At 54.1% G+C, this 57,671-nt stretch carries 52 protein-coding genes, 2 tRNA genes and 2 pseudogenes (1 of these 56 running past the window's edge); 28 read left to right on the top strand and 28 right to left on the bottom strand.

Annotated features, from left to right (window positions below):
- Positions 1–1,795, bottom strand: partial view of a penicillin-binding protein activator gene (locus BLW10_RS05545; protein ID WP_091332891.1) — the 5' portion only. Its footprint begins 32 nt before the window's first position; only the first 1,795 of its 1,827 coding nucleotides appear in the window; it begins with the start codon at positions 1,793–1,795; its stop codon lies beyond the left edge, outside the window.
- Positions 1,796–1,864: 69 nt separating this feature from the next.
- Here BLW10_RS05545 and rsmI point away from each other — a divergent pair, with 69 nt between their 5' ends.
- The 3 genes from rsmI (at position 1,865) to BLW10_RS05530 (ending at position 3,887) form a co-directional block, all read left to right on the top strand.
- On the top strand, positions 1,865–2,728 hold the full coding sequence (gene rsmI / locus BLW10_RS05540; protein ID WP_091332929.1) for a 16S rRNA (cytidine(1402)-2'-O)-methyltransferase: 864 nt from the start codon (positions 1,865–1,867) through the stop codon (positions 2,726–2,728).
- A 141-nt stretch (positions 2,729–2,869) separates the two neighbouring features.
- Positions 2,870–3,298, top strand: a complete 429-nt coding sequence (locus BLW10_RS05535) for a rhodanese-like domain-containing protein (protein ID WP_091332927.1) — start codon at positions 2,870–2,872, stop codon at positions 3,296–3,298.
- A gap of 25 nt (positions 3,299–3,323) precedes the next feature.
- Positions 3,324–3,887: a peptidylprolyl isomerase gene (locus tag BLW10_RS05530; protein ID WP_091332890.1), complete on the top strand. Its 564-nt coding sequence runs from the start codon at positions 3,324–3,326 to the stop codon at positions 3,885–3,887.
- Between the two features lie 89 nt (positions 3,888–3,976).
- Here the strand turns inward: BLW10_RS05530 and BLW10_RS05525 are convergent, their stop codons facing one another.
- Positions 3,977–4,327: an Hpt domain-containing protein gene (locus BLW10_RS05525; RefSeq protein ID WP_091332888.1), complete on the bottom strand. Its 351-nt coding sequence runs from the start codon at positions 4,325–4,327 to the stop codon at positions 3,977–3,979.
- Between the two features lie 219 nt (positions 4,328–4,546).
- Here BLW10_RS05525 and BLW10_RS05520 point away from each other — a divergent pair, with 219 nt between their 5' ends.
- The 5 genes from BLW10_RS05520 to BLW10_RS05500 all read left to right on the top strand — a co-directional run bounded on the left by BLW10_RS05520 (position 4,547) and on the right by BLW10_RS05500 (position 13,225).
- On the top strand, positions 4,547–5,686 hold the full coding sequence (locus BLW10_RS05520) for a response regulator (protein WP_245709105.1): 1,140 nt from the start codon (positions 4,547–4,549) through the stop codon (positions 5,684–5,686).
- A gap of 16 nt (positions 5,687–5,702) precedes the next feature.
- Positions 5,703–9,491 (top strand): CHASE domain-containing protein, encoded by a 3,789-nt coding sequence (locus BLW10_RS05515; protein WP_143117019.1) that lies wholly within the window; start codon positions 5,703–5,705, stop codon positions 9,489–9,491.
- Between the two features lie 63 nt (positions 9,492–9,554).
- Positions 9,555–10,787, top strand: a complete 1,233-nt coding sequence (locus BLW10_RS05510; protein ID WP_091332924.1) for a paraquat-inducible protein A — start codon at positions 9,555–9,557, stop codon at positions 10,785–10,787.
- Positions 10,777–12,420, top strand: coding sequence for a PqiB family protein (locus tag BLW10_RS05505; RefSeq protein WP_091332883.1), 1,644 nt, complete (start codon positions 10,777–10,779; stop codon positions 12,418–12,420). Before BLW10_RS05510 ends, BLW10_RS05505 begins: the two co-directional genes overlap by 11 nt.
- Before the next feature lie 160 nt (positions 12,421–12,580).
- Complete coding sequence (locus BLW10_RS05500) at positions 12,581–13,225, top strand: PqiC family protein (RefSeq protein WP_091332881.1); 645 nt, start codon at positions 12,581–12,583, stop codon at positions 13,223–13,225.
- Here BLW10_RS05500 and BLW10_RS05495 read toward each other — a convergent pair.
- The 4 genes from BLW10_RS05495 to BLW10_RS05480 all read right to left on the bottom strand — a co-directional run bounded on the left by BLW10_RS05495 (position 13,179) and on the right by BLW10_RS05480 (position 15,837).
- Complete coding sequence (locus BLW10_RS05495; protein WP_091332879.1) at positions 13,179–13,481, bottom strand: TusE/DsrC/DsvC family sulfur relay protein; 303 nt, start codon at positions 13,479–13,481, stop codon at positions 13,179–13,181. The genes BLW10_RS05500 and BLW10_RS05495 overlap by 47 nt on opposite strands.
- 92 nt (positions 13,482–13,573) lie before the next feature.
- The gene (locus tag BLW10_RS05490; RefSeq protein WP_091332878.1) at positions 13,574–14,347 is read right to left on the bottom strand and encodes a DUF3050 domain-containing protein; all 774 of its coding nucleotides are present in this window, start codon (positions 14,345–14,347) and stop codon (positions 13,574–13,576) included.
- A 105-nt stretch (positions 14,348–14,452) separates the two neighbouring features.
- Complete coding sequence (locus tag BLW10_RS05485; protein ID WP_091332876.1) at positions 14,453–15,286, bottom strand: energy transducer TonB; 834 nt, start codon at positions 15,284–15,286, stop codon at positions 14,453–14,455.
- Positions 15,283–15,837, bottom strand: a complete 555-nt coding sequence (locus BLW10_RS05480; protein WP_091332874.1) for a pseudouridine synthase — start codon at positions 15,835–15,837, stop codon at positions 15,283–15,285. The genes BLW10_RS05485 and BLW10_RS05480 overlap by 4 nt, the downstream gene beginning before the upstream one ends.
- Positions 15,838–15,981: 144 nt before the next feature.
- Here BLW10_RS05480 and BLW10_RS05475 point away from each other — a divergent pair, with 144 nt between their 5' ends.
- The 4 genes from BLW10_RS05475 to BLW10_RS05460 all read left to right on the top strand — a co-directional run bounded on the left by BLW10_RS05475 (position 15,982) and on the right by BLW10_RS05460 (position 21,832).
- Complete coding sequence (locus BLW10_RS05475) at positions 15,982–16,281, top strand: hypothetical protein (RefSeq protein WP_091332873.1); 300 nt, start codon at positions 15,982–15,984, stop codon at positions 16,279–16,281.
- A 93-nt stretch (positions 16,282–16,374) separates the two neighbouring features.
- Positions 16,375–18,795 (top strand): DEAD/DEAH box helicase family protein, encoded by a 2,421-nt coding sequence (locus BLW10_RS05470; protein WP_091332871.1) that lies wholly within the window; start codon positions 16,375–16,377, stop codon positions 18,793–18,795.
- Between the two features lie 82 nt (positions 18,796–18,877).
- Positions 18,878–20,092, top strand: coding sequence for a restriction endonuclease subunit S (locus BLW10_RS05465; protein WP_091332870.1), 1,215 nt, complete (start codon positions 18,878–18,880; stop codon positions 20,090–20,092).
- Complete coding sequence (locus tag BLW10_RS05460) at positions 20,093–21,832, top strand: type I restriction-modification system subunit M (protein ID WP_091332868.1); 1,740 nt, start codon at positions 20,093–20,095, stop codon at positions 21,830–21,832.
- Positions 21,833–21,960: 128 nt separating this feature from the next.
- Here BLW10_RS05460 and BLW10_RS05455 read toward each other — a convergent pair.
- The 4 genes and pseudogenes from BLW10_RS05455 to BLW10_RS05440 all read right to left on the bottom strand — a co-directional run.
- Positions 21,961–22,425: pseudogene (locus BLW10_RS05455) on the bottom strand (DNA topoisomerase IV subunit B); the annotation flags it as partial.
- Positions 22,426–22,547: 122 nt separating this feature from the next.
- Positions 22,548–23,591 carry a CAF17-like 4Fe-4S cluster assembly/insertion protein YgfZ gene (gene ygfZ, locus BLW10_RS05450; RefSeq protein WP_091332867.1) on the bottom strand — a complete coding sequence of 348 codons (1,044 nt, stop codon included), beginning with the start codon at positions 23,589–23,591 and terminating at the stop codon, positions 22,548–22,550.
- 58 nt (positions 23,592–23,649) lie between these two features.
- Entirely contained in the window at positions 23,650–24,468 is an 819-nt protein-coding gene (locus BLW10_RS05445; RefSeq protein ID WP_245709104.1) for a TatD family hydrolase, read from the bottom strand.
- A complete protein-coding gene (locus BLW10_RS05440; protein WP_091332863.1) occupies positions 24,462–25,001 on the bottom strand; it encodes a DUF2058 domain-containing protein in 540 nt (179 codons plus the stop codon). Before BLW10_RS05440 ends, BLW10_RS05445 begins: the two co-directional genes overlap by 7 nt.
- A 468-nt stretch (positions 25,002–25,469) precedes the next feature.
- Between BLW10_RS05440 and BLW10_RS05435 the strand changes: the two genes are divergently transcribed.
- The 7 genes from BLW10_RS05435 to BLW10_RS05405 all read left to right on the top strand — a co-directional run bounded on the left by BLW10_RS05435 (position 25,470) and on the right by BLW10_RS05405 (position 30,481).
- A complete protein-coding gene (locus BLW10_RS05435) occupies positions 25,470–25,985 on the top strand; it encodes an OmpH/Skp family outer membrane protein (RefSeq protein ID WP_091332862.1) in 516 nt (171 codons plus the stop codon).
- Between the two features lie 117 nt (positions 25,986–26,102).
- Entirely contained in the window at positions 26,103–26,339 is a 237-nt protein-coding gene (locus BLW10_RS05430) for an HP1242/YdcH family protein (protein WP_091332860.1), read from the top strand.
- Positions 26,340–26,354: 15 nt separating this feature from the next.
- Positions 26,355–26,987, top strand: a complete 633-nt coding sequence (locus BLW10_RS05425) for an MBL fold metallo-hydrolase (RefSeq protein WP_091332859.1) — start codon at positions 26,355–26,357, stop codon at positions 26,985–26,987.
- 94 nt (positions 26,988–27,081) lie between these two features.
- Entirely contained in the window at positions 27,082–29,721 is a 2,640-nt protein-coding gene (locus BLW10_RS05420) for a DUF349 domain-containing protein (protein ID WP_091332857.1), read from the top strand.
- A 131-nt stretch (positions 29,722–29,852) separates the two neighbouring features.
- Entirely contained in the window at positions 29,853–30,164 is a 312-nt protein-coding gene (locus tag BLW10_RS05415; RefSeq protein ID WP_091332855.1) for a DUF1840 domain-containing protein, read from the top strand.
- Between the two features lie 109 nt (positions 30,165–30,273).
- Positions 30,274–30,363: transfer RNA gene (locus BLW10_RS05410), tRNA-Ser, on the top strand.
- Between the two features lie 33 nt (positions 30,364–30,396).
- Positions 30,397–30,481: transfer RNA gene (locus tag BLW10_RS05405), tRNA-Leu, on the top strand.
- Positions 30,482–30,708: 227 nt separating this feature from the next.
- On the opposite strand, the pseudogene BLW10_RS13955 reads toward BLW10_RS05405, so the two are convergent.
- The 9 genes and pseudogenes from BLW10_RS13955 to BLW10_RS13945 all read right to left on the bottom strand — a co-directional run.
- Positions 30,709–30,861, bottom strand: a pseudogene (locus BLW10_RS13955) (IS481 family transposase); the annotation flags it as partial.
- Positions 30,862–31,067: 206 nt separating this feature from the next.
- Positions 31,068–31,394 (bottom strand): HepT-like ribonuclease domain-containing protein, encoded by a 327-nt coding sequence (locus BLW10_RS05400; RefSeq protein ID WP_091332854.1) that lies wholly within the window; start codon positions 31,392–31,394, stop codon positions 31,068–31,070.
- A gap of 3 nt (positions 31,395–31,397) precedes the next feature.
- Positions 31,398–31,682, bottom strand: coding sequence for a nucleotidyltransferase family protein (locus tag BLW10_RS05395; protein WP_091332852.1), 285 nt, complete (start codon positions 31,680–31,682; stop codon positions 31,398–31,400).
- 97 nt (positions 31,683–31,779) lie between these two features.
- Entirely contained in the window at positions 31,780–31,944 is a 165-nt protein-coding gene (locus BLW10_RS13950) for a hypothetical protein (RefSeq protein ID WP_177168995.1), read from the bottom strand.
- A 227-nt stretch (positions 31,945–32,171) separates the two neighbouring features.
- A complete protein-coding gene (locus BLW10_RS05390; protein WP_091332850.1) occupies positions 32,172–34,547 on the bottom strand; it encodes a nitric oxide reductase activation protein NorD in 2,376 nt (791 codons plus the stop codon).
- Positions 34,548–34,584: 37 nt separating this feature from the next.
- Positions 34,585–35,391, bottom strand: a complete 807-nt coding sequence (locus BLW10_RS05385; protein ID WP_091332848.1) for a CbbQ/NirQ/NorQ/GpvN family protein — start codon at positions 35,389–35,391, stop codon at positions 34,585–34,587.
- Positions 35,392–35,562: 171 nt separating this feature from the next.
- Positions 35,563–35,919 carry a ribulose bisphosphate carboxylase small subunit gene (locus BLW10_RS05380; protein WP_091332922.1) on the bottom strand — a complete coding sequence of 119 codons (357 nt, stop codon included), beginning with the start codon at positions 35,917–35,919 and terminating at the stop codon, positions 35,563–35,565.
- 209 nt (positions 35,920–36,128) lie between these two features.
- Complete coding sequence (locus BLW10_RS05375; protein WP_091332846.1) at positions 36,129–37,547, bottom strand: form I ribulose bisphosphate carboxylase large subunit; 1,419 nt, start codon at positions 37,545–37,547, stop codon at positions 36,129–36,131.
- On the bottom strand, positions 37,520–37,672 hold the full coding sequence (locus tag BLW10_RS13945) for a hypothetical protein (protein WP_177168994.1): 153 nt from the start codon (positions 37,670–37,672) through the stop codon (positions 37,520–37,522). The genes BLW10_RS05375 and BLW10_RS13945 overlap by 28 nt, the downstream gene beginning before the upstream one ends.
- A gap of 89 nt (positions 37,673–37,761) precedes the next feature.
- Here BLW10_RS13945 and BLW10_RS05370 point away from each other — a divergent pair, with 89 nt between their 5' ends.
- The 5 genes from BLW10_RS05370 (at position 37,762) to BLW10_RS05350 (ending at position 43,722) form a co-directional block, all read left to right on the top strand.
- Positions 37,762–38,682 carry a LysR family transcriptional regulator gene (locus BLW10_RS05370; RefSeq protein ID WP_091332920.1) on the top strand — a complete coding sequence of 307 codons (921 nt, stop codon included), beginning with the start codon at positions 37,762–37,764 and terminating at the stop codon, positions 38,680–38,682.
- Between the two features lie 30 nt (positions 38,683–38,712).
- Positions 38,713–40,770: a penicillin-binding protein 1C gene (pbpC, locus tag BLW10_RS05365; protein WP_091332917.1), complete on the top strand. Its 2,058-nt coding sequence runs from the start codon at positions 38,713–38,715 to the stop codon at positions 40,768–40,770.
- Between the two features lie 143 nt (positions 40,771–40,913).
- Positions 40,914–42,635: a proline--tRNA ligase gene (locus BLW10_RS05360; RefSeq protein ID WP_091332844.1), complete on the top strand. Its 1,722-nt coding sequence runs from the start codon at positions 40,914–40,916 to the stop codon at positions 42,633–42,635.
- Between the two features lie 130 nt (positions 42,636–42,765).
- Entirely contained in the window at positions 42,766–43,281 is a 516-nt protein-coding gene (gene fabA, locus BLW10_RS05355; protein ID WP_091332842.1) for a 3-hydroxyacyl-[acyl-carrier-protein] dehydratase FabA, read from the top strand.
- Between the two features lie 9 nt (positions 43,282–43,290).
- On the top strand, positions 43,291–43,722 hold the full coding sequence (locus BLW10_RS05350) for a DNA polymerase III subunit chi (protein WP_091332840.1): 432 nt from the start codon (positions 43,291–43,293) through the stop codon (positions 43,720–43,722).
- Here BLW10_RS05350 and BLW10_RS05345 read toward each other — a convergent pair.
- Positions 43,717–45,000 (bottom strand): multifunctional CCA addition/repair protein, encoded by a 1,284-nt coding sequence (locus tag BLW10_RS05345; RefSeq protein ID WP_091332915.1) that lies wholly within the window; start codon positions 44,998–45,000, stop codon positions 43,717–43,719. The genes BLW10_RS05350 and BLW10_RS05345 overlap by 6 nt on opposite strands.
- Positions 45,001–45,069: 69 nt before the next feature.
- Here BLW10_RS05345 and BLW10_RS05340 point away from each other — a divergent pair, with 69 nt between their 5' ends.
- Entirely contained in the window at positions 45,070–45,822 is a 753-nt protein-coding gene (locus tag BLW10_RS05340) for an adenosylcobinamide-GDP ribazoletransferase (protein WP_091332838.1), read from the top strand.
- 56 nt (positions 45,823–45,878) lie between these two features.
- Here the strand turns inward: BLW10_RS05340 and BLW10_RS14405 are convergent, their stop codons facing one another.
- Together BLW10_RS14405 and BLW10_RS05330 are read right to left on the bottom strand one after the other, a co-directional pair.
- Entirely contained in the window at positions 45,879–46,757 is an 879-nt protein-coding gene (locus BLW10_RS14405; RefSeq protein WP_091332836.1) for an SPOR domain-containing protein, read from the bottom strand.
- A gap of 88 nt (positions 46,758–46,845) precedes the next feature.
- A complete protein-coding gene (locus BLW10_RS05330; protein ID WP_091332833.1) occupies positions 46,846–47,700 on the bottom strand; it encodes an SDR family oxidoreductase in 855 nt (284 codons plus the stop codon).
- A 167-nt stretch (positions 47,701–47,867) separates the two neighbouring features.
- Here BLW10_RS05330 and BLW10_RS05325 point away from each other — a divergent pair, with 167 nt between their 5' ends.
- Both BLW10_RS05325 and BLW10_RS05320 read left to right on the top strand, forming a co-directional pair.
- Positions 47,868–48,182, top strand: a complete 315-nt coding sequence (locus tag BLW10_RS05325) for an FmdB family zinc ribbon protein (protein WP_091332831.1) — start codon at positions 47,868–47,870, stop codon at positions 48,180–48,182.
- Between the two features lie 49 nt (positions 48,183–48,231).
- Positions 48,232–49,062 carry a M48 family metalloprotease gene (locus BLW10_RS05320; protein ID WP_143117018.1) on the top strand — a complete coding sequence of 277 codons (831 nt, stop codon included), beginning with the start codon at positions 48,232–48,234 and terminating at the stop codon, positions 49,060–49,062.
- 61 nt (positions 49,063–49,123) lie between these two features.
- Here the strand turns inward: BLW10_RS05320 and BLW10_RS05315 are convergent, their stop codons facing one another.
- The gene (locus tag BLW10_RS05315; protein ID WP_091332827.1) at positions 49,124–51,208 is read right to left on the bottom strand and encodes a PAS domain-containing hybrid sensor histidine kinase/response regulator; all 2,085 of its coding nucleotides are present in this window, start codon (positions 51,206–51,208) and stop codon (positions 49,124–49,126) included.
- Between the two features lie 214 nt (positions 51,209–51,422).
- On the opposite strand from BLW10_RS05315, the gene BLW10_RS05310 reads away from it, so the two are divergent.
- Complete coding sequence (locus tag BLW10_RS05310) at positions 51,423–53,123, top strand: cation:proton antiporter domain-containing protein (RefSeq protein WP_091332825.1); 1,701 nt, start codon at positions 51,423–51,425, stop codon at positions 53,121–53,123.
- Between the two features lie 182 nt (positions 53,124–53,305).
- On the opposite strand, the gene BLW10_RS05305 is transcribed toward BLW10_RS05310, so the two are convergent.
- The 5 genes from BLW10_RS05305 to BLW10_RS05285 form a co-directional block, all read right to left on the bottom strand.
- Positions 53,306–53,587: an RNA recognition motif domain-containing protein gene (locus tag BLW10_RS05305; protein WP_091332823.1), complete on the bottom strand. Its 282-nt coding sequence runs from the start codon at positions 53,585–53,587 to the stop codon at positions 53,306–53,308.
- A gap of 144 nt (positions 53,588–53,731) precedes the next feature.
- The gene (locus tag BLW10_RS05300; protein ID WP_091332821.1) at positions 53,732–55,054 is read right to left on the bottom strand and encodes a DEAD/DEAH box helicase; all 1,323 of its coding nucleotides are present in this window, start codon (positions 55,052–55,054) and stop codon (positions 53,732–53,734) included.
- Positions 55,055–55,471: 417 nt separating this feature from the next.
- Complete coding sequence (locus BLW10_RS05295; RefSeq protein WP_091332819.1) at positions 55,472–55,663, bottom strand: HepT-like ribonuclease domain-containing protein; 192 nt, start codon at positions 55,661–55,663, stop codon at positions 55,472–55,474.
- Positions 55,653–55,955, bottom strand: coding sequence for a nucleotidyltransferase family protein (locus BLW10_RS05290; protein WP_091332817.1), 303 nt, complete (start codon positions 55,953–55,955; stop codon positions 55,653–55,655). Before BLW10_RS05290 ends, BLW10_RS05295 begins: the two co-directional genes overlap by 11 nt.
- A gap of 42 nt (positions 55,956–55,997) precedes the next feature.
- On the bottom strand, positions 55,998–57,659 hold the full coding sequence (locus BLW10_RS05285; RefSeq protein WP_342707509.1) for a DNA methyltransferase: 1,662 nt from the start codon (positions 57,657–57,659) through the stop codon (positions 55,998–56,000).
- Positions 57,660–57,671: the final 12 nt, after the last annotated feature.

Raw genomic sequence — 57,671 nt, 5'->3', positions numbered from 1 at the left:
CCAGACGCGGGCCGCTTGCGGTAAAGCGTCCGAGCGCCAGTTGCCGCGTGACGCGCCCGAGCGGATCGAGCGCCAAACCGCCGGTCAAGCCCGGAAAATACGCTCCAGGATACTGCGCCAGCGTTGGTAACTGCGGTGTCAAGCGATAAGCATCAATCCCCATCGCATAGAGTCGCGCCAACGGCCCGGCGGCGCTCGCCGTCTCGCCCATCACCGTGCGCCGTGCCAGCGGCCCCGCGCCGCCCAGATCGAGCATCCAGGGAATATCGACAAAATACAGCCCAATCAACGCTTGATCGGTGCGTGGATCAAAGCGCCCCGAATACACATGCGAGGTTGCCATCACGATCAACGGTTGTTTCGCCGCTGATTGAATTTGTGGATGCAGCGCCCGCGCCATCTCCGTTGTCGCTACCAAGAACAATAAATCCGCATCGCGATTGGCCAGCAGCCGTTTGATCGTCTGACCGGCACGCTTGGCAGCACTGGGATTAAACGCCGCTTGACCGGCCACCGTCCCGCCTTGCGCTCGCCACTGCGCAGCAAAGGCACTGGCTAAACGCGGCCCCCAAGCATCACTCGGATGCAGAATCAACGCCCGTTTTGCGCCAAGTGCCAGCCCTTTGTTCGCCGCTTCGATGGCCTCGTTTTCTGGCGCAAGTGCGAATTGGAACAGATTGGCGGCGCTGCCTTCATTTTGGCTCGATTCATTGAGCGCCAGCGTCGGCACCGGCGATGCGCCCGCACTGAGCAGCCGTTCGACGGCAGGTTTTTCGAGCGGCCCAATGATCGCCTGTGCGCCACGCTCAACCGCCGCCGTTTGTAGCGCCCGAACTTGACGATCATGGGTGCTATCAACGAAATTCAGCTTCGCCCGTTGTGTGCTCGGTGTGGCGCGGCTCGCCGCTTCAAGACCATCGCGCACGGCTTTTGCCGCAACCGCAAACCGTCCACGATTGGGCAGCAGTACCGTGACCGGCTGGCCGCTCACATCGCCCACGCCGCTGTAAGCACGCGCCAGTTCCGGTAAGGCCGGATGATTGCGATGTTGTGTGCGCCAGCGTTGATAGCTTTGCTCCAAGCGCGTCGGATCGGCGGCATCACGGCGCATTAGCTGCGCCAGTTCTGCCCAGCCCGCGAGTGTCCCTTTTCCATCTTTTGTCAGATCGCTGAGATCCGCTGCATTCATCAGGGCTAAGGTCGCCACCAGCGCAACCTGATGCGCGAGGCGTTCCGCTGCGTCGAGGTGTGCGTCTAGCTCAATGAGCGCGGCAGCCGCTGCCGCCGGATTGTTCGCTAATCGCTGTGTGGCAGCGAGTAAGCCAAGCCGCTGAATCGTGAATGATTTGGGTAAACTTAACGGCAGGCTTTGGAGTTCAGTCAGCGCCGTTTTCGGTTCATGTGCCGCCAGCGCCAGTTCCGCTTTCAGTAGTCGCACCCGTTCGAGCTGACCCTTGACCAGTTCGGCTGTTTTCAGATCGGCAAGTGCTTGACGGGCAGCAGCCACCTGACCAACGCGCCGATAGGCGTGTGCCGCTTTTAGATGTAGTTCCGCTTTGGCTGGCGCTGTGGCGCGTTCGGCTAGTTCCAGATAGTGCTTGGCTGCCGTCGCCGTTTGACCTTGCGTTTCGAGCGCCGCAACGCGCTCTAACTCGGCTCGCGGTACGCTCGTTAAGAAACTGGCAGCGTCTTGTATCGGCTGCACGGCGCAGCCAGATAGCCATGCGGCAAGCAGCCAGATACCGAGCCACTGTGGAGCGAAAAAAGCCTGACGATCAACGCGATTCTTGGGCATGATTCCGTATCCGTATGTCTTGAGACTGAATGGATCGTCGTACAGCGCACGAGCCGAGGGCCGAAGATGATGCAACACCAGACCGGGGTACTATACGTAGTCGCTACACCAATCGGCAATCTTGGCGATCTCAGCCCGCGCGCCCGTCAAGTGCTCGCCGAGGTCGCGGCGATTGCGGCGGAAGATACCCGCGATACGCGCCGCTTACTAGCGCAGTATGGGATCACGTCGGAGTTGATCGCTTATCACGATCATAATGAAGCGACGATGACGCCGCAGATTTTGGAACGGTTGGTCGCTGGGCAGAGTTTGGCGTTGGTTTCAGATGCCGGAACGCCCTTGATTAGCGATCCGGGTTATACATTGGTTGCCGCAGCGCGGGCGCAGGGATTGCCGGTGGTGCCGATTCCCGGGGCCAGTGCGGCGATCTGTGCCTTGTCAGCGTCGGGGTTGCCGAGTGATCGGTTTTTGTTTTTGGGCTTTCCGCCCCGAACTTCAGTCCGCCGCCGGACGTGGTTGGCAGCGGTGGCGAGTGAGCCGGGGACGTTGATTTTGTATGAAAGTGCAAAACGGGTGTTGGAGACGCTGCACGATCTGTCCGTTGTTCTCGGTGAGACGCGCCGGTTGGTGATTGCGCGTGAATTGACGAAGCAGTTTGAGACGTTTTTATTGGGCACGGCCAGTGAGTTGATTGCGCGTCTCGAATCTGATCCCGAGCAGCGTCTCGGTGAGATGGTGTTGTTGGTTGAAGGGTGTTCGGCTTCTGAGTCAGATGCCGCGCACGCTGAGTCGATACGTGTGTTGCGTTTGTTGTGTGAGGCGATGCCGTTGAGTCAGGCCGCTGCGCTTGGGGCGCGGTTGACCGGCACGAAGAAAAATGTGTTGTATCGCTTGGGGTTGGAATTGGGATTGGCCGCTGAAAACGCGGAATAACGCTGAAAATAAAAAAACACTAAAAAACCGTAAAAATAGGCGCTCAAATTACCGCTGTCGTCATCCGTTGGCGCTGGTATGTTGTTGAACTGGTACTATTTTGTTGATCTGCATTCTTACACTTTTGGAGCAATTTTTGCCATGCGATACCTTCACCACCGCGTTATTTGGCTCGTTATTGGTCTGTTGTGCGCCGCAAGTGCGCTGGCCGCTGATCTCGATCTCAGTCCAGAAGAGGCGCTCGCGAAAGCGCAAGCCGGTGAGATTCGCTTGATCGACATCCGCACGCCACCAGAATGGCGTCAAACCGGCGTCGCGCCGACCGCCCAGCGGCTCGATATGACCGATCCTAAGTTTGTCGAACAGCTATTGAACGCGCTTAATGGCGATAAGGCCGCGCCTATCGCGTTGATTTGCCGTACCGGAAGTCGCAGTGGTTATGCGCAAAAACAGCTCCAAAAACTGGGCTTTACGCAGGTCTACAATATCCCCGAAGGTATGATCGGCAACCCCACCGGCCCGGGCTGGATTCGGCGCGGTTTACCCGTCGATGCCTGCACAAATTGTTAATCTATTTCATCGGATCATTTGCACTATGCGTCCCTCTGCACCGCTATTCACCGCACTGTTGATCGTCAGCGCCGCAACCCCTGCGCTGGCCGCTAATCCACAGGTCGCGCTTGATGTCAGCATCGGCGGTCAACCCGCTGGCACAATTACGCTCGAATTGTTCGCCGACGTGGTGCCCAAAACCGCCGAAAACTTCCGTGTTCTGTGTAATGGCGAGCGCGGTGACGGGTTGACGTATGCCGGCAGTCCGTTTCATCGCATCATCCCAGGCTTCATGATTCAGGGCGGCGACTTCACTAACGGTAATGGCACCGGCGGTAAGTCGATTTATGGCGCAACCTTCCCTGACGAAAACTTCCGCCTCAAACACACCACCGCTGGTCTGTTGTCGATGGCTAATGCTGGCCCGAACACCAACGGTTCACAGTTTTTCATCACCGTTGACGCAACCCCCTGGCTCGATGGCCGTCATGTCGTGTTTGGCCGGGTTGTAGACGGAATGCCGGTCGTGCGGGCGATGGAGCAGCAAGGTAGCCCCGAAGGGGATACCCAACAACCCGTAAAACTTGAAGCCTGCCGTCAGCGTTAAACCACACTTTCAGTCTTCGGCGCTGGCGCGATTTAGATGAGCCGCCAGCGCATCATTTTCCACACAACGCTGCAAATTTTTCGCTGCATTTAACGCGCACCTAAATAACCACTGCGTCGCAATTCCTCGACTGTCTCGCGCGTCGTGTTCGCTAACGCCTCCAGCATTGCATCAGTCAATGCGCTTTCACCACTGCGCACTTGCCGTTCTAAGGTTTCCGCTAACGCCGCTAACGTCTCCGCACCAATGTTGCCCGCGCCGCCCTTGAGTGAGTGTAAAATGCGGGCGCATTCAGATGAATCACCGCGCGCCGCCTGTTGTCTGCACGCCTGTAACTGCCGCTCAAATTGCTGGACAAATGTATGATTGATTTCAAAGAAATCCGCTTCTCCCAGTGCTTCAAGCAAGCCATCAAGCACATCACGATTTAGATAATTCATTCCTCGCTCCTCGCGTTATTCGTAACAGATGGTCAAGATAGCGAGAATAAATGATTTCCACAATAACAAACACGCTCTAGCATCTGATCGCATAACCAATCAGCGGCATATCGACCCACCTTTTCGAGCCTTCAGCTCGCGCTCTAACGCCGTCGCCTATTGCTGCTAAACCCTGCGCGTCGTGCTTGAACGAACCGGAGACGGCCTGTGATCCGCGTTATGATTGTCGAAGATGATCCAGCCACTGGCTTATTGCTACGCAAGCTGGTTAAACGTGTTTGGCCGCAAGCGGTCATCACGCTCGATATTGATCCAGTCGCTGCGCTTGAACGCTGGCAACAATTCGGCGCGGATTTAGTCTTGCTTGATTGGGAGCTACCCGGTTTAAGCGGCTTAGATATTCTCAAAGCTATTCGCCGCTCAGAAGCCAAAACTATTTGCGCCATGATTACCAGTCATTCTGATCGTGGCGAAATTCTCGCAGCGCGTTCGCATCGCATCGACGCCTATATCGTCAAGCCATTTGATGCAAAACAGGTCATGGAACGTCTGCAACAAATTATGGCGCTCGAATCAACGGATGACAACCAAGATGAATACGCGATTCCGCTATTTGAAGATTTCATGGAAGATTGTATTAAACGCGGCTTGTTAGGGTTGCCAATCACACCAGAATTAGTCGTCGGCATTAAAAATGTGCGCGAGATGGGCGAACATGAACGCATGAAATTATTGCGTCAATGTCAAGTCGAGTCAGCACTGATGTTTCGGATGCTCCATCTAGCCAATAGTAGCCGCTATATTGACGGCCCAGGTGTAGTCGAAACCTTTGACGGCGCAATTCGTAAGCTCGGCTTAGAAGCCTTTATCAATCTAGCAGTCGAAATTTCTTGGCACCCGGGCAGTCATATTCAGCACGAATATTTAGTGCAAAAATATTTTGAAATCAAACGTGATGTCATGTCATTAATTGGCATTCTGGCAAAATTGCGCGAACACGTTGAATTTCAAATCGACCGCTGTCGCGCTGCCTGCGTGCTTTATCCCATCGCAAAATTATCACTGTTACAAATCATGCAAGCTTGGGTTGATAGCGGCGAAATCCTCGACGAAGCTGTCTGTGATGATGTACTCGATCATGCCGTTGAACGGGTCAATGAACGCTTACATGCGCAATGGCTCATTCCCAATGTCATCCGCGAACGCACCGCCGCCCTTGATTATTTGCCCGCCGGTACCGTGCGCAAAGAACCCGTCATTATTCGGATTGCTGGATTACTCCATGCCGGTGATCCACAGCAAGAATTACCGCGCTTGATGGCCCGTTTTGGGCTAGGTAGCCAGATCGACGCGAATTAAACTCGGAGTGCTCGACTTGAACGCACGTCATCATGTCCTTCGTTTTTTACAGCATCAAGCTACCGCTTGGATTGTTCTGCTGTTGTCATTTGTGATTACCGCACTAGCTTGGCAAATTTCCGATACTGCAATCCGCGCTCGCGCCAGTGAACGCTTTCACTTCCAAACCGCTGATATTGCTTCAGCCATTGAACGCCGACTCATGGCCTATGCGACCGCTTTGCGCGGGGGTGTCGGTTTATTCGATGCTGCTGGTGAGGTTTCGCGGACGCAATGGCAGATCTATGTTGAATCACTGCAATTACTAAAAAATTTCCCCGGCATTCAAGGGTTAGGTTTTGCGCGTATGATTGCGCCTCAAGATCTAGCAACCCATATTGCACAGATTCGCGCTGAAGGCTTTCCCGATTACCACATTAAACCCAACACACCACGCGATCAATATAGCTCAATCGTTTATTTAGAACCCTTCGATTGGCGTAATCAACGCGCATTTGGTTACGATATGTATTCTGAGCCGGTACGCCGCCGTGCAATGGAGTTAGCGCGTGATTCTGGTGCGCCCGCTATTTCTGGGCGCGTCAAACTGGTGCAAGAAACCGAACAAGATATTCAATATGGTTTTTTGATGTATATTCCAGTTTATCGTCAGAATATGCCAATTACAACCATTGCCGAACGCCGCGCCGCCTTATTAGGGTTTGTTTACAGTCCATTTCGTGCCAACGATTTTATGAATGGCATTCTTGGCTCTAATCAAGATGCTATTCATTTAGAACTCTATGATGGCAGCGCCCCCGGCATTGACGGTTTTTTATTCAGCAATTTCCCCGAAACGGCACTCAGCGCCCTGCAGCCGCCCGAAGCTGATGGCTTTGATGCGCTGGTAACAATTGAACTGTTCCAGCATCGCTGGACATTATCAGTGCGTGCCAGCGGTCACTATTTATCTGAAACCGAAAAAGCGCAACCGTTATTTGTGGCGCTTGGCGGTTTAATGATTGACTTATTTTTGTTTTTAGTTATTGAATCGATTGGCCGTCAAAAACGCCGCGCTGAACAGCGATCCCAGCGTTTAAGTGAGCAATTAGCTGATAGTGAATTACGCTACAGCGCATTGTTTGAAAGTGCCAAAGCTGTAATGCTTATTGCCGATCCGCAAACAGGTGCAATTCTTGACGCCAATCCTGCCGCACAGCGTTTTTATGGCTACGACGCCGAACAATTGCGCCACATGCGGGTATTTGATATCGACCAATCGACGCCGGTTGAGTTATTAGCAGATATGCGTGCTGTCTTAGAAGGACGTTGTGAGCATCGCTTTTTTACACATTGCTTGGCTAACGGCGAAATGCGTCAGGTCGAAGTTTATTCAGGTGCCTTTAAATACGATGGCCAACCGGCGCTGTACTCCATTGTTCATGATGTCACCGAACGCCAGCGCATTGAAGCGGCCTTAATTGAAAGTGAACGTCGTTATAGCTATGTCTCTGCTGCAACGGGTGAAGGAATTTGGGACTGGAATTTAAAAACTAATCAAGTCAATCATAATTCGCGTTGGTCAGAAATTCTCGGTATTAGTGATTTACAACCTGATCATACGGTTGAATATTTTATCCAGCTTTTGCACGAAGATGACCGCGATTCAGTGATGACAGCTATTAGTGCCGCACTCACTCAAGAAACGCCTTATATTCATCAACATCGAATGTGCTGTCCCGATGGTAAAATTATTTGGGTTTTAGATCGCGGGCGCGTCGTTGAGCGTGATGCAAACGGCCAACCGCAGCGTATGGTTGGCAGTTTAATTGACATGACTGAGCGTGTTGAGCGTGAACAAGCATTCCAGATTGAGCGCCAACGATTACAAAATGTAATTGAAGGCACCCGCGCTGGAACCTGGGAATGGGATGTGGTCAGCGGAGAAATTTTTGTCAATACGCGCTGGGCGGATATGATTGGTTATCAGCTCGACGAATTGACGCCTATTACCTTTGAAAAATGGAAAAAACTGCTCCATCCGAGCGATAGCCTGCAAATTCAACATTTGCTCGAACAATATTTCGCCGGTCATCAACCGCACTTTGAATGTGAAATTCGTTTGCGCCATAAATTAGGAGGGCATTGGGTGTGGGTAATGTCGCGTGGAACTATTACGCGATTTTTGCCGAATGGTCAACCGGCGCTCATGTCAGGTACCCATTTAGACATCAGTGCTCGCAAAGAAGCTGAAGAGCGATTACGTCAAACTGAATCATTATTACATTCCTCGATTGATACCATCCGCGAAGGTTTTGTAATTTACGATAGTCAAGATCGGTTAATTTATTGCAATAAAGAATTTCGGGCGCTATACCGTCTCACCGCAGAATGTGTTGCCTCGAATCCGACATTTGAAGAAATTTTGCGCTACGGTTTGCAGCAAGGATTACATCGGCAAGCGCGAGGACGTGAAGAAGCCTGGATTGCCGAGCGCGTCGCCGAACATCAGCAGGGCAGCGGCGAATATGTCCGCGAATTTGATGATGGACGTTGGATTAAAAGTATCGAGCGCCGCACCTCAACTGGTCATACAGTTGGTTTTCGTGTTGATGTCACTGAATTTTATCGCGCCAAAGAAGCGGCAGAAGCAGCCAATGTTGCAAAGAGCCGTTTTTTAGCAACAATGAGCCATGAAATTCGCACGCCGATGAATGGCATTTTGGGCATGGCGCAATTGTTACTAATTCCAAATCTCACAGAGCACGAGCGTCTTGATTACGCGCAGACAATTTTAACTTCTGGTCAGGGGTTACTTAAACTCCTCAATGATATTCTCGATTATTCCAAAATTGAAGCTGGTAAATTGCAGCTTGAAAACACCGTTTTTCAACCAGCACGGTTAATTCAAGATATTCAAGCTCTATTTGCTGAATCAGCACGAACCAAAAATCTACAATTAACGGCGCAGTGGTTAAGTGATCCAGCGCGAGCGTATCAAGCTGACGCCTATCGCGTGCGGCAAATGCTCGCTAATTTAGTTGGCAATGCGATTAAATTTACTGAACACGGTCAGGTACGTATTGAAGCACGCGAGGGCGAACCGCAAGATGATGGCGTGATGCTAGAATTTGCTGTGTCCGATAGCGGTATCGGCATTACAGATGTGCAACAAGCGCGATTATTTCAGCCATTCTCACAAGCTGACGATTCAATTACGCGCCAACATGGCGGAACTGGATTAGGCTTATCAATTGTGCGCGAATTAGCGCGACTGATGGGCGGTGAAGCGGGTGTAACCAGTACTCCGGGGCAGGGGTCATGTTTTTGGTTTCGGGTACGCGCTGAAAGTTTAATATCAAATTCAGCAACCCATACGGCAATCGTCAATCCAGTTGATCGTCGCGCCCGTCCAATTCAACCTTCACTGACTGGGCGCGTATTAGTTGTTGAAGACAATTTAGCGAATCGCGCAATTATGAAAGCATTATTAGGCAAACTTGGATTAACCGTTACGACAGTCGAAGATGGTCAGCAGTGTGTTGATTTAATTGAAGGCGGCGTTCGCCCTGATTTAATTTTGATGGATTGTCAAATGCCAGTCATGGACGGATATGCAGCAACAGCACAGTTACGTCAATGGGAAGCCGCAACAGAACAGAGCGAACGGTTGCCGATTATTGCGCTAACGGCAGAAGCATTTGAAGAAGATCGTCAGCGTTGTTTAGCCGCTGGGATGGATGACTTTCTCGCCAAACCTGTGATGGTTGAGGATTTAAAAGCCATGTTACAGCGGTGGCTGCGTGGGAATCTCAATGAAAATTGAGTTAATTCAAAGGACTATTTTTTTCTGCTGCAAATTTTATTCAATCAATGAATGTTCAAAATCATGCCCCTAACCGAATGCCCCGAATGCGGACTACTGCAACGCCACCCGCCGCCCCCGCCCAGCGGTCAAATTGAATGCAGTCGCTGTGGCGCAGTGCTCCATCGTGACCGACCCGACAGCCTCAATCGCACCCTCGCCCTCACGCTCGCTGGTTTGCTGCTCTTCAGCATCGCCAACAGCTTTCCGTTTATCGCCTTCAATCTACACGGCAACATCACACACACAACGCTGCTCACCGGCGTCATCAATCTTTACTCTTCCGGTCAATGGGGGATCGCAGCCGTAGTGCTGTTTACCAGCGTGCTCGCCCCCGGGTTGCAACTCATCTTGCTGCTCACCGTACTCATTCCGCTGGCGTTCGACCGTATGCCGTGCTGGTTGCCGAAGCTGTTTCGCTTGGTGCGCACCCTAGCCCCTTGGGGCATGATGGACGTGTTCATGCTCGGCATCCTTGTCTCCGTGGTCAAACTCGCGGATATGGCCAGCATCGTGCCCGGCGCATCGCTGTTTGCCTTTGCCGTGCTCATTTTTGTGTTGGCTGCCGCACACGCTGCGCTCGATCCTGATTTAGTCTGGTCGCGTGTACCCATGCCTAGGCTGCACCGCGCTACCGTGCGCTCAGGAGACGCGCATCTGACCTGTGATCGCTGTGAATTGGTGATCCCGCTCATCGCTGTGCGGCATTTGGGTACGCACCGCCATTGTCCACGTTGTGACAGCACTTTGCACCGCCGCAAACCCGATAGCCTGCAACGCACTTGGGCACTGCTGTTGGCCGCGATCCTCTGCTATATCCCGTCAAATTTGCTGCCGATTATGACCCTCACCTCGTTCGGGCGCACCCAATCGGATACTATTCTAAGCGGCGTTAGTTTTTTGCTAACGCATGGCATGTGGCCATTGGCGCTCATTGTATTTATTGCCAGCGTGGTTGTTCCATTGCTCAAAATTTTATTTTTAATTCTCTTACTGCTTTCCGTTCAATTCCGCTGGAATCAGTGGCATCCACGCGAACGCACTTGGCTCTATCGTCTGATTGAAACCGCTGGACGTTGGTCAATGGTTGATGTCTATGTTGTCACGATTTTAGTGGCACTGGTGCAAGTTGGTCATATTGCGCATGTAGAAGCTGAAGCCGGTGCCGTCTTTTTTTGTGCCGTGGTGGTTTTAACCATGCTTGCCGCCTTCGCATTTGATCCGCGCTTAATCTGGGATCGCTATCATGGACAGTGATTTAATTCCTGAAGCGCGGGTCAAATCACGCAGCCGTCTATCGCTGGTATGGTTGATTCCGCTGATTGCGTTAATAATTGGTATCTGGTTAGCGATAAAAACTTGGAATGAGCAAGGGCCAGTTGTCACAATTGAATTTAAAAGCGCCGCCGGATTAGTGGCTGGACAAACACGCATTAAATTCAAAGATGTCGAAGTCGGACAAGTCAAAACGGTTAATTTTAGCGATGATCTAAAAACCGTCATCGTCAGCGCCGAATTGCAACGCACCTTTGCCGAATTTCTCACCGAACATACGCGCTTTTGGGTTGAGCGCCCGCGAGTGACCTTAAGCGGTATTTCGGGACTTGATACGCTGGTTTCAGGTGCCTATATCGCGCTTGATCCAGGTGAAGAAGGACGGGCGCGGCGTCATTTCACCGGATTAGAACAGCCGCCACTGATTAAAACTGCTGAAGCTGGTCGCCGCGTGCGCTTGCATGCACCAACCCTCGGTTCATTTAATATCGGCTCGCCAGTTTATTATCGCCGGATTCAAGTTGGTCAGGTGGTTGGCTATCATCTGGAACCGGATGGTAAAGCGGTTATTATTGAAGCCTTTATTAACGCGCCACATGATGCGCTGGTCACACCTGATACGCGCTTTTGGAATGTCAGTGGTGTCGATATATCGCTATCGACTGCTGGCGTACAGCTTGATACGCCGTCGCTGCTTGCCATGTTAATTGGTGGCATTGCTTTTAGCACACCGGATACGATTGATTCTGGTCAAGATCATGCGCCCTATCCAGATGTTTTTCCGCTCTATCGCAATCGTGAAGCGGCTTTAGCCAAAACCTATGCTCGCAAAGAACGGTATTTGCTGATTTTTGAAGGGGCGGCGCGTGGTTTAGCCAGTGGTGCGCCGGTGCGATTAAAAGGCATTGATATTGGGCGCGTGCTCGATATTCAATTACAACTCGATGCTGAAACCCTTGCATTTCGGATTCCGGTGTTAATTGAAGTCGAGCCAGAGCGCGTGACATTGCGCGGTTCGGTATCAGCAACAGAGCGCCAGCAATTAGTTGGACGACTGGTAAAAAATGGCTTGCGGGCGCAACTCAAGCTCGATAGCGTGGTAAGTGGTGCGCTCTATGTTGATTTAGATGTCGAAGCCAATGCGCCGCCCGGTGAATTGAGTCAATATGGTGAATATACGGTCATTCCGACTCGCGCCGGTTCACTGGAGGCGATGACGACACAATTAGCCAATGTCTTGGCAAAACTCGACGCCTTGCCGATTGAGAAAATTGGGCGCGATTTAAGTCAAGCAGCAGCGGGTGTGAATGGGTTAATCAACGCACCGGAATTACAGAGCGCATTAGATGAATTTGCGACAACACTGGCGCAAGTGCGGGCGACAACAACCCAGTTTAATCAAACGCTGACACCGGAATTAGGTAACATGCTCCGTGAAAGCACGGCGACATTAGAACGGGCGCGGGCGCTGTTATCCGACCGTTCGCCGTTATATGTCGAAACTCAGCGCACGCTACAAGAAGTTGGGCAAGCGGCGCGTTCATTGCGTCAATTGGCGGATTATTTGGAGCGGCATCCCGAAGCATTGTTACAGGGTAAAGGCAATCGGCGTTGAGCACCGCAATACAGCGATTAACAATTAACAATTAACAATTAGACAGGATTAACAAGATGATAATGATTAACAGGATTTTCAAAATATTTTAAAAAAATCCTGTTAATCTTGAGTAATCTTGTTAATCCTGTCTAATCTTTTTTATTCACGGCGCATCTCTATGACCCAATTATTTTTGAACTGGCGATGGTTAATTATAACACTGTGTATTAGCGTGATTAGTTGCGCCAGCACCCCGCCCGCGAATTTTTATACGCTCGCGCCAATCACAGCATTGGAACAAAAAACTCACGATGCGCCGCCGTCTGCTGATTCAGCATTAGCAATTGGCTTGGGGCCGGTGAGTTTTCCGCTGTTTCTCGACCGCCCGCAAATTGTTTCGCGCACCTCGGCAAATCAATTAGCCGTGAATGAATTAGAGCGTTGGGGCGGGACGCTGCAAGATGAATTCTTGCGGGTGTGGAGTGAAAATCTGGCGCAATTAACAGGTTCAAGCCGGATAGTTATTTTGCCGAGTGAGCTACGCTATCCGCTTGATGTGCGATTAAGTGCTGAAATTCTCGCATTTGAGGGCACGCCCGACGGTCAGGCGGTGTTGCGGGTGCGGTGGTCGTTGCTGGAGCCTAATTTAGAACAGGTGCGGGTGGCCCGTGAGAGCCGTTATCAGCGCCCAGTTGCTGCGCCCGGAGACACCCGGGCACTGCTCACGGCGCTCAGTTGGACGTTGGCCGATTTCAGCCGCGAAGTCGCTGAAACCCTTAAACACACCCCGTCGGTTTCGGCAGACCTCCCCATTTACAGATAAGCTTCATCGGGCCTTTTTTGAAAATATCATAGAGGTCTTTAGTCGAGACCTTGTGTTTTTTGGCAAAAATGCGAATTGGCGGCACCACGCCATCTTCTTCATACATAGCGCGGGCTTCGCGAATAAAGTGCATCACCTGTTCGGTCATTTCAAATTCATCGCTTTTAGCCAATTCAATCGCGATGCTTTCGCTCCAATCATCGCGGTTGAGCAAAAAGCCTTCATTATCTAATGGGACACTGATCGTTGCGCTCATCAATCTGATCTCCGGCACAGTTGGTGAATAGGATCGAAAATCCGTGTTAGCAAGATGGTGACACGGAATACTTTATCAAGTCGGTCAGATACTCAGCGTCCGGCTTCAATCGCCGCCAACACTCCATCCCAAAAGCGAATCCGCGCACAGAGCGCCTCTTCTGCGGCGGTTTCGGCTTCCTCAATGCGTTGCGGATCGTCACCGCACAGGGCTTCAAGCAAGCGCATCGACAGCGGGCCGTGAAAATCTTCATCCAAATGAATATGACGCTGGAGATAGGCATGAAAGATCGGCGCTTGCGGCTCGCTGATCGCCATGCGGCTGAGAAACTGCCGGAACATGGTCGGAATCAGGTTTTCGCGGCCCAGTGCGAGCGCGGCGGCAACCTGATGCGGCTTGTCCTCGCGGATAAAACAGAAGGTGGTCTCACTAAAATACCGCGCTGGCAGTGGTACCAGCGGCGAATAGAGCGCCTGATCGATGCCCTGTTCACTGACCAGCGTTAAAAACTGCTGGGGTTGGGTGGCATCTGCGCCGATCTCGCTCATGGCGCGGCAGTAGAGTTCAAAATGACTGGCGTACAAGATCTCGCCCGCTGCCAGCGGAATCGCGTCGGATTCCTCTTCTTGCACCAATTGATTGATGAAATAACGCAGACTGGGATCGGCGGTCGGCTGCCAGGGCACCATGACCGGCGCGATAGCACGCTGTAAGTATTTGATTAGCGACATGAAATCCCAGACCGAGAACACATGATGCTGCATAAATACGCGCAGATCCTCAATGCGCTGGAGTGCGCCATAGATCGCGTGTTCTTCAAGCTGCGCGTGCAGGGGCTGGAGATGCGCAAAATTAAGCGTGGCCATGCGTGGAATCCTCGTGACTAGGCGCTGGATCAGTACTAGATCAGTATTTGATTGGATGCTAAAGCACTACGCCATGATAATACCCAACACGGACGCAGGCGGCAGTTATTCCGCTGATGCAAGCGCAAAGCGGATCGGAATGTGCAGTGACCAGGTGCGCCGTTCGAGTGCGGCGGGGATCGGCTCAAAACGTCCGAGCCGCGTCAGCGCCTGCACTGCCGAGCGGTCGAGTGCAGCATGACCGGAACTCTGGACAAGCCGAATCTGACTGATACGCCCATCGGCGGCGAGTGTAAAAGCAACGGTGGCAACGCCGCTCTGCCCCTGACGGCGGGCGCTGGCTGGATAGTGCTGATGACGGGCAATGGCGCGATGCAGGGCGCTGAGATAAGCGCGTTCAGCACTGCGCTGCATCGCCGCCGAGGTCGCCGCTGGCGGCGGTGAGCTGGGTTCGGCGCGGTCGCGATTAGCGGGTGTCGGCGCGGTCGCGGGCTTCGCGCTACCGTTGCTGGGCTGAGTGCGCTGACTGGATGCCGCACGCCGACGCGCAGCATGAGCGGTAGGTTTGGGTTTGGATTTAGATTTGGATTGAGATTTAGGTTTAGCAACCGGCTGTGCGGGTTTAGGTGCAGATTTAGAAGTCGTATTAGGCGCGATCTGTGGAGCCAATTGCGGCGCTGGCGCAAGCGCCGGCGGCGGCGTCAAGATGGGCGCGGGTGTTGGCTCACTCGGTTCTAAATTAACCCCGACGCGCATCAGCTCAACAGCAAGGGTGTGCGTTTCGGGTTGCGGCGAGCGCGGCGCTTCACTCTGCCACAGCACCGCGGCTAACGCGCCATGCAGCGCCGCCGAGAGCGCCAGCGCCAGCCCGAGCCATGCGCCGGGCGGTGCTGAATCGGGTCGCGTCATCGTAGTTTTGACGCGCTGATCGGCGCTCATTTTGGTACACGCGGCTGTTGAACGACCCGATATTCACCCGGACGCAAGCCATCAAGCCGCCACTCACCGACCGCCACCCGCACCAGCCGCAATGTCGGCAGCCCCACCGCAGCGGTCATGCGCCGCACTTGCCGATTGCGGCCCTCGTGAATCGCCAACTCAATCCAAGTTGTCGGAATCCGCTGGCGCACCCGAATCGGCGGATCACGCGGCCACAGCTCCGGTTCAGACAGCAGGCGCACCCGCGCTGGACGGGTCGGGCCGTCATTGAGCATCACGCCCTGTTTTAATGATGCAAGCTGCACGGCGCTTGGCTGACCTTCAACCTGTGCCCAATAGGTTTTCCACGCTTTATGGCGCGGATGGCTGATGCGATGCTGAAGCGCCCCATCGTCCGTGAGCAAGAGCAAGCCTTCGCTATCTTTATCCAACCGTCCCGCCGGATACACGCCCCGCAGTGGAATGAACTCGCGCAGAGTCCCGCCGCTGCCGAGTGGATCGCTCGTAAACTGACTGAGAACGTTATAGGGTTTATTAAACAGCACAAGCATACGGGCGATTGGCGCGGCGCGGGGGTGGTTTTGGTGTGTGTTCGTCAGCGATGCGACAAAGTTTGACGCGAGAGTGTGGTGTACTACAGGCTAACGATCCTGAGCCGATCCGTTTGCGTGCTAAAACACCCACAAGGGCATTCCATGTCACATTCGACGCCACACGATCTCAACCTACCGGATCGCGCTGCCAGCCGCCGTGATGGTCTCAGTCTCGCAACGGCGCTGATTATTTACGCGGAGGATTCATGGGCGGGAGTTAAATTAGAATATGAGGCAATCATAGCGCGGCACGGTCAAACGTATCAAGATTGGACGCCGAAAGCGCAGTACTTATTGTGGGAAAATAATCGTTATTATGACCAGTTGCAAATTACGCTCAGTGATGGACAAGAATTAACCTATTTTTTTGACATCACTGATTTTTATGCACCTCAGATCTAGTAACTAAGTGAAAAAGCGAATACACTCATGCGGAATTAAGAGATAAGATGGCTAATTCCGCTGGCAAAATCAACAAGCCGACAAAGCTATAGTATGTCATTCACTGCTAAAAATTGCAATGATCGCAACGAAACTGAAACCCGCGCCGAATTGATTGATCCGGTATTGCGTCAGCGCGGCTGGCTGCATGAGCAAGGCATGATTAAGCGCGAGGTCAGCGCCGGCGCTATCGAAATTGTTGGCGGAAAAGCCCGTCGTCGAGCACAGGGTCGCGCTGATTACACTTTACGGGTTGTGATTGGCCAAGCTAGTCAGCCGCTGGCGCTGGGTTTAATTGAGGCGAAACGCGAGCGATTGCATCCAAGAAGCGGATTACAACAGGGGCGCGGTTATGCAGAAGCCAAACGATTAAATGTCCCGTTTGTGTTTGCGACCAATGGGCATTTATTTGTTGAGTTTGATCGTTTTACTGGTCAGACCAGCCAATTGCGCCCGCTGGCCGAATTTCCAACCCCAGCAGAATTGCAGGCACGCTATGAAGCGGGCATGGGATTTGCGCTCACAGATATAGCAGCGCAACCGTTGTTACAGCCTTATTCTGATGGTGAAACAGGTCGCCGTTATTATCAAGATGCGGCTATTCGTGCAACGTTGGAGAAAATCGCTCGCTGTGTTCGCAACGGTGAATTGCAACGCGCTTTGCTGATTCTTGCTACAGGTGCCGGAAAAACTTTTATTGCAGTGAATTTACTCAAGCGTCTCTCTGATGCTGGGCATTTAACACGCGCACTTTTTGTCTGCGACCGCGATGAGTTACGGACGCAAGCGTTAATTGCCTTTCAGCGGGTTTTCGGTAGCGATGCCGCTGAAGTAAAATCGGATGGGAGTGGCGGGAATCGTGCAAAACATGCACGCATTCATATTGCGACTTATCAAACGCTTGGAATTGATGACGATGATGATGCAAGTTTTCTTTGTATGCATTATCCGCCCGATTTTTTCAGTCATGTGGTGATTGATGAATGTCATCGTTCAGCTTTTGGTAAATGGTCAGCGGTGTTGACGCGCAATGCACAGGCGGTTCAAATTGGCTTAACCGCTACGCCGCGCACGCTGAAAATTAAGCCATTAGCAGATGCTATTGATCTAGCAACGCAAGCGCACATTGATGAAGCGGCTAAGATTACGGCGGATAATTTGCAATATTTTGGTGAGCCGGTTTATGAATATGATATGGCGCAGGCGATGGCGGATGGCTATTTAGCGTTTTGTCAAATTCGCAAGGGGCGCGTGAATTTAGATCAAACTGGTCTCACGTTGGAACAAATTATGGCGCATAATCCACGCGATGCGCTAACGGGGTTGCCAGTTGGGGTGGAAGAGGTACGAGCGCGTTATGAAGCGCCAAGTTTTGAAGATCGCGTGATGCTGCCAGATCGGGTAATAGCGATGTGCGCCGATTTATTCAAGTATTTAATTGAAACGGGCGGGCCGGAGCAAAAGACGGTCATTTTTTGTGCCCGGGATAGTCATGCGGATGCGGTGGCGGCGGAAATGGGGAATCTGTATGCGAATTGGTGCAAGACGCAGCAGCGGCAGCCGGTAGCCGATTATGCGTTTAAATGTACAGGGAAAAGTGATGGGAGTAAGTTATTAGCAGATTTTCGTGGTGCGGATCGGCGTTATTTTATTGCGACGACGGTTGATTTGTTGACAACAGGCGTTGATGTGCCGAAACTGCGCAATGTGGTATTTTTTCGCTATGTGCGTTCGCCGATTAATTTTTATCAGATGATTGGGCGCGGTACGCGCATTGATGAGCCAAGCGGGAAGCTGATGTTTTATGTCTATGATTATACGAATGCGACGGATTTATTTGGTGCGGAATTTATAACGGAGCAGCGATCATTAACATCGGGTTTGGGTGGTGATCGACCGCCGCCGGAGCCGGTTATTATGGTTGATGGTATTGCGGTTACGGTTAAATCTGAAGGTGATTATGTACTTGGACAGGTGGATGGACGGGATCAGCCGATTGCGTTAGATGAATATAAGCGGCGATTGGCGGCGCAGTTATTAGCTGAAGCGCCAACGTTAGCGGAGTTTCGTCAGCGTTGGGCAGAGCCAGATGAGCGGGTGGCATTGCTTGAGAAATTAAAGCAGGGAGGCTATCCGCCGAGTGCGTTGCAGTCTATTCAGCAGATGGCAGATTATGATTTATATGATGTGTTAATTGATTTGGGTTTTCATATTGCGCCGCGCACACGACAGGAGCGGGTGCAGGCGTTTTTTATTGAGCATGATGCTTGGCTCGATGGTTTGCCAGCGCAGACAGCGGCAGCGATTCGGGCGATTGTTGGGCAGTTTGAGCGCGACGGAACGGCGGCGTTGGAATCAAGGCGAATGTTTGAGACGCCTGCGTTTAAAGCAGCTGGGGGAATTGGTGCATTGGCGGCAGGTGGTGAGCCATCAGCATTAATTCAAGCAGCAAAAGCGCGGATGTTTGCGGTTTGAGTGGTCGTTGAGAGGTTACAAGGCTAGTTTATTCTAGCATGATAGATATGTTTGAAATTATAACAAGAGGCAGTTCATAATTATGAATGAATTAAATTTAATGAATCAGAATTCAAAATGGAAAAAATGCAAACTTCAAGATGTTTGCGAGATAAATACTGGCGTTCGTGATCCAAGTAGAAAACCAGAAGATGATTTTCACTATATTGATATATCTGGAGTCAATAATGTAACTAAAAAAATTTTGGAAACTAAATTTATTAAGGGAAAAGATGCGCCAAGCAGGGCTAGAAAAATTGTTCGCACTAATGATGTCATTGTTTCAACAACTCGACCAAATCTTAATGCAGTAGCTAAAATACCCTCTGAACTTGACGAGCAGATATGTAGTACGGGCTTTTGCGTTTTGCGTGCAAAACCTGAAATTGATCCTGATTTTCTTTTCTTTTTTACTCAATCACAAAGTTTTATAAATTCACTTTCAGAATTGGTTGTAGGTGCTTTATATCCTGCGGTAAAAGATTCACAAGTATTCAGTCAAGAAATTTATCTACCGCCACTCCCCGAACAACAACGCATTGCGCAACTGCTAAAAACCAAGCTGGCGGCTGTCGAGCGGGCACGGCAGGCAAGCGAAGCGCGTCTCGCAGCGGCCCGTGAATTACCGGCTGCTTATTTGCGGGAGGTATTTAACAGCGAGACAGCGGTAGCATGGCAATCGACACCTATTCGGGATTGCTGCCGTGTAGTCAATGGAACAACTCCTAGCACATCCGTACCAGACAATTGGGGCGGTGCTATTCACTGGATAACACCGGCTGATCTTGGAAAATTAAAAAATGCTGATATACAGTATTCAGAAAGAACAATTACTGAATTTGGCCTTAAAAATACAGGGTTAGAAATTGTTCCTCCTGGTACAGTTGTGCTGTCATCGCGTGCGCCAATTGGTCATCTTGGTATTGCGAGAATCCCGATTTGCACAAATCAGGGTTGTAAGTCACTGATTCCAAGTGATCGCGTTGATACAGAATTTCTGTATTTTGCATTACGTAATTCTATCGGAAGGCTTAAAGATTTAGGGAGTGGCGCTACATTTGCAGAAGTTTCAAAAACTCAAGTCGAAAATTTTGAAATTCTACTTCCGCCACTCTTGGAACAACAACGCATCGCCCAACTACTAAAAACCAAATTCGCAGCTGTTGAACACATGCGTCAAGCAGTGGAAATGCAAAGAGCGGCGATACAAGCACTACCTGCCTCACTTCTCCGCCAAGCCTTCTCAGGAGCGTTATAAATGGCACGCGGCAAGCAAGCTACTAATGACAAGACCAAATCATTGGCAACCCGTCAATCTGTCGATCAAGCTGTTAAATCCATCTGCGACATCATGCGCCGGGGCAGCGTCACCAGCGCCGTACAATACGTCCCCGAATTAACTTGGATGCTATTTTTGCGCGTACTCGACGAAACCGAACAACGCGAACAACTCGAAGCATCAGCACTCAATATTCGCTTTACCCCCTCATTACCCGAACCCTACCGCTGGCGCGATTGGGGCGCACCCGACGGAGCCAAGCGCCAAGCACTAGAATCACAACCACAGGGAGATTTCTTCAAATTCATCAATGATGATTTAATTAAATTCTTAGAGACACTGGAACATCAATCGAATGCAACCATTCGCCAAATTCTCATCAGTGAAATTATGCGCAATGTCGGTAAAACCCGCATTGATACTGAAAAGAACTTGCGCGATGTCCTCGATAAAGTTCATCTATTAAGCAGCAACGCCGTTGATGACACGCACGTTTTTGCCCTGTCGCAAGTCTACGAAGGCTTGTTATTACGCATGGGCGAGAAAAACAACGATGGCGGCCAATTCTTCACGCCACGAGAAGTTATCCGCATCGTGATTGAGGTGCTCAATCCGCAAATTGGCGAAACAGTTTATGATCCCTGCTGTGGCACTGGCGGCTTTTTAGCGCAAGCGAGTGTACACATGCGTAACACCTTACTTGAAAACAACGGCTCACCCGACGCATTTGAACAACTCGCCGAACGCACGTTTTACGGACGTGAAAAAGAATCGCTGATTTATCCGATAGCCCTCGCTAATTTAGTCCTGCATAGCATCGACCATCCGCATTTATGGTTCGGCAATACACTGACCAATCAGGAACTATCCGATAAACTCTTCAAAGGCGCACCGCCTACATTCACAGTCATCGCCACTAATCCACCCTTTGGCGGTAAAGAAGGCATCGAAGCGCAAACGCAGTTTGCCTATAAAACCGGCTCAACCCAAGTGCTCTTTTTGCAGCACGTTATCAATAGCCTTGATTCAAACGGCGGGCGCTGCGGGATTGTTGTTGATGAAGGGCTATTATTTCGCACCAATGAAGAGGCATTCGTCCAAACCAAACGCAAATTACTCGATGAATGCGACCTCTGGTGCATCGTCAGTCTACCCGGCGGGGTTTTTACGCAAGCCGGCGCCGGAGTCAAAACCAATCTGCTGTTTTTTGTGCGCGGACGCCCAACCGAACGCATTTGGTATTATGATTTATCCGATCTTAAAATCACCAAACGCAAACCGCTCACTCGCCTGCATTTTGATGACTTTTTGCGCCGATTGCCTGAACGTAGTGATTCGGATTGTAGTTGGACGATTGATCTTAGCGAACGCAAAGCAGCTCTTAAATGCGAAGCGCAACCGTTTTTAGATCAAGCACATGCGAAACGTCAGGAAGCTGCACCATTTGGTCAGCGCCTACAACAGCTTAAAGCGGCACCACGCACCGAACAGGATGCCGCCGCTATTGCTGAGATAGAAGCGGTTTTTTTGGGCTTAACGAAAGAGGCCCGCGCCTTAGAAAACAAGGCGCAAGATATTGAGAATCAGCTTTATGATTTGAAGGCAGTTAATCCGCATCGCTCGGCGGATGTGGACGAGCGGACACCCGCTCAGTTATTGGAATTTATTGCCGCGAAAGGACGCGAAATTGATGCGGTTTTAGCTGAATTACGTGATTAACACTGAACATTCAGCGCGTGCATTTGGAACAGCCTAATCCATCAACGCCACCGCCTTGACCTGCGCAAATACCGGCTGTCCGACGCAGGAATAGCGGGTAATCCGCGCCAGCTGTGGTGTTTGCTCACCTAATACCGATCCGCTTCTTGTTCTTGCAACCACGCTCGCCGATCTGCCGCCCGTTTTTTGGCTAATAACCGATCCACTAATTCATCCGTCGCCTGATCGTCGTCAATCGTCAGTTGCACTAGACGGCGTGTATCAGGATGAATCGTCGTCTCGCGTAATTGCGCCGGGTTCATTTCACCCAAACCCTTAAATCGCTGCACATTGACCTTGCCTTTGATCTTTTCAGCGGTAATCCGTTCAATAATTCCCTGCTTTTCGGCATCATCGAGCGCGTAATAAACCTGCTTGCCAATATCAATGCGATACAGCGGCGGCATGGCAACATAAATATGCCCATCAGCGACTAAACGCCGGAAATGCTTTAAAAATAACGCACAGAGCAGGGTCGCAATATGCGCTCCGTCGGAATCGGCATCAGCGAGAATACAAATCTTGCCAAAACGTAGACGGCTTAAATCATCATTGCCCGCAATTAAAACGCGCAATTAAAACGGGTCGCAATTAAAACGGGTCAATTAAAACGGGTCAGGTTCTGCTTAATTTTCGAGTAACATAGTTGGGTTGCTTTTGGCAACCCAACCTACAGTTAATTGCCAGCATCCGCAAAACCATAAGGCGGCTCGCGCACTGCCAGCAACTGCGGCCCATCAGCAGCGCCGAGCCGAATCTCACCGGCATCACATGCGGCAATTTCGATCACCACCAATAGCGCATACCGCCCAGCATCCAGCGGACAGCTATCCACCACCCAACCATCCGTTTGTTGCGACGCACTCGCGGTCACATAGAGTTCAGCGCCGGGCACAGGTGGCATCGTGCTTTCAACCTCCGCGTAATACATCCGCCGTTTGAGTTTGCCTAAAAACTGCATTCGGGCGACCACTTCCTGTCCGGTATAACAGCCTTTATTAAAACTCACGCCGTCGAGCATCTGTAAATTCAGCATTTGCGGAATAAAGGTCTCGACTGTCTGCTGATAAACCGTCGGCATTCCAGCTTGAATATTCAGTCGTGTCCAATCGACGATATTAGCGATTTGCGCCTGCGCTGCAAGCTGTATCCATTGCTCCCGCATCAATTCAAACGCGCCGATTAACTCAAAACGCGGCTGTATGCTTGGCATCCGAATCACCGCGATTTCAGCCGTCTGTGCAAGCTCGTAATCGCGTTCTGGAATTGGTACGCCCTGCGCAGCCAATAATGCGGGAGCGGAATCACCCGCAACCCCTATCCGAATCAGCGTCTCGCTTGCATCGGTTAATATCACCTGAGCACGCAAAATAAACCGACTCAAGCGTTGCAGACTATCAGCGATACGTTCACGGGGCGCTTGTAAATAAATCGTATCACCTAAACGTAGCGCATGAAACAGCGTCAAAATGCGCCCTTTGTGATTACAGTGGGCGCTGAGTTGCGTGTGAGTATCCGATAATTCCCGAATATCATTGGTCAGTTGCCCTTGCAAAAACTCAGCGGCCTCTGCGCCCTGTGCTGCAATCAATCCAAACTGCGAAAGATCATATAACTGACAGCCGCTGGCGGCAGTTATTGGCGCTGCGGGAAATTCAAGCTGGCCGTGTGCGTCGAGCGATGCGCCATGAGCCATTAAAAAATCTTGCCATGCAGTCATGTGTTCTGTTCTCAATGAAGATCGAAGTGAATAAATAAACACATTATTTAGCGTCGAATTAACCCGCAGCCAGCCGCAACACCGCGCACGCCGTCGCAGTGGTTTGCGCCGCGACCATCAGCGGGTCAAGATCGCGCAATGTGGCGAGCGTTGTCAGCACTTCAGGCAAATATTCAGGGCTGTTGCGCGTGCCGTGATGGGTTGCGCCGGTCATATCCGGTGCGTCGCTTTCGAGCACTAGCGCCTCCAGCGGCAGCGCCGTCGCTAATCGGCGCAGATGATGCGACCGCGCAAACGTCAACATGCCGCCAAAGCCAAGTGTGAAACCGCGATCCAGATACTGCTGCGCTTGCGGCAGACTGCCGTTAAACGCATGAACTATGCCGCCTGCGGGCAGCGGCTGGCGACGGAGCAGCGCCAGCATTGCATCATGGGCTTTGCGCACATGCAGCAACACCGGCAGCTTGGCAGCGCGGGCCAGCGCCAACTGTTGCGTGAGCAGCCGATGTTGACGCTCAGGATCGAGATCGCTCACCCAATAATCCAGCCCGATTTCCCCAATCGCGGTGATTGGCCAATCAGCAAGCAGCCGTTCGAGCCGCGCTATATCCTGATCTTGATGGGCGTTCAAATAGACTGGATGCAGCCCCAGCGCCGGATAAAGTCGCGGCGCATCCGCTGGCGGTGCGGCGCAGAGCGCCAGCAGTCCATCCCAGCCGGCGGCGTCAATCGCGGGGATCACCAGCGCCGCGACCCCAGCCCGCCGCGTGCGCGTCAACACCGCAGCACGGTCGGCGGCAAATTCGGGCACATCAATATGACAGTGCGTGTCAATCAGGCTAGGCAAGCTGGAGATAGGCGCGGCGGACGCTACCACATCAGATCATCCGGCACCTGATAGGCGGCATAGGGATCATCGGCGGCGTTGCTGTCTGTGGCGCGATTGAACACCAGCACCAGCGCCGCATTGCGGGCCTGAATGCGCTCGGCGATCTCGGCGGAAACCAGTTCATAAAAGGTATCTTGACGCACGATGGCCAGCCGTCCGGCCACTAGACTCGCGTGCTGCTCGGCGTTGACGTAGAGCCGTTTGAGCGTACTGCCATCGGTGAAGTTATAAGCTAGATCACCTTTGTCGCGCACCACGCGATGCGTATGAATCAACTGACGGATTTCGTTTTCAGCGGCACGGCGGGCAGCTTCTTCCTGACGTTGACGATTGAGTTCACGATCACGTTCAATCTTGGCGGCGCGTTCACGGTCAGCAGCAGCGCGAGCGGCTTGTTCTTCGGGCGTCGGCTGACCGCCGCTCTGCTTGACCTGTTTGCGCTTGTCCGTGCGCGTCTGCTTGACTTTTTGCACATTCACGAGGCCAGCTTTCAGTAACTGTTCTTGCAGTGAGTTACCCACGCGACGAGTCTCCAAAGGGTTAAGAGAGTGGGGAATCTGGTGAGCATCTAACATGGGCGCATCGCTGGCAAGCCCAGTACCGCGCATCTGGTTTTATCTATCCGTATCCGGCGGTTACAATCGACTGACCGGCGTTCCCGCGCACACGTATCTTGTTATTGAGTTAGCCAACGGAGCCGCTAACTGATCGCTGATTTTTGCTCAAACGTATTGACAGATGCTCAGGATGAGCATCTTAAGACCGCTAACAGCGGTTTAACGACGCGCTGATAGAGGACATTGCAAGTGGCCAGGCTTCGGTTTGGCGCTTTACCGCAAGGGGATGAAACCTCTGGAGAGCCTGATCGATTGAGGGAATCCGGCGCCACTGAGCGTCAAGGGCTTGAGTTGGGCGGTGTGCCGCGTCAACCAAGTGCAGATAAATCCATTGAGCACGTTCGCTCAAGTTAAATGGAGCAGTTTTGATCTATGTCCCGTCCTCTGCTGTTGCTTGCATTGATTGCCAGTTTGAGCCTGCCCGTTCAAGCGGTGGCGAATGATTCGGTTGGCTTTGTCGATATGCAACGGGTGTTGCAGGAGAGCAAACTTGGTCAGCGATTACAAAAACAATTGCGCGAAGAATTTGAGCCGCGCACCCGCAGTTTTGCCGAAGAAGAACGCGAAATTGCCCAAATGCAGCAGGCGTTAGCGAAAGATAAGCCGCTGATGAGTAACGATCAGGTGGCGAAAAAAGAGCAAGAAATCAAAACCCGCATCGAAGCCTATCAAAAGAAAGCCATGCCGATTCAGCAAGAGCTGATGAAAGCGCAACAAGAAAAAGGCCGCGAAATTCTCGAACCGGCCCGCGAAGCCCTCAACAGCATCGCCAAGCAGAAAAAACTCGGCATGGTTTTTGAACGCGGCGTCAACGGTTTGCTCTACATGGATGACGGACTTGACATCACCGACGCCGTTGTCAAACAGATGGACGCCAAAACCAAATAGCCGCCCGCTGCACGCTGGTGGCTGAAAGCTGGAAGCTGGCTAGGCTATACTGCCACCCGCGCTCGGCGCAGACTGCGCCGCACGGTTTGAACCTTATTTTTTTCAGGAGTGGCCCCAATGCTTGGCGAATCACACGATTTATTGCACGAATTTCCCGATCTTGAACAGCGCATCAGCGCGTTACGCGCCAGTAATCCCGACTTTGCCGCGCTGATGGACGAGCACAACGCGCTCGATGCGCGGGTACGGCAGATCGAAGAACTCGGCAATCCCGTCGCCGATGAGACGATTGAAGACCTCAAAAAACAGCGGCTGCATCTCAAAGATCAGTTGTACGCCATGATCCGCGCCTAACGCCGGTTGCTGACTGTGGATTATTGGATCTTACCCGTCACCGATTTTCAGCAGAATTGCACCCTGCTGTGGTGTCCGCGTACCCGTCAGGCCGCGATTGTCGATCCGGGCGGTGAGCCAGAACGCATTGTGGCGCAGCTTCGACAACTGGCACTGCAACCGCAGTGCATTCTGCTCACGCATGGTCATCTCGATCATGTCGGAGCCAGTGCAGCATTGGCGGCACAGTTAGGCATTCCGATCAAGGGGCCAGCACGCGAAGATGCGTTTTTGTTCCAGTCACTGCCGGAGCAATGCCAGCGGTTCGGCTTTCCGCCAGTTGCGGTATTTGAACCAGATCAATGGCTCGAACACGGCGATCAGATCCGCTTCGGTGATGTTGTCCTCGATGTGATCCACTGCCCCGGCCACACGCCTGGGCATATTGTGTTCTATCAGGCTGATTCACAGTTAGCACAGGTCGGCGATGTGCTATTTCGCGGTTCGATTGGCCGCACTGACTTTCCGCGTGGCAATCATCAACAGTTGCTCGACGCGATTCAGCAGCGGCTGTTTCCGCTCGGCGATGCCGTGCGCTTTATCCCCGGACATGGCCCCCTGTCTACCTTTGGTGAGGAACGACGCACCAATCCGTTCGTCGGCGGCTGACACGCCTGCCAGCGGCCGAGGATGCGGCCCGCTCACCCCCACATGACGCCCAGCCGCGTCGTTCCGGCCTGGGCTTTGATTCTCGGAGTGGAGAATGCAGAAGCTTTTTCAGCGATTGCTCAAACGGCGCACCGCGAATGCCGACCCAACCTCGGCCCCAGCCTCGGCGACTGTCGCTCCCGCCGCGCCACTCCCGCTCCCCGAAACAGTGCCCGATAAAGCTCGGCATCATCCCGATCCCGCCGAACGCTTGGCCGCGATTGAACAGCTTGATGATCCACAGATATTGGCCGAATGCGCGATGCAGGATGCGCTGGCTAGTCATCGAGCACGGGCATTGGAACGGCTGGATGATAAAGCGGCGCTCGAACGGGTTGCGCGGCAGATCGGCAAAAAAGATAAGCGCGTCTATCGACTAGCACGCGAAAAACTGCGCCTGATTGCCGAACGCGAAGAACGCCCGCGCATTGTACGTGAACGCTGTGACGATCTCTGCGCCCAGCTTGAACGCCTCGGACGGCTGGCGAATTGGCATCAAGATCGCGCCCTGCTCGATCATCTCGAACGCCAGTGGCAGCGTATTCAAGCGGAAGTCACGCCGGATGATCAGCACCGCTTTGACCGCGAACGCACGCGCTTTCTCGATGCTTACGCCGCACATCTGGCGCAACAGGCACAGGCACAAGCCCAGCGTCAAGCCGAAGCTGAAGCCGAGATCCGCGCCGCTGCGCTGCAACCGCCGCCTGCTGTTGAACCAGTGGCAGTGGCTGAACCACCCGCGCCAGCAGCGCCCACCGCCGCTGCTGAAGCCGCACCCGCACCTGAGCCAATCGCCGCGCCTGCACCGCCGCCCGATCCGAGCGAAACGCGCAAGCGTTTGGAAAAAACCAGTCAGCAGCTTCAGGCGCTGTTGAATGCGTCTAAGCCGCTCGATCACAAACAGGCACAGCGTCTGCTCGATCAGGGGCGCACGCTCGCCGCTCGCTTGCCGGATGCTGATGCGGGTACTGATGCGGATGCCGAAAAAACCGCCGCGCCGACTTTTCCGCCGCTCGCAGCGCGTGTTGAAGCGCGGCTCCGCAGTCAACGCAAACATGCTGAACAACGCTTGCAGCAGTTCCCCGAGCGGTTCAGCGAACTCGAAGCGCATCTCGCTGATGGCGAACTTAAATTAGCCGACCCGCTGTATCAAAGCCTGCTGGCGGCACTCGAACTGATTCAGGCCAGCGGTATCGACCCGCAGCAAGCGACCCAGTGGCAGCAGCGTCTGCGCACCCTGACGCCGCGTCTGCGTGAACTGCAAAACTGGCGGCGCTGGGGCGCAGATCAGCATCGGGAACTGCTTTGCAGCGAGATGGAGGCGCTGTTGACTGCCGAGGCGTTATCCCCAGCCGCCTGCGCCGAGCGGCTGCATCAATTGCAAATGGACTGGAAAGGACTGGACAAAACCGGCTCACCCGCGAATCAAGCATTATGGGAGCGTTTTCACGCCATTTCCGAGCAAGTTTACGCACGCTGTCGGCCATTTCTCGAAGCGCAAGCCGCCGAGCGCGAACAGAATCGGCTGGCGCGGGAGCAACTCTGCGCCCAGCTTGAAGCCTTTGTTGCGCAAGTGGATTGGGAGCGCATTGATTGGAAAAAAACGCTGCATGCCGAGCGCGAGATGCGTCAAGCCTGGGCCGCGATTGGCCCGACTGAAGGCCGGGTGCGCAAGGCATTGGAGCGGCGGTTTCATCAATCTCTGCGTCTGCTCGACCGTCAGCTTGATGCCGAACGTCAGCATAATCAGGCGCTAAAACGCGATCTTATCGCCCAAGTGCAGGCGTTGAGTGACTGGCCCGATCTGGATGCGGCCATTGAGCATGCCAAACGGCTGCAACGCGAGTGGCACACCACCGTTCCGGCACGGCAAAAAGATGAAAACCGGCTGTGGCGCGATTTTCGTGCGGCCTGTGATGCGATCTTTGAGCGCCGTGCCGCCCGTCATCAGGCACACGCGCAGGATATTGCTGAACAGCTTGCTGTCCGCGAAGCCCTGTGCCACGAGGCCGAACAGGTGTGTGCGACCAGCGACATGCTGGATCTTCAGACCTTCACACAGCTACAACGCGAACTGCTGGCCCGCTGGCGCGAAGCCGACGCCCAGCCGCTGCCCCGTCAAGCCGCCGCTACGATTACGCGGCGCTGGCAGAGTTGTCGCGACGCACTCGACCAGCAGCGCCATGCGCTAGAGCAGCGACAGCGGTTGACGGCGCTCGAACGGTTAGCACAGCAAGCGGCATTTTGTGAACGGCTAGAACAGGCGCTGCTGGTCGGCGATGGGAAGGGCTTGGATCCGGACGATCTGCGCCGCGAATGGGCCGCCTTGCCGACACCGGATGACGCCGCGTTGCAGCGGGCGATCACGGCGCGATGCGAGCGGGCGTTAGCCGCAATCAGCGACGCCGCTGCGCTGGATCATCTGCGTCAGGCGTGTGTTGCTAATGGCGAGCGGCGGGCGGTGCTCTGTCTTCAGCTTGAGATTGCATCTGGAGTCGAAACGCCGCCGGAGTTTGCCCAGCAACGGCTGGAACTTCAGGTGGCGCGTTTAGCCGAGCGCCTGAGTGAAGGTGAGGCCGATTCGCTCCAAAATGCGCTGCGGCTGCTGGACGATTGGTATCTGCTGGGGCCGGTTCCGGCAGATGCCGGATTGGATGCGCGGTTTGCGCGGGTGCGCGAGGTGGTGTTGGGGTGAGTTTTTTTGCGCTCGTGATGAAGCTCCGGCTTCGTCACGGGTGTAGCCATTGAGGATAAGCGGTCACGAAGTTGGTGCTTCGTGACCAGTAAAATAAACACTCGCTATCTCAGCCACCGAGATCTACACACATGTTGATCCGCTTCGAGACCCCAGCCTACGCCACCATCACCATGTTCGGCGATATAGCCGTTACCCTTATCAAACTGATGGGACACAGCGGCAGCGTCCCTGGTGCGCTGCTCGCAGCGGATATTCCAGCGGCGCTCGCACAATTGCAACACGCCGTTGCCGAGCATCCAGATACCCCTCTCGACCCCGCCACGCCTCACCAACGCCAGCGTGATGAATCACCACACGTCAGCCTCGCCCATCGCGCCCTGCCCCTGATTGAACTGCTCACCGCTGCTGACTGTGCCGGCGAAAACGTTATGTGGGAATGAGCGCGGTTCACCACCTTAAAGCGCAGCAGCGGGTCTGGACAAAGCACCCGCGTGCGACTATATTGGCGTGCTTGTCGCGGGCCACGCTCATGTCGGTCAGCACAGGTGTGGAGAGGTGCCAGAGTGGCCGAATGGGCCTGACTCGAAATCAGGTGTACGTGCGAGCGTACCGTGGGTTCGAATCCCACCCTCTCCGCCAATCAGATCGATCCCGCTTTGCACATCACCCCTTGCGCGGGTGGCGAAATTGGTAGACGCGCTGGATTTAGGTTCCAGTGGTTCACTCCGTGGGGGTTCGAGTCCCCCCTCGCGCACCATCAATAACGACGTGGCTTTTAAGCCGATCCTGTCCGTTTCAGCGGTAGCATGTTTGTTGGCACTGTGTCAGATTTGCGCCAAAGACGCTCTCGACATCACGAGCCATGACGCGCACATATGCCGCATCGCGCACATATGCCGCATGTCGTGAATCTTGAAATCCTCAATCCCTGCAAGCGCATACGCTTGTGTGAAGGCGTGTCGAAAGTCGCGGATCGGTTGAACGTTAGGTTTCAAGTCCCGCGAGATTATAGACACGCTTTTTGAAGCGTTTGGGGCATTGTTGTTGCCAGTTTTTGAGTGCTTGAATCGGCGCGATGTGTCCGAGCGCCTTCTGCGGGATCTGATGATTGTATAACCGCACGTAGCCGTTGAGGGTGTCCGCTGGATGCTGGGCGGTATGCGCTACTGGTGGTGATCGAAATTGCCGCATATGATGCCGGTGAGATTCGGCTCGGCGCTGCTGATGGGCCGCAGTTGCTGGCAGTGCGCGAGCCGCCTTATGGTTTTGCGGATGCTGGCAATTAACTGTAGGTTGGGTTGCCAAAAGCAACCCAACTTACGTGGCTAAACAACGCCATAAAATTACAAGTGTGGAAACTTCAGAGCTTCACGAAGTGCTGGGATATCTTGCTCTACAACCGACCAAATGACATCTAAATCCAGACCTAGATAATCATGGACAAGAATATTTCTAAATCCTGCGATTTCTCGCCACGGAATTTCTGGATACTTTAACTTCTCATCAGGCGACAGCCGTTGACTCGACTCGGCCATGACTTGAAGATTGCGCACAACGGCATCTTGAACTAGGGTCGATTTATAAAATTGATCTTTGTTTTGTTGAGTATATTCAAAAATCCTCTCGATGCATTCGAGCATGTGATCAATGTAGACAGTATCGTCTTTCATGGACTACACCGGAACCGCTTCTTTTAAAACTTGCTCTCGGATTTTACGATGAAGCGATTGTTCTGTGACAATATCAACTTTCTTACCTAGCAGTTCGGAAACATCCTGAAGAAATCCGCCAAGTGCTAACCCTGACCGACCATCTTCTAATTCAACTAGCAAATCAACATCACTATTTTGTGATGCTGTATTGCGTGCCATAGAACCAAAGAGGCGAACATTTCTGATGCCTCGCTTTGCCGCTAATAAACGGATTTGTGCGCGATTTTGTTCAATTAATGCATTCATTTTGATTTCTTCTAGGCAAATGTTGGGTTGTGTGCCAATTGGCTTAGTGATTTAACATCAATCTTAGTCTGGCACACAACCCAACCTACTTTTTGATTCACAACGAACGCGCCGGTTTTAGCTTGCACTGTGGCCCCACTGTTCGCGCCATGCTCCAAGCATAGATCGGATAACGCAGCGTTTGTGTGGCCATGCCCAACATGCAGCCATAGAGGAATGCGTACCCATTGATCGCGCCAAACCACTGATAAACGTATGTCATGTCCGTGCTCCAAGTGAGCGATGCGCGGGCCAGCATGATCCATCCTGACGCAGAGCGGGCGCGGTGTGGAGAGCGGATGTGGTCTCGACCCGGTTGGGTAGTATGAGCGCCAAAGGGGGTCGGGAATCCGTCCCCGTTGTTCGTGATCCTTGCGACACCTTTAGCTTAGGTGACGGGCGCACAAGAGACCGCGACACCCGTCACAGATTTGCTGCAATCTTTTCAACTTAGGCCGTCAGCGCCGCAAATACCGCCGGCAAGCGTTCCGGCAGGCGCTGGACGTGATCGACAACGGCATAGTTGTTCTCGCCAAAAATCCGCGCCACATAGCGATCCGCTTCAGGATCGAGCGTCAAACAATAGGTGTAGATGCCCTTCATGCGCAGATCATCGACGGCTTTTTTGGCATCGTGCCGCAGATATTGCGGATCGCGCTCGTCGATGTCCGCCGGTTCGCCATCGGTGATGAGCAACACCAAGCGTTTTTGCGCCGATTGTTGGCCCAAATGCCAACCAGCGTGACGCAGGGCCGCGCCCATGCGCGTGGAGAGACCGCCTTTCATGCCCGCGAGCCGTGATTTGGCCTCGTCGCCATAGGGTTGATCGAAATCTTTGAAGCGATAATATTGGACATCATGCCGCCCATCGGAGGCGAAGCCATGCACGGCGAAGCTGTCCCCAATGGAATCAATCGCCCAAGCCAGCAATCCAGTCGATTCGCGGGTGAGATCCAAAATACTCGGCGCGTCGTCATAGCCCGGTTCACCGTCTTTGACGCCGACTTTTTCGTTAGTCGATTGCGACAAATCCATCAGCACCAGAATCGCCAGATCGCGCACATGGCGCGTGATGCGGATATTGATACGCGGATCGGGCATCACGCCGCGTCGAATGTCGATCATCGCCCGCACGGCGGCATTGAGATCGAGTTCTTCGCCCTCTTCATAGCCGCGCCGCCGCACAATACCCTGCGGCTGGAGCGCGTCGATCAAATGACGAATGCGGCTGGCCACCGGCTTATGCTTGGTCAGAATCGCATCCATGCTGGCCGGATCGCCGCGCCCCTGCCGCCGCTCGATCACCGTCGCCCAATCAGGACGGTGCAACTGCACCTGATAATCCCATTCCTGATAATGATAGGGTTCGGAAACCGGCTCTTTGCCCTCTAACTCATTGATGGTACAGCCTTCTTGATCGAGCCAGAACGGAGTCGAAAGAATCCAGACTTCCTGCGCATCATCTCCAGCTAACTCGCAATCGACCTCATTGACCATCTCCATGACGCTGACATGTCGCCGCACCTGCTGCTGACTGGCGGGCAGATAATCTACGCCGCGAGTTAAAAACAGGTTTTCGTCGAAATCCCAGACGTAATCATTGTCATCGCGATACGGCAACGGCCAATCTTCCAAAATGCGCAAACTCGGCACCGCGCACAGTTGCACGGCGCGGTTATAGAACTCGACGCCGCCGATCCAACTGATGCGATTGTCTTCGGGCGTGGCGGCGAAGGCAGCGCGGAAAGCGGCGGCGGATTCATTCACCAGCGCCTCGGAATCCTGATACTCGGCATCGAGCAGCGCCCGCGCCAGCCGCATCATCAGATCAAGCAGCGGATGACGCGCCCCAGGTTCATCAGCGGCAGCCGGCGCGGTGAAGAACTGGAGCCAGAGTTTTTTGAGGCCGGGAAACTCACGGATCGCCAGTGCTTCAATGCGGGCATCTTCAAACAGCCCAATCAACACGCGCTGTGCCGGATTGAGCTGTTCGGCACTCAACGGCGCGGTGGTGTAAACCATGTGCGCGGCGCAGTGCGCGGCGGCAGCGCGATAGAGTTCGACGCCAGAAATGCCGCGCCACGCATCGAAGGCATCGGGTAGATGGATCTGAAAATCGTCGATAAACGGCTTGAGACCGACCCGCGATTCATAATCACCTGAGGTCGGGCGCATAAAAAATGCCCGCGCCCAGAGCGCCCGCAGATAGAAATTCAGTTTGCGCTGATTATCAACAAAGAGCGTGCCGCGCCGCTCTTTTTGCAACACGGCGCGTGAGGATTCAGTTTGCAGTCCGAAATAGGCAAGCTGACCATCGAGATCCCGCGCATGAGCCTGCGCCCCCCACAGCGCCCAGCGCCGCAAACCGCCGAGCGTGAGTTTGGACAAGAGTTCATCCATATTCTCCATCATCGGGCGCAAACCACGCGGCGCTTTACCGGCAAGCTGATGGAGCAGATTGAGATAGCCGCGCATCACTTCCAGATCGCCGAGCCGACTGGCAGCGAGTGGCATGGTGGCCATCATCAATGTGATAACGGTGCCCGAGGTGTGCGAGGCGAGTTTCATCAGTGAACTGACGACATCGGGGATGATATCCTCGCCGACCTCTTTGGCCACGCCGGGCATATCCTGCACATAGGTCATCACCAAATCTGACCCCTTGTTCAGGCCACACATGGCGCGGATGCCGGTCAGATAGTGTTCGAGGCCACGCGGCGACATCACGCGGGCGGCTTCGTGATAGCTCGATTCCAGCGCCTGAGCGTGTGCGTGCGCTGGATCGACCTTGAGACAGGCGAGGGTTTCGCTGAAGTCGAGTGTCATTGTGGGGGGAGCCTCCAGCTTTCAGCGGCCAGCCGCTTCAAAAATAGGTATTAACCGCCGCATCCAGCGTATCGCGCATATCAGGATCATCGGTCAGCGGTCGCACCAACGCCATTTGCGCCGCTGCCTGTGGCGTAACGCCCTTGCCAATTAACTGCGCGGCATAGACTAATAACCGCGTTGACATGCCTTCATCGAGTCCATGCCCCTTCAGATTGCGGCTACGATGGGCAATCTGCACCAGCTTTTCCGCCGTTGCTTTGTCAACGCCACCTTCATGGACGACGATTTCGGTTTCAATCGCAGCCGTCGGATAATCGAAATCGAGCGCACCAAATCGCTGTTTCGTCGATTGCTTCAGATCCTTCATCAGGCTCTGATAATTCGGGTTATACGAAATCACGATTTGGAAATCAGGATGGGCCGTGACCAATTCGCCTTTTTTTTCCAGCGGCAAATTGCGCCGATGATCGGTCAAGGGATGAATCACCACCGTCGTATCTTGACGCGCTTCGACCACTTCATCTAAATAGCAAATCGCACCAATTCGCGCCGCAACCGTTAAGGGGCCGTCTTGCCATTTTGTCCCATTGATGTCGAGCAAAAAGCGCCCGACTAAATCCGAAGCGGTCATATCCTCATTACAGGCCACCGTAATCAGTGGCTTGCCGAGTTTCCACGCCATATATTCAACAAAGCGCGTTTTACCACAGCCAGTCGGCCCCTTAAGCATCACTGGCATCCGGGCGGCATAGGCGGCTTCATAGAGTGCCACCTCATTGCTCACCGGACGATAATAGGGCTGCTGGTTAATCAGGAATTGATTCCGGTCGATGTCTGACATGGAAGCGAACCTCTTGCAGAGTGCGCGATAAAAGCCGCTCGCACGGCTTGAAATCCAGACAAAATAAAAACCCCTGCCCCTTCGATGAGGAAGCAGGGGCTTGTGCTTAAAGCCGCCGATGAAGGGTGCTATCGAGTCCGCAATGCGTGCCCGACCGCACGATCACTCAACTCAAACCGGCTTACCGCGATAGATCACCATCTCTGCGCCCTTTGATTGGGCGTAGTTATCAAAGCCGATCAGCCGCACATGATTATTCGGATGCGCTTTGTGACAGGCTTCAGCTTCTTTGAGCACGGTATCAATATCGGTTTCGCCGAACATCGGCAGCTTCCACATATACCAATAATGATCGAAGGCATTTTCCGGCTCAGTGTGCTCAACGGCTGGATTCCAGCCCTTCGAGATAATGTATTCAACCTGCTTACGAATGCGGTCGGCATCCATTGCGGGCAAATACGAAAAAGTCTCGAATTTACGGCTATTGACATCTTCGAGGCTGGAACTGTAATCCTGCATTTCGCTCATGGTCATGTACTCTCGACAGTTTTGGAACCGCTCAGGCGCAAAGAACGCACCGTCTTTTTTAAGCCTCAGCGATTAAATCCTAGAAGCAAAGGGCGCGTTTTGCTGAACCGCTTGATACACATCACACCTGTATTCAATTAAAGTTAATTAAATGAAACTTTGTGTGCTTTGCGCCTTAGCGGTTCAACAACAACTCAACAATCGCCGTATTACTTATGCGCCACGTCGAGCTTATCGACGGTGTCGAACTCGAACTTGATTTCCTTCCAAGTCTCCATCGCAATCTTCAGCTCAGGGCTGGATGCAGCGGCTTTAGTCAGCACCTCTTTACCTTCTTTTTCGATGGCAATACCCTGATTGCGGGCCTCGACGCAGGCTTCCAGCGCGACACGATTCGCGCACGCACCCGCCGCATTGCCCCACGGATGGCCGAGCGTCCCGCCACCGAATTGCAGCACCGAATCATCCCCAAAGATCGTGACCAGCGCCGGCATGTGCCAAACGTGAATACCACCGGACGCAACCGCGAAGGCACCGGGCATCGCGCCCCAATCTTGATCGAAGAAGAGACCGCGTGAACGATCTTCCTTGATGTAAGACTCGCGCAGCAGGTCGATCCAGCCCAGCGTTGAGGCGCGGTCGCCTTCCAGCTTGCCGACCACCGTGCCGGTGTGCAGATGATCGCCGCCCGACAAGCGCAGAATCTTGGTCAGCACGCGGAAGTGAATGCCGTGATGCGGGTTGCGATCCATAACCGCGTGCATGGCGCGGTGAATGTGCAGCAACACACCGTTGTCACGGCACCACTGCGCCAGACCGGTATTGGCGCAGAAACCGCCGGTGATGTAGTCGTGCATGATGATCGGTGCGCCGATTTCTTTGGCGTACTCAGCACGCTTGTACATCTCTTCCGGCGTCGGCGCGGTCACGTTCAGATAATGACCCTTGCGCTCGCCGGTCTCGCGCTCGGCTTTGTCGATGGCATCCATGACAAAATCGAAGCGTTGACGCCAACGCATGAACGGCTGTGAATTGACGTTCTCGTCATCTTTGGTGAAGTCCAGACCGCCGCGCAGACATTCGTAGACGGCACGCCCGTAGTTCTTCGCCGACAGCCCCAGCTTGGGCTTGATGGTGCAGCCGAGCAGCGGCCGCCCATACTTGTTCATAATGTCGCGCTCGACCTGAATGCCGTGCGGCGGGCCGTTGCAGGTCATCACATAGGCAATCGGGAAGCGCACGTCTTCCAAACGTAGCGCCCGCACTGCCTTAAAGCCGAACACGTTACCGACCAGCGAGGTAAAGACGTTGACGACCGAGCCTTCTTCAAACAGGTCAATCGGGTAGGCGATGAAGGCATAAAAGCAGGTGTCATCGCCCGGCACGTCTTCGATGGCGTAAGCACGACCTTTGTAATAATCCAGATCGGTCAACAGGTCAGTCCACACCGTCGTCCAAGTACCGGTCGAGGACTCGGCGGCGACAGCGGCAGCCGCTTCTTCACGCGGTACGCCAGCTTGCGGGGTGATCTTGAAGCAGGCCAGGATGTCCGTGTCTTTTGGGGTGTAGTTGGGCATCCAATAGGTCTCGCGGTACTCTTTTACGCCCGCGCTGTAGGTCTTAGCCATTCTGGATCGTCCTCTGGATTGAGTTCTGGGATGCGGCCCGGATCGACCGGCAAGGTGAGCGCCTGAGCGTCTCGCTGGTGTGCGCTGGTCGAAACCTGAGATAGATTATTCGGGAGAACGAACATAATTACTACTCAGTCTTTTTTATGCCAAGTATAAGCTTAAGTTTATACTAGATGCCTTCATCAATTCGACGATCTGTGAGCCGCTGATGCTGCATCTTTCACTGCGCCAACTGCGCGTTTTCGAAGCGGTCGCACGTCACAATAGCTACACCCGCGCCGCTGCCGAGCTGCATCTCAGCCAGCCAGCCGCCTCGATGCAGGTGCGGCAACTGGAAGACGAGATCGGATTGCCGCTGTTTGAGCGGCTCGGTAAACAAGTAGTGCTCACCGAAGCCGGACGCGAGGTGTTTCAGTCCAGTCGGCTCATCAATCAATCCCTGCGCGAGATGCAAGAGGTGCTCGAATCGCTCAAGGGGGTGAGTCGCGGCAGTCTGCGGATCGCGGTAGCCAGCACCGTGAACTATTTTGCGCCGCGCCTGCTGGCGATTTTTCAGCAGCGCCACCCGAAGATTGGGCTACGCCTCGATGTTACGAATCGTGAGAGTTTGGTGCAGATGCTCGATAGCAATTCGGTCGATCTGGTGCTGATGGGCGTGCCGCCGCGCAACGTCGAGGTCGAGTCGGAAGCCTTTATGGACAATCCGCTGGTGATCATCGCGCCGCCGGATCATCCGCTGGCCGGTGAGCGCACTATTCCGCTGGCGCGACTGGCGGAAGAGACCTTTGTGATGCGCGAAGAAGGCTCGGGCACGCGGCAGGCGATGGAGCGATTTTTTAGCGAACGCGGCCAGACCATCCGTCACGGGATGCAGATGACACGCAACGAAGCGGTTAAACAGGCGGTGCGCTCGGGGTTGGGATTGAGCGTGGTCTCGCTGCACACGATTGAGCTGGAGTTGGAGACGCGCCGGTTGGTGACGCTCGATGTTGAAGGGTTCCCAGATCGGCGGCAGTGGTATCTGGTCTATCGACGTGGTAAGCGGCTATCACCAGCGGCCAGTGCGTTTCGTGATTTTGTGCTGACTGAGGCGGCGGTGATTGCGGCGCCAGCGAATTTAGATGCCGTCTAAACATCGCGTATTGTGACAACAGCCGCCCCCTTGAAACCCCGCATCTTCTTCCCGCTGCTTGCCTGTATTCTGAGCGCCAGCTTCTGGCTGGGATTTGAGCACTGGATCAACACCGCGCCGCTGCCCGATCTGCGCGTTGCCACCTCCGCGCAATGCCTCGACCGCAATGGCCGCTTGCTGCGTGCTTTTCCAGTCACTGATGGACGCTGGCGACTGCCAATCACGCCGGATGCCGTCGATCCGCGTTATCTCACGCGCTTGCTGGCCATCGAAGATCAACGCTTTTATCAGCATTCTGGCGTCGATCCGCTCGCCCTGCTCCGCGCCGCTTGGCAATGGCTTCGCGACGGGCGCATCGTTTCCGGTGGCTCGACCCTCACCATGCAGGTAGCGCGACGACTCGACGGACGCTCCACCCGCACCCTCGGCGGCAAATTGCAGCAAATCCGGCTGGCGCTGGCGCTCGAACGTCAGCTCGACAAGAATGCGATTCTGACCGCCTATCTCCATCTCATTCCGCAGGGCGGCAATCTTGAAGGCGTGCGCAGTGGCGCGTTAGCGTGGCTTGGTCACGAACCGCAGCGTCTGACTGCCGCTGAATCGGCGCTGTTGATTGCCCTGCCGCAAGCGCCCGAAACACGCCGCCCCGACCGCAATCCGCAGGCGCTGCATCGTGCTCGGGATGCGATCTTGCAGCGTCTCCATGCCGCCGATCTCATCGACGCACTCGAATTGACCGCCGCTCGCCGCGAGCCGCTCCCGCATCAGCGCCGCCCGCTGCCGCTGTTAGCGGCGCATCTGACCGCTCGTCAGCAACATGCGCATCCCGAACGCGCCAGCCAGCATCTGACGCTCGATGCCCAGTTGCAACAGCGACTGGAAATCTTGGCTGCTGATCGCGCCGCTGCGCTCGGTGAGCGCGTCTCGCTGGCGCTGCTGGTCGCGGAACACACGACCGGCGAGATCTGGGCGGCGGTCGGCTCACCGGCACTGCTTGATGAAGCGCGGCGCGGTCATCTGGATATGACGCGCGCCATTCGCTCGCCCGGCTCGACGCTCAAACCCTTGATCTACGGTCTGGCTTTCGAGGACGGCATTGCCCATCCTGAAAGCCTGATCGAGGATCGACCGAGCGGTTTTGACGGCTATGCGCCGAGTAATTTTGACCGTGCTTTTCAGGGCACCGTCTCGGTACGCCACGCGCTGCACGCTTCGCTCAATATCCCCGCCGTGCGTCTGCTGCACGCCGTCGGGCCAGCGCGATTGATGGCGCGTCTGCGCCGAGCGGGTGTGCAACCCGTGTTACCGCACGGCTCCGCGCCCGGCTTGGCGATTGGTTTAGGAGGGATCGGCGTTCACTTGACGGATCTGGTACAGCTCTATGCGGCGCTGGCGCGTGGCGGTGCGCCGATTGCAGTGCGTGCGACACGCGAACCGGCGACCGCTGATCCGCTGATGCGTCCGGTACTCGATGCTCGCGCCGCCTGGCTGGTCAGCTCGGTTCTCGCGGGTGTGCCGGCTCCTGATCGCGCAAATGCTGCGCAGATCGCATTCAAAACCGGCACCTCTTACGGCTACCGCGATGCCTGGGCGCTCGGCTTTGATGGGCGTTGGGTGGTGGGTGTCTGGACGGGGCGGGCCGACGGTGCGCCCGTCCCGGGCTTGGCGGGCATCGACGCCGCCGCGCCGGTGCTGATTGACGTGTTCGCCCAGCTTGGGCCGCGCACCCCGCTGCCACCACCGCCGCCCGGGGTGCGCCCGCTGCGCCATGCGGAATTACCGGAGATGCTGCGGCATGTGCCAGCGGCGCATCGCACGGCCGATGCGACCGACACCCTAGAGATCGCCTATCCGCCCGCCAATGCCCGCATTGATCTGGGATTGACACGCGGCGGCTCGGCGACTGCGCTGGTGCTCAGAGTACGCGGCGGCACACCGCCGTTTACCTGGTTTGCCGATTCTGAGCCGATTGCCCGCGAACCGTTTTCACGCAACACGCATTGGACACCAAAGGGGTCAGGTTATATGACGCTGGTGGTGGTCGATGGGCGGGGGGCGTCGGCGCGGGTGCGGGTGCGGGTGGAGTGAGTGGGCAGCGATCAGCTTCAAGCTACCAGCTTAAAGAGTAAACTGACCATCATGGTGATATTGAATGCTGGAAGCTGGAAGTTGTGTCGCAACCCCGCTCCCAATAGACTGTTGCGCTTTATTTGCCGAGAGTTCCGATCCCGATGCGCACTTCCGAGTTTCCGCTCCAGACGATCAAAGAGACGCCAGCCGACGCCGAGATCATCAGCCATCGGCTGATGTTACGCGCCGGTCTCATCCGCAAACTTGCCGCTGGCCTCTACACTTGGTTGCCGCTGGGACTGCGCGTGTTGCGCCGCGTTGAGCGCATCGTGCGCGAGGAAATGGATCGCGCTGGGGCGCTGGAAGTGTTGATGCCCGCCGTGCAGCCGGCGGAATTGTGGCAAGAATCGGGACGCTGGGAGCAATACGGCCCGGAGTTGTTGCGCTTAAAAGACCGGCATCAGCGGGAATTTTGCTTCGGCCCGACGCATGAAGAAATCATCACCGAGCTGGCGCGTAACGAACTGAAAAGTTACAAGCAACTTCCGATCAATTTTTATCAAATTCAGACCAAATTCCGCGACGAAATCCGCCCGCGTTTTGGCGTGATGCGGGCGCGTGAGTTTCTGATGAAAGATGCCTACTCGTTTCATCTCGATCAGGAATCGCTTGCCGCAACCTATCAGCGGATGTACGAGACCTATTGCCGCATTTTCACCCGCTGCGGGCTGGATTTCCGCGCCGTGCGTGCGGATACCGGCAGCATCGGCGGCAGTGGTTCGCATGAATTTCACGTTTTGGCCAACTCCGGCGAGGATGCCATCGCCTTCTCGACCGCGAGCGACTATGCCGCCAATGTCGAGCTGGCCGAAGCGGTCGCCCTAGCTGCGCACGCCCCGACCCCAACCGAAACGGCGCGACTCGTCGCCACGCCGAACGCCCGCACCATTGCCGATCTGGTCGAGCAATTCGGCCAGCCACTTGAACGCACGGTGAAAACGCTGGTAGTCGCGGCCTCCGCTGAATGCGACGCGCCGCTGGTGGCACTGCTGGTACGCGGCGATCACGAACTCAACGCGATCAAAGCGCAAAAACTGCCGCAAGTTGCCACGCCACTGCGCCTGGCGACTGAGGCCGAAATTCGTGCCGTCATCGGCGCTGGCCCGGGATCACTTGGCCCGAAAGATCTGCCAATTCCGTGTATTGTGGATCGCACGGTTGCGGTCACTGCCGACTTTAGCGCCGGAGCCAATCAGGACGGTCAGCATTGGTTCGGGTTGAACTGGGAGCGTGATCTGCCGCTGCCCGAGGTTGCCGATCTGCGCAATGTGATCGAAGGCGATCCCAGCCCTGATGGTCAGGGTACACTGACGCTGGCGCGGGGCATCGAGGTTGGGCATATCTTCCAGCTTGGGCGCAAATATAGCGCGGCGATGAAAGCCACCGTGCTCGGCGAGGACGGCAAAGCGACGGTGATGACGATGGGCTGCTATGGCATCGGTGTCTCGCGGGTGGTCGCGGCGGCGATTGAGCAGCACCACGACGAGCGCGGCATCTGCTGGCCTGCGCCGCTTGCGCCCTTTGAAGTTGCATTGCTGCCGATGAAACTCGGCAAATCCTACCGCGTGCGCGAGGCGACCGAGACGCTCTATGCCGAACTCCAGGCCGCTGGCATTGATGTGCTGCTGGATGACCGCGATGCTCGGCCGGGCGTGATGTTTGCGGATATGGAATTGATCGGTATTCCGCATCGCATTGTGATTGGCGATCAAACACTCGATAACGGTCAGGTTGAATATAAAGGCCGCACCGATAGCGAGATGCAGTTGATTCCGCTTGATACCATCGTCGCGTTTATCCGCGAGCGTCTGCGTGTGATTTAATTTTAAACCGCAAAGGCGCAAAGAACGCAAAGTTAATTTTATTTTTTAATAAAAAATTTTTGTGTTTTTTGCGCCTTTGCGGTTTAAATAATGTATTCACCCACTTTCTTAAACAAAATCAGGATCGCCTGTGAATCAAGAAGCTTCCTTTAATCGTGATGAATTACTCGCCTGCGGGCGCGGTGAAATGTTCGGCCCCGGCAATGCACAATTACCGGTGCCTAATATGCTGATGATGGATCGCATCGTGCGCATTGCCAATTTTGGCGGTGCTAATGGCAAGGGCGAAATTCTCGCCGAATTGGACATTAACCCCGATCTGTGGTTTTTTGCCTGTCATTTTCCGGGCGATCCGGTGATGCCAGGCTGTCTCGGTTTAGATGCGCTCTGGCAGATGGTCGGCTTTTATCTCGGCTGGATTGGCAATCCCGGACATGGCCGCGCATTGGGTGTCGGTGAGGTCAAATTCACCGGCCAAGTCTTGCCGAATGCGCATAAAGTCACCTATCACATTGACATGAAGCGCGTAATTAGCCGCAAGCTGGTATTGGGCATTGGCGATGGCGTGGTGCAGGTCGATGGGCGCACCATTTATACCGCGAAAGACTTGCGCGTTGGGTTATTCACTTCAACCGATGGCTTTTAATCACGGTTTATGACGCGGCTTGATTTTTATAGCCTTGAATCCGACAGTCGCGGAGATCGGTTTCTTCTCGTCTGTCGGCTCGTTGAGCGGATTTGTGCGCAATCTTTGCGAGCATTGATTCTCTGTCCTGATCCAGAAGAAGCGCGGCATTGCGACCGCTTGCTCTGGACATTTAAGCAAGAGAGTTTTTTGCCGCACGGGTTAATTGGTCAAGTCGATGCGCAGTTGACGCCGATTTTAATTAGCGCCGATGCTGAATCGACGCATCATTGTAGTGTGCTCGTCAATCTCGGACGTGAATTACCGCCGGGCATTGACCGATTTGAGCGGCTGTGCGATCTCGTCGATAATAATCCGGCCATTCTTCAAGCTGGACGCGAGCGATTTCGCGCGTATCGTGCGCAAGGCTATACGCCGGAACATCATACGGTGCGCTTATAAATCGCGCCCGGATTCGCTATCGGACACAAGCGTTTTAATCGCTCGCAAGCGAGCGGCCCGTAACCGTTGTGGAATCAAGCGCGGTTCGGGTTCAGCGCGGGCAATGGCTCCGGCATCGACTGCCGCGACTGCGTGCAGCACCTGTCGCCAGCGTTCGGCTTGTGGATAGCTGCGTTCGGCATAGCCGCCGCGTCCGCGAAAATCAGCTTCGCACGCCGTCAACAGGTGCGCGAAGCGTTCGGGACGCCGCAGTGCGTCGCAGCGTTCCAACACATCGAGTATGGTGCTGGCGCGGAGTTCGTCGAATTTGTGAATCCGACCGTGTTCAGCAGTCACTAAGCGTGCGAGATCACGACAGCGCGCGGGCACGCGCAGCCGCTCGCACACCGCCTCAACCAACGGCAGGCCGCGTGCTTCGTGACCATGATGACTGGGCAGAATGTCGGGCGGGGTGGTGCCTTTTCCCAGATCGTGACAGAGCGCGGCGAACTGTACCTCTAGCTCAGTCGAGAGCCGCGCCGCCATGTCGAGCACCAGCATCGCATGAACGCCGGTGTCGATTTCAGGATGCCAGGTCTGGGTTTGCGGCACGCCCCACAACCGCTCGACTTCCGGCAACAGTCGCGCCAGTGCGCCACACTCGCGCAACACGCTAAAAAAGCGCGAGGGCTGGGCTTCACCGAGGGCGCGGGCCAGTTCCTGCCACACCCGCTCCGGCACCAGCGCATCGACTTCACCGGCGGCGACCATCTCGCGCATCAGCGCCTGCGTTTCTGGTGCAACCTGAAATCCCCAGGGCGCAAAGCGGGCGGCAAATCGCGCCAGCCGCAGAATCCGCACCGGATCTTCGGCAAATGCGGCTGAAACATGCCGCAATCTGCGTGCTTCCAGATCGGCGCGGCCGCCATAGGGGTCGATGATCTGTCCGCTGCGATCCATCGCCATCGCGTTAATGGAGAGATCGCGTCGGCGCAAATCCGCTTCGAGCGTGACGCTCGGGTCAGCGTGAATCTGAAAACCGTGATAGCCGGGGGCGGTTTTGCGCTCGGTGCGGGCAAGGGCGTATTCGTCTTGAGTTTCGGGATGGAGAAAAACCGGAAACTCCTTGCCAACTGGACGAAAGCCACGCGCTAACAGGTCATCAGCGCAAGCGCCGACGACGACATAATCATATTCGTCGGTGCTGCGCCCGAGTAGGTGATCGCGCACTGCACCGCCGACGAGATAGATGTTGAGTCCGGCGGTCAATTCGGAACCAGCGAAGGGATGAGCGGTCATGGGATGCGGCATGTACACTTTATTAAAAAATGTATTTATATCATTTAGTTAGGATTAAATCAGCAGCGCATGTCAGCCTTACGCCCCCTCTATATCGCCGGTCGCTTTCTCAGCCGCTTGCCTGTTCCTGACCCCGGCCCAACGCAACCATCGGAAACTGGACGCTCCGTTCCCTGGTACCCGGTCATCGGCCTGCTGATGGGCGCAGTGGCGACACTCGTCGCCTTCGTGCTGGTACGCGCTACTGCTCCGCCCGATGTCGCAGCGGCACTGGTCTTGCTGGTGTGGGTCTGGTCGAGTGGGGCGCTGCATCTCGACGGGCTGGCCGACAGCGCCGATGCTTGGATCGGCGGCCTCGGCAGTCGCGAACGCACGCTAGACATTATGAAAGACCCGCGCAGCGGCCCGGCGGCGGTCACGGTGATCGTGCTGACGTTGCTCGGAAAATGGGCGGCGCTCAAAGCACTGCTGTTGACCGGAACACTCTGGCCGCTGTGCCTGATTCCGATGTTGGCGCGGGCGCAAGTGCCGTTATTGCTGTTGACCACACCCTATGCGCGGACACAGGGTCTCGCTGCCGATCAATTTCATTATCTGCCACGACGGGCGGCATGGGTGAGCGTACTTGCCGCTGGAAGCGCGATGCTCGTGTTCGGCGGCTGGATTGGGCTGATGCTGAGTCTTGCCGCGCTCGCGCTCTACTGGCAGACGCGCCGCGCCATGCTTGACCGACTCGCTGGGTTTACCGGCGATACGGCCGGGGCATTGGTCGAGCTGACCGAACTGTTGACGCTGCTACTCTGTGCGCTGGTGATGCGCTGAATAACCGAATCGTGCGTCAAACTGATGACGCACGATTCACAGACTGCTTGAGGCGCTTACTGTCGCGCAGCGGGAGCTGCCTCCGGCGGCACAACTTGACACTGCAAGCCGGTCGCTTTCTGCACTCGCTGACACCAGGCCTGCGCTTCGGCGCGATTCGCCCAATCATGCGCCCGTAACCGATACGGCCCGCCATCACGCACCGGCGTAATCGCCAACTTCACGTTATTGAAGTGTTCGCCGTGAAACCGAAGCAAATCATCCTGATCCTGTTCCACACGCGCTAACACGCGCCCGGCTAACAACTGCACCTGCCAGCGGCTACTGGTGGTCGCGGCGGTGGGAGTCGCTGGCGGCGGGTCAGCACGGCGCGATGTGGTCGTCGATGCGTGCGGTTTTTCTACTGCTGGTCTTGGTACAGCGGGCGGCGCTTCGGGTGTAGTCGGCTTCGGCTCAACAGCATTAGGAATCGGTGAACGCGGAGCCGCCGGAATGCTCGTCTCAGGTGTACTCGCGGGCGTCGGCAATGGCGCTGGAACTGGAGTCGGCGCAACTGGCGCGGCGGGCAGGATCGGCGTCACGGGCGCGACGGCGGGAGTTGGAGCCAGCGCCGGTGCCGACACCGCATTCTCGGTCTCTAAACGCCGGGCTGGTTGAGGTGGTGCAGCCAGCGGCGGAGCTGGTTCACTGATCGGCGCGGGCGCGGGCGTTGTCGGCGCGGTGTTGCGCGATTCGGCGCGAGATTCCAGTAACTTCAACGCCCGTTCCAGCGAATCGGCATCCGACTGCGCCAGTTCGAGTGCGCCCGTCATCGGCGCTTTGAACTCCAAGTTTGGTCGAGTTTCAGCGGGCACCGCCGCGACCGTCAGGCTGTAAGTCAGGCTCGCTATCAACAGGCCGATGGTCGCACGGGTCAGAGTGTTATCGCGTTTCATAGGGCATTCAATTCTCTTGATTGGCTTGATTGGCTTGACGAGTTCTGAGCGTGGAAGCGTTCGCAGGATTCACATGTTATTTGAGTTCTCAACCTTCACCGCCGCGTGACACGCGCCGTAGCACCCAATCCAGCCCGCTGGTTGGCAGCAGCCGCTTGAGCGTGCCGAGCAGGTGCGTGGGGAAGGTGACATAATACCGCGCTTGCGGGCGCGGGCTTTCGAGCGCATGAATCAGCTTGGCATAGACCGCTTCCGGCCCCAGCGTAAAGGGTTGCGCCGGGCCAGCTTTGGTCAGCCGCGCTTCAGCCCGCTGATAGGCGTCGCGGTGAACACTGTGCTCCGGCACAATCTGCGCCCGAAAAGCGCGGTGGGCATTATCACGAAAGCGGCTCTGAATCGGCCCCGGCTCGATCAACGAAACCGAAATCCCTGAGCCGTAGAGTTCCAGCCGCAGCGTATCTGTCAGCCCTTCGAGCGCATATTTGCTGGCCACATACGCGCCGCGATAGGGCAGCGGCACGAATCCCAGCACCGAGCTATTTTGCACAATGCGTCCGTGTCCTTGACGGCGCATCAGCGGAATCACGCGGCAGGTCAGGTCATGCCAGCCAAGCAAATTCGTTTCCAGTTGCGCCCGCAATGCCGCTCGGCTCAGATCCTCAACCGCGCCCGGCTGACCGTAAGCGCCATTGTTAAACAGCGCATCAAGCCGTCCGCCGGTCAGCTCCAACGTCTGCGCCAGTGCCGCGCTGATGCTTTCTGGCGCATCCAGATCGAGTTGCACGGCGTGTAGCCCATCGCCGGCCAGACGCGCCACAGCGTCCGGTTGCCGCGCTGAGGCGATCACCTGCCAGCCACGCTGCGCGAGATGATGCGCACAATACTGGCCGATCCCGCTGGAACAGCCGGTTATCAGAATCGAGCGCGAAGAGCTTGCAGACATTGGGTACCTATTTGGACAATCTGAGTTCGCCCATTAACGCCAATCTGAGCCGCGCCCGCAACCGGATTTGACGTTAGCGCCCCGGCTCCACTAGCTGAGTCGCTGCTGTTCGCGTGTCAAGATCAATCCAGTCATCAATCATTGAGTCAAATGCGAGGAATTATGCCATGCCGATCTATGAATACCGTTGTGAACACTGTGGACATGCATTGGAGGTCATGCAAAAAATCAGCGATGCACCGCTGATTGATTGCCCAGAATGCAGTCAACCGACGCTCAAAAAGCAAATTTCAGCGGCGGGTTTTCGCCTCAAAGGCGGCGGTTGGTACGAAACCGATTTTAAGAAATCTGGTGATAAAAAGAAAAATCTACACGATAGCAGTAGTGGCGAGAAAAAAGACTCGGCGACCAAATCCGATAGCGCGAAAAGCGAGAGCGCATCGAGCACGACGAAGCCCGCTGCGACGCAGAATGCCGCCTGAGTTCTGAGTTCAACGAGTCGAGCCTGCCAGGGATGGCGAATCGCCAACAGTGCGCGAACGCATTCGCGCCAATTCATCATCCATCATGCGCATTCAATATAAAGAGGACGGGCTAATGCAAGCGATAGGCTGGAAATATGTGCGTGTTATCGCGTTAAGTCTCGCCGCGATTCAATTAACAGGCTGTAATACCATGCCAGACCGTACCGCAATGAGCGGTGGTTTAGCATTGCTGGAAGCAGCATCCATTACCGATGCCCAGATGATGCAAAAAGCACAAGCAGCAGCACAGGCACTGGATCAAGAAAATACACTCGCTTCAGCCAATAGCGCCTATCAAAAGCGCGTCAATAAGCTGGCAAAAAATCTGAAAAGCGTGAATGGTGTACCCCTCGATATTAAGGTGTACATGAAAAACGAAATCAATGCCTTTGCGATGGCCGATGGCACAATTCGCATTTATTCAAAATTGATGGATTCCATGAATGACGATGAACTGCTATTTATTATCGGCCATGAAATGGGGCATGTTGCTAAAGGCCATACCGCACAACGGATGCGGGCGGCGCTCTTGACGCAAGCTGGACGCAAAATTGTACAAAGCACAGCGGGCGGTACCATTGCTGCTTTAACAGCATCGCAACTCGGTGATTTAGTCGAAAAAGTGATTAACGCGCAGTTCTCGCAAGCCAATGAGCGCGAAGCTGATGATTTTGGTTTATTGACATTAAAACAGAATGGCGGAAATCCAGTCGGAGCGGCAACCGCATTAGAAAAGCTGGCGACTATGAGTGGTCAAGGCTCGAATTTTGTCACGCAGATGGTTGCGACCCATCCTGAGCCAAGCGCACGAGCAGCGCGGATACGCAAGGCATTATGAGGTTTTTCAAAGTTTTTCAAAGTAGGGTACGCAGTGCGTACCCTACTGCTACGAAGCCGCATTATTTCTCCCTATCATCCGCCAAACAATCCAGCAACTCAGTTTGCGCTAATTCCGCTTTTAGTAACATTTGCTTTAAATCTGCTGGGGATTGATGAGCGCGTATCCCCTCAATCAATTCCGCCATCAGTGTTTGTATCTGCGTCAATCCCAATGTACCAGCTGCACCTTTGAGCGTATGTGCTATCTGATGCGCGGCGCTATAATCAGCTATGTCGAGCAATTGGCGTAATTGTGGTAAATCCGTACTATGATTGCAGACATACTTATCGAGAATCCGCATATAGATATTCAGGTCACCACGCACCATACGCAAGCCAAACTCAAGATCGACCCCAGCACATGCACGCAGGCGTTCAATCCGTGCAGGAGCTGATTTAGATTCGGTTTTTATTGTTAAAGCGGCTGCAACTGTATTCGCTGCTGGTCTGCGTGCTAACCATTTCAACAGCATGGCATATAAATGTGGCGGATCAACTGGCTTAGGAATATGGTCATCCATGCCGGCATCGAGATAAATCTGCCGCTCCTCTGCAAATACATTCGCAGTCATAGCTAAAATCGGGCAAGGCGACCAATCATGACGCGCACGTAATTGACGTGTCGCCTGTACGCCATCAAGTTTTGGCATCTGAATATCCATTAAAATCAGGTCATACTGCGCACGACAGGCCAGTGCAATTGCATGTTCACCTGAAATAGCTAAATCGACCTGCAATCCAGCGAGTTCGAGCAAATTACGGATGACTTCTTGATTGATTTCATTATCTTCAGCAACCAAAATTCGCGCTCCAGCAAAGGTCTCGCGGAGCCGCTGTTCGGTCGCCGCTTCCGGTGCCGTGGGCAATGACGCGAGCGCATCTGTATTTAAACTTTTGCCCAACCGTACAGTAATCCAAAAACGACTCCCCCGCCCAAGCTGACTTTCGGCGCCCGTTTCGCCCCCCATAAGCTGCGCGAGGCGCTGGGTAATGACCAGCCCTAAGCCAGTGCCTTCAAACTGGCGTGTTGTCGAGTAATCAACTTGCGAAAATGGCTGAAATAAACGCGCTAGATCGGTCGGCGCAATGCCCAATCCAGTATCAAAGACTTCAAACCGAATTAAAACATCTGTCGGTGTTTCGTCAAGCACCTCGGCGACGAGCTTCACTTCACCAGCCCGCGTGAATTTAATCGCGTTTGAGAGATAATTCAGCAACGCCTGTCGTAAACAAGCCTGATCGCCATGCAGCACCGGCGGTAAATTCGCAGTTTGCCGACTAAAATGTAACCCTTTAGTGCGAATTTGTCCTAATATTAATGAATCAAGTTGTTCAAATAAATCTTGAGTTGGGAAATCCTGAGCGTGCAGGGTAAATTTACCCGCCTCGATTTTTGAAACATCCAGAATATCATTGATAATCGAGAGCAAATGATTGGCCGAATGTTCAATTTTAGTCAAAATATCGCGGGATTTTGGCGATGCTGATTGATCGCGGATTAACAGATAGGTCAGCCCAAGAATGGCATTCAACGGTGTGCGAATTTCATGGCTCATATTGGCCAAAAATGCGCTTTTAGCTTGATTCGCCGCTTCGGCTTGAGCGCGAGCTTCGGATAATTGCGTGGTGCGTTCCGCAACTAAATCTTCAAGATGAGAGCGATAGGTTTCTAATTCGTCTTGAATGCGCTGGCGTTCGGTGAGATCAATATCAACGCAATACATTTGCGCTTGACCATCTGGGCCACGTAACATGACATGGCTCGAAAAAACCCGCACCGGCGAACCATCAGCACGTTTAAGTGTTAATTCACCGGCTGGAATCGGCGGCCCACCTGCAACCCAAGCATTCACACCGGTGATCAGTGTTTCACGCATGGAGTCTGGAATAATCAGATCTTCAAGCTGACGCCCAAGTGCTTCTTCAGCGCAATAGCCATAAAGCGCGGTGCTTGCCGCATTCCAATAAATTAGCCGACGATTACAGTCATAACCCTGCACTGAAATCGCTTGAATTTGCTCAAATAGCGCATGAAAACGGGTTTCAGTATCCCAAGCATCGGTGCTCGGAATATCGGTGTTGTACGTGGTCGATAATTCATCCATGCCAGACCTCGGAATCGCTTGATAACGTGCAGGGTGGTGAAAATCAATTCTCACCTTGCGTGACAGCGTTTGTAGAACGCTGCTAAGGTTAAACTATGGCACACAGCCGATCTAGGGGCGCGGTAGGCATTTTGGCGCATAATTATTGTGTCGTAGCCGCTGTGTGCCGCCTGAACCCTGTCAACATTTTGCTGTAAGCGAGGATTGATGTTCCGTGGAACTGCATAGTTTTATCGTGTCCGCTATTGTGCTCCTGACCGCTGCCGCGCTCTCGGTGACGCTGTTTAAGCATTTGGGGCTTGGCTCGATTCTGGGCCTATTGGTCGCCGGAATTGCGGTCGGGCCGCATTCGCCCGGCCCTTATGTCACCGCGCATGTTGATGCGGTGCGCAATTTCACTGAACTTGGGGTGGTATTGCTGCTGTTTATGATCGGGCTGGAGATGCAACCAAAACGGCTCTGGGCATTGCGCCGCGAGGTATTTGGACTCGGCACGGTGCAAATTCTGCTTTCAGGATTATTTATTGCTTTTTATCTATCGTTTTATTCCCCATCTTGGCCAGTGGCACTATTGATGGGATTGACGTTGGCACTGTCTTCAACTGCATTGGTAATGCAGCTTTTACACGAACGCGGCGATTTAAGCACCCGCCACGGTACGACCGCATTTGCCGTATTGTTAATGCAAGATTTAGCCGTTGTTCCACTGCTGGCTATTGTACCGCTGATGTCCGATCTCGGGCGCACCAGTGAATCAGTTGCTTTGAGTCAACAGGTGTTACAGATCATCGTACTGGTTGGCTTGGTATTAGTTGCTGGACGCTATGTGGTGCCATTTGTATTAGATCGATTATTACGTCAAAACAACCGCGAAGCCTTTGCTTTGGTCGTATTGCTATCGGTTTTTTTAGCAGCTTGGGCGATGCACGAAGCTGGATTATCGATGGCGCTCGGCGCATTTATGATGGGAATGCTGCTGTCAACCACGCGCTTTAGTTTTCAAGTGCAAGCGCATGTTGAGCCATTTAAGGGCTTGTTGATGAGCCTGTTTTTTGTTGCAGTTGGAATGTCAATTGATTTACCAGCGATTGCTGCACATCCGTGGTTACTGGCGCAGCATGTTCTGATTATTCTGGCGATTAAGCTCAGTGTCTTATTTGTAATCGCTGTGTTATTCGGCTTGCCACGCGGTATGGCAACGCGCGTAGCGTTTTTATTGGCGCAAAATGGTGAATTTGGCTTTGTTTTATTTGGCTTTGCGAAAACACTGGGCTTGATTGATGATGCAACCTTTGTCATTGCGCTCAGTGTGATTTCAGTGAGCATGATGCTCACGCCTATTTTAGTGCGGATTGGCGATCAGGTCGCACGGCGGCTGGAGCGGCGTCCGAGTGCAATTCAATCGTTTGATTTAACGACAACGGGAGTGTCGCCAAAAGATCGCGTGGTTATCGGCGGTTATGGGCGCGTTGGGCATACAATTGCGACCCTACTAGAAGTGAATCAAATTCCATTTATCGCCTTTGACACCAATCCAGCGCATGTTGAGCAAGGGGTGCGCGATGGGCGACCGGTATATTATGGAGATATTGGCGATATGGAATTATTGATGGCAGCGCATGTAGAAAGCGCAGTGTTAGTGATTTTAACCATTGACCACGGGCCAACCGCATTGCGGGCGGTGTCGCATATTCGCCAAGCGTATAATCACGTTCCGGTGATTGCGCGGGCGCGTGATCTCGATGCCTGTGGCAGTTTAATGCGGGCGGGAGCAACGCGAGCGTATCCTGAAGCGATTGAAAGCAGCTTGCGTTTAGGCGCTGAGGCGTTATCAATGCTCGGCGTTTCGACAACCGAGGTTGAGACCTTATTGCAAAATGTGCGCGGACAGAATTATGCGCAAGTTGTTGAGTAAATAACATTGAGTAAATAAAATACGGCTTCGGGCTTTTAGCGATTATTGGCGTTTAATCGTGCTTGCGCTGACTACCGCACCATAAAAAACACCGCACCCGCTGGAGAGAGTCATCCCATCCAGCGAGCGCGGTGTTTTTCTAGCGTCGTCCCAGCGTATTTAAACGCTGGAATGAACGACTACTACCAACGTGCGCCGCCGCCACTGCGCGCCGGACGATCCGAACGCGGCTTGGCTTGATTGACGCGCAGAGGACGCCCCTTGAGCGGAGTCTCATTCAGACCCTTAATGGCCGCATCGGCCTCGGAATTGCTGGGCATTTCGACAAAAGCAAAACCTTTGGAATCACCGGTGAATTTATCGGTGATAAGGTTTGCGCTTTCGACATTGCCGTAGGCACCAAAGGCCTCGCGTAGATCGTCTTGGGTTACGCTGTAAGCCAGGTTGCCAACATAAATATTCATCAGTCTCGTCTCGTGGGGAACTGCGCATCGATTAAAAGGAACTCCGCTGCCGGCCGATGCGCCCGCTGGCTGGAGTAGATGCGGTCGGGCCGAAGCCGTTCCGCGAAAATTGGTCGTGCCAATCAAATCAGTATCAGACTGCAATCAGACCGTAGCGCGTGGCCGGGCACCGCCATGACTGCGCCCGTTGGTCGTCTTGCGGGCATGACTGCGTGGATGCGCGGTCTGGGCACGTTGATTGCCTTGCTCACGTCCATCAGCACGCGGACGGGCATGATGCTTGCGCGGTGCTGGCGATTGTCGGCGCACATCGGCTTGCAAGGTTTCATCGGTCGCGCCGCGTTCGGCAAAGCCGTCGATGCGCTGTACGTCGATGCGCCGTCCGAGTAACCGCTCGATGCCTGCCAATAAACCGCGCTCATCGGGGCTAATCAGCGAAACAGCGGTGCCATCTGCGCCAGCGCGACCGGTGCGGCCGATGCGATGCACATAATCTTCTGGCACATTCGGCAACTCAAAGTTGACAACATGCGGCAAGCGGTCGATATCCAGACCGCGTGCGGCAATATCCGTCGCCACCAGCGCCCGTAATGCACCGCTTTTGAACTCAGCCAGTGCCCGTGTACGCGCACCCTGACTCTTGTTACCGTGGATCGCCGCCGCCGTGATGCCATCGCGCTCAAGCTGTTCAGCGAGTCGATTTGCGCCATGCTTGGTGCGGGTGAAAATCAGCACCTGCTGCCAATCGCCGTTCAAAATCAGATGCGACAGCAGCGAACGCTTGGCATCGCGTGCCACCGGATGCACGATTTGCGTCACAGTCTCGGCGGCGGTATTGCGCGGCGCAACGTCGATCCGCAACGGATTACGCAGTAAACCGACGGCGAGTTGCTCGATCTCGCGGGAATAGGTCGCGGAGAACAACAGATTTTGACGAGCGGCAGGCAGCAATTTAAGGACGCGCCGAATATCATGGATAAAACCCATATCCAGCATTCGATCCGCTTCATCGAGCACGAAAAATTCGATTTTGGACAGATCGACGTTGCCCTGTGACACATGATCGAGCAAGCGGCCCGGCGTGGCGACCAGAATATCAACACCGCGTCTGAGCGCAGTGGTCTGCGGCCCCAGCCCAACCCCGCCGAAAATTTGCAGCGCTTTTAGGGGCAGATGCTGACCATAGGTACTGACACTCTCGCCCACCTGAGCCGCGAGTTCACGAGTCGGCGTCAACACCAATGCGCGGGGAGCGCGGTGCCGCGCATCAGACTGACTCAACCGCTGCAACATCGGCAGCGTAAACGCAGCAGTTTTGCCGGTGCCGGTTTGGGCGGCAGCGAGCACATCGCGGCGGGACAGAACAGCGGGAATAGCTTGAGATTGGATCGGCGTCGGCTGGGTATAGCCCTGCGCCGCGATAGCACGCAGCAGTTCGGCCGAGAGGCCGAGCGCGGAAAACGACATGAAAGCTCCTGGGTCGGCCTACCCAGGAATCAGCGTCTGGGCCGGTCTAGGCGTAGGGTACGTAAGAGTCGTGACGGGTGAACCATTGGCGGGAGATCAACCGAGAGACAGGCCGCGCCGACCGGATGGCGCGTGGTGTATGACCCGTCACCATACGCGAATCTGCACCGAATGCAACCGTTATTTTACGCTATTTTTCTTAGGGTACGCTGTACACACAACAAGCGTATTCTCATCAATCTATAGATGCTGTCCCGAACAAATCACCACTAACTGATTGCCATGAATCACCTTGAGCAATCTAAATTTACGCATTGCAACATTTTACTGTTTATCCGTGTAAACGAAATCTCTGAATAATCTTATATCCATCAGCACCTTTGTCGTAACGAAGCTCCAGCTTCGTCATGTCTTTAATTAGCTGCGGGTCACGAAGCTGGAGCTTCGTGACCAGAAAGCTTCACCAATGATTTCAATAGCGCGTACTAGCGCAAACAACAGCATTCGGTTGCTATCCAATTCTGAACGCTGGCGTCCTTCGATAAATTGACGTACATCCTCCGCTGCTTCAATCATATGCAAAAAGCGAATGCGATCTTTATCGTGCATATTGAACCTCAGCAGTTTGCAATACTTCATCACGAAAATGGCGTGATAGATCGTGCGGTGTGCGTAAATCAACCGGACATCCGCCAAGCATTTCCGATAATTCCGCTTCCATCCCCGCTAAACGCAGCAGTCCTAGAATATGCTCAGGATCGAACTCAACTAATAAATCAATATCGCTATCAGGTCGAGCGAATCCAGTTAACTGCGAACCAAACAGCGACAAGCGACGGATATAATGCCGCTCGCAAAATTCGGCTAAAGCATGTTGATCGAGAGATAAAGCAACGCGCATCGAATAATTTTCAACCTCCAGTTATCAATTTATTTTAGTACCCTACGCATTACGCGCCAAATTCAACGCCAACAGCCGTTGTAATATCACGTCGTCTGGTAATTCGTGTGTGCAATCTTCCCAGCCGTAAGCTTGTGCGACGGCAATATCAAGGACGCAATGGGCGTTGATTAGCCAGGCGGGTGGTTTATTGTATAAATTGGTGAGGGTGCGTTGTTTTAATGCGGTTTCATGGCCGGGTTTGGCAATGGGGCGGCTAGGAAATCCAGCTTGTTGTTCTTCTGGGGTAATGACCCAATCAACCCATTCTTTTGGATTGAGCCAGTTATTGCGGAGTGTATTGAGTTGATGGGCAGCGTTGGCAATAGCGCGGGCGCGTTCTTTTAATTCATCAGCGACGATTGGGCTAATAGCTCCGCTGTCGAGGGTTTCGGTGCCGTGTTTAGTATCGGCTGGGGTGAGGCCAGCGGGAAAGGGGAAGGTTTCAAAGGTTGTGGTTGGGGTGTAGCGTGGATCATTTCCTTTTCCCAGCCAAGTGCAGAGACGCAATGACCAGAGTTCGTGAAAACGTGAATGCAAAATGCCAAAGGTTGTGTCGTCAGAGCGGGCGATAATTATAAGCTGTTGATCGGGAAGAATGCAGGTGTCTAACCATAAAAACATTCTATGTTTAGCCGTCATTGGCGTTGCAATCGCTCGCTTAATATCTTTAATCGCATTTCGTAAACCTGAACGTGGCTCTTCGTGAATCCACCAACGCGCACGAGTTTTTTCACGTCTAACGGTATCTCGATAAGGTTTTACATTTTTTGAAATGTACTCAAATGGTAGTTCATACAAAGCTGCCTGTTCTTCAGGTAGATTTGTACCAAAATCAATAATCCAAGTATCACTTGATCGTCCGGTTACGCTTCTGCCGTTTAGCCAAGGTTTGACAACATCACTATTCCTGCATCCGTTCGGATTTGGTTCTTTTAACCACGAACGCGCTAAATCACCAGAAATATCAAAATCACCATATTTTTTCGTACCTTGAAAAGCAATTTTATTTTCAATGAGCCGAACAGCTTTAGTGAAATCTAATTCAGCGCCAGAACTACTTACAGCTTTATCAGTTAAATCACTATTGATTCCAGTTACAGATTTACCATTTAGAAAATTTTTGCCAGCATTTACATTGCCAAATACAATTAACGATACGCGAACAGCAGCGCCTTCGTTAATCCAAGGTTCATCGCTCCATGCGTGAAAAATCTGGGTGCTTTGGTTAATTCGATCAAGTACAGGTCGATTAGTTGGCTGACGAATCGAATTAGTTGCCACCAATCCCGCCGCCTGAGCCTGACCCGATTCAATCTGCGCTCGTGCTTTTTCAAACCAATAACACACCAAATCCGCACCCGCTGGAACGCGCCCCGAATACACGCGCTCCAACCGCTCAAAGACCGCATCTCCCAACGCTCGACGCTTTTTACTGCCACCCAAAAACGGCGGATTCCCGACAATCACATCCGCTGGCGGCCATTCGGCCTCACTCCCATCCGCATTCAATAACGCATCCCGATGCGCAATCCCCTCTAACGGACGCAAAATTGGATTCATTGCCGGTTCATATTTATTGCGCCGACACCACTGAATATCCCCAATCCACACCGTCACCCGCGCCAATTCCGCCGCAAACTCATTAACTTCCAATCCCAACACATTATGCGGCCC

Source organism: Allochromatium warmingii, assembly GCF_900107145.1.
Lineage (GTDB): Bacteria > Pseudomonadota > Gammaproteobacteria > Chromatiales > Chromatiaceae > Thermochromatium > Thermochromatium warmingii.
Note: the sequence above shows the minus strand (reverse complement) of the source record. Positions and strands in the feature narration are given on the sequence as shown.

What these genes read in the sequence shown, in the direction of transcription:
- BLW10_RS05470 (WP_091332871.1), top strand. Translation starts at nt 16,375, where the DNA reads ATGTCATTCACTGCTAAAAATTGCAATGATCGCAACGAAACTGAAACC.
- BLW10_RS05330 (WP_091332833.1), bottom strand. Translation starts at nt 47,700, where the DNA reads ATGTCTGCAAGCTCTTCGCGCTCGATTCTGATAACCGGCTGTTCCAGC.
- BLW10_RS05500 (WP_091332881.1), top strand. Translation starts at nt 12,581, where the DNA reads ATGACCCAATTATTTTTGAACTGGCGATGGTTAATTATAACACTGTGT.
- ygfZ (WP_091332867.1), bottom strand. Translation starts at nt 23,591, where the DNA reads ATGACTGCATGGCAAGATTTTTTAATGGCTCATGGCGCATCGCTCGAC.
- BLW10_RS05505 (WP_091332883.1), top strand. Translation starts at nt 10,777, where the DNA reads ATGGACAGTGATTTAATTCCTGAAGCGCGGGTCAAATCACGCAGCCGT.
- BLW10_RS05300 (WP_091332821.1), bottom strand. Translation starts at nt 55,054, where the DNA reads ATGTCGTTTTCCGCGCTCGGCCTCTCGGCCGAACTGCTGCGTGCTATC.
- BLW10_RS05290 (WP_091332817.1), bottom strand. Translation starts at nt 55,955, where the DNA reads ATGCGCGTTGCTTTATCTCTCGATCAACATGCTTTAGCCGAATTTTGC.
- BLW10_RS05415 (WP_091332855.1), top strand. Translation starts at nt 29,853, where the DNA reads ATGTTGATCCGCTTCGAGACCCCAGCCTACGCCACCATCACCATGTTC.
- BLW10_RS05295 (WP_091332819.1), bottom strand. Translation starts at nt 55,663, where the DNA reads ATGCACGATAAAGATCGCATTCGCTTTTTGCATATGATTGAAGCAGCG.
- BLW10_RS05475 (WP_091332873.1), top strand. Translation starts at nt 15,982, where the DNA reads ATGTCACATTCGACGCCACACGATCTCAACCTACCGGATCGCGCTGCC.
- BLW10_RS05535 (WP_091332927.1), top strand. Translation starts at nt 2,870, where the DNA reads ATGCGATACCTTCACCACCGCGTTATTTGGCTCGTTATTGGTCTGTTG.
- BLW10_RS05375 (WP_091332846.1), bottom strand. Translation starts at nt 37,547, where the DNA reads ATGGCTAAGACCTACAGCGCGGGCGTAAAAGAGTACCGCGAGACCTAT.
- BLW10_RS05430 (WP_091332860.1), top strand. Translation starts at nt 26,103, where the DNA reads ATGCTTGGCGAATCACACGATTTATTGCACGAATTTCCCGATCTTGAA.
- BLW10_RS05305 (WP_091332823.1), bottom strand. Translation starts at nt 53,587, where the DNA reads ATGAATATTTATGTTGGCAACCTGGCTTACAGCGTAACCCAAGACGAT.
- BLW10_RS05350 (WP_091332840.1), top strand. Translation starts at nt 43,291, where the DNA reads ATGACGCGGCTTGATTTTTATAGCCTTGAATCCGACAGTCGCGGAGAT.
- BLW10_RS05385 (WP_091332848.1), bottom strand. Translation starts at nt 35,391, where the DNA reads ATGTCAGACATCGACCGGAATCAATTCCTGATTAACCAGCAGCCCTAT.
- rsmI (WP_091332929.1), top strand. Translation starts at nt 1,865, where the DNA reads ATGCAACACCAGACCGGGGTACTATACGTAGTCGCTACACCAATCGGC.
- BLW10_RS05495 (WP_091332879.1), bottom strand. Translation starts at nt 13,481, where the DNA reads ATGAGCGCAACGATCAGTGTCCCATTAGATAATGAAGGCTTTTTGCTC.
- BLW10_RS05360 (WP_091332844.1), top strand. Translation starts at nt 40,914, where the DNA reads ATGCGCACTTCCGAGTTTCCGCTCCAGACGATCAAAGAGACGCCAGCC.
- BLW10_RS14405 (WP_091332836.1), bottom strand. Translation starts at nt 46,757, where the DNA reads ATGAAACGCGATAACACTCTGACCCGTGCGACCATCGGCCTGTTGATA.
- BLW10_RS05485 (WP_091332876.1), bottom strand. Translation starts at nt 15,286, where the DNA reads ATGAGCGCCGATCAGCGCGTCAAAACTACGATGACGCGACCCGATTCA.
- BLW10_RS05345 (WP_091332915.1), bottom strand. Translation starts at nt 45,000, where the DNA reads ATGACCGCTCATCCCTTCGCTGGTTCCGAATTGACCGCCGGACTCAAC.
- BLW10_RS05525 (WP_091332888.1), bottom strand. Translation starts at nt 4,327, where the DNA reads ATGAATTATCTAAATCGTGATGTGCTTGATGGCTTGCTTGAAGCACTG.
- BLW10_RS05480 (WP_091332874.1), bottom strand. Translation starts at nt 15,837, where the DNA reads ATGCTTGTGCTGTTTAATAAACCCTATAACGTTCTCAGTCAGTTTACG.
- BLW10_RS05400 (WP_091332854.1), bottom strand. Translation starts at nt 31,394, where the DNA reads ATGAAAGACGATACTGTCTACATTGATCACATGCTCGAATGCATCGAG.
- BLW10_RS05395 (WP_091332852.1), bottom strand. Translation starts at nt 31,682, where the DNA reads ATGAATGCATTAATTGAACAAAATCGCGCACAAATCCGTTTATTAGCG.
- BLW10_RS05340 (WP_091332838.1), top strand. Translation starts at nt 45,070, where the DNA reads ATGTCAGCCTTACGCCCCCTCTATATCGCCGGTCGCTTTCTCAGCCGC.
- BLW10_RS05390 (WP_091332850.1), bottom strand. Translation starts at nt 34,547, where the DNA reads ATGACACTCGACTTCAGCGAAACCCTCGCCTGTCTCAAGGTCGATCCA.
- BLW10_RS05420 (WP_091332857.1), top strand. Translation starts at nt 27,082, where the DNA reads ATGCAGAAGCTTTTTCAGCGATTGCTCAAACGGCGCACCGCGAATGCC.
- BLW10_RS05325 (WP_091332831.1), top strand. Translation starts at nt 47,868, where the DNA reads ATGCCGATCTATGAATACCGTTGTGAACACTGTGGACATGCATTGGAG.
- BLW10_RS05490 (WP_091332878.1), bottom strand. Translation starts at nt 14,347, where the DNA reads ATGGCCACGCTTAATTTTGCGCATCTCCAGCCCCTGCACGCGCAGCTT.
- BLW10_RS05510 (WP_091332924.1), top strand. Translation starts at nt 9,555, where the DNA reads ATGCCCCTAACCGAATGCCCCGAATGCGGACTACTGCAACGCCACCCG.
- BLW10_RS05465 (WP_091332870.1), top strand. Translation starts at nt 18,878, where the DNA reads ATGAATGAATTAAATTTAATGAATCAGAATTCAAAATGGAAAAAATGC.
- BLW10_RS05530 (WP_091332890.1), top strand. Translation starts at nt 3,324, where the DNA reads ATGCGTCCCTCTGCACCGCTATTCACCGCACTGTTGATCGTCAGCGCC.
- BLW10_RS05315 (WP_091332827.1), bottom strand. Translation starts at nt 51,208, where the DNA reads ATGGATGAATTATCGACCACGTACAACACCGATATTCCGAGCACCGAT.
- BLW10_RS05380 (WP_091332922.1), bottom strand. Translation starts at nt 35,919, where the DNA reads ATGAGCGAAATGCAGGATTACAGTTCCAGCCTCGAAGATGTCAATAGC.
- BLW10_RS05460 (WP_091332868.1), top strand. Translation starts at nt 20,093, where the DNA reads ATGGCACGCGGCAAGCAAGCTACTAATGACAAGACCAAATCATTGGCA.
- BLW10_RS05435 (WP_091332862.1), top strand. Translation starts at nt 25,470, where the DNA reads ATGTCCCGTCCTCTGCTGTTGCTTGCATTGATTGCCAGTTTGAGCCTG.
- BLW10_RS05520 (WP_245709105.1), top strand. Translation starts at nt 4,547, where the DNA reads ATGATTGTCGAAGATGATCCAGCCACTGGCTTATTGCTACGCAAGCTG.
- BLW10_RS13950 (WP_177168995.1), bottom strand. Translation starts at nt 31,944, where the DNA reads ATGACATACGTTTATCAGTGGTTTGGCGCGATCAATGGGTACGCATTC.
- BLW10_RS13945 (WP_177168994.1), bottom strand. Translation starts at nt 37,672, where the DNA reads ATGTTCGTTCTCCCGAATAATCTATCTCAGGTTTCGACCAGCGCACAC.